This window comes from Rhizobium ruizarguesonis (assembly GCF_012349115.1).
Taxonomy (GTDB): domain Bacteria; phylum Pseudomonadota; class Alphaproteobacteria; order Rhizobiales; family Rhizobiaceae; genus Rhizobium; species Rhizobium ruizarguesonis.
The window spans coordinates 1-56,739 of record NZ_PQIG01000088.1 but is presented as its reverse complement, the minus strand read 5'-3'; the positions used below and the strand labels follow the sequence as shown (position 1 = coordinate 56,739).

At 61.2% G+C, this 56,739-nt stretch carries 53 protein-coding genes and 1 tRNA gene (1 of these 54 only partly in view); 22 read left to right on the top strand and 32 right to left on the bottom strand.

Going from position 1 to position 56,739, the window contains the following annotated elements; all coding sequences use genetic code 11:
• From C3Y91_RS21475 to C3Y91_RS21445, 7 genes are all read right to left on the bottom strand, one after another.
• Positions 1 to 96: the 5' end (the start) of a tripartite tricarboxylate transporter permease gene (locus C3Y91_RS21475; RefSeq protein WP_018068957.1), read on the bottom strand. 1,410 nt of this gene lie to the left of the window's left edge; 96 of the gene's 1,506 nt are visible here — the first part of the coding sequence; its start codon is at positions 94 to 96; its stop codon lies beyond the left edge, outside the window.
• Between the two features lie 9 nt (positions 97 to 105).
• Positions 106 to 567, bottom strand: coding sequence for a tripartite tricarboxylate transporter TctB family protein (locus C3Y91_RS21470; protein WP_130686767.1), 462 nt, complete (start codon positions 565 to 567; stop codon positions 106 to 108).
• 256 nt (positions 568 to 823) lie between these two features.
• Positions 824 to 1,807, bottom strand: coding sequence for a tripartite tricarboxylate transporter substrate-binding protein (locus C3Y91_RS21465; RefSeq protein WP_130686768.1), 984 nt, complete (start codon positions 1,805 to 1,807; stop codon positions 824 to 826).
• Between the two features lie 211 nt (positions 1,808 to 2,018).
• The gene (locus C3Y91_RS21460) at positions 2,019 to 2,468 is read right to left on the bottom strand and encodes an SRPBCC family protein (protein ID WP_018068960.1); all 450 of its coding nucleotides are present in this window, start codon (positions 2,466 to 2,468) and stop codon (positions 2,019 to 2,021) included.
• A gap of 54 nt (positions 2,469 to 2,522) precedes the next feature.
• On the bottom strand, positions 2,523 to 2,846 hold the full coding sequence (locus tag C3Y91_RS21455; protein WP_130687150.1) for an ArsR/SmtB family transcription factor: 324 nt from the start codon (positions 2,844 to 2,846) through the stop codon (positions 2,523 to 2,525).
• A gap of 109 nt (positions 2,847 to 2,955) precedes the next feature.
• Complete coding sequence (locus C3Y91_RS21450; protein ID WP_130656157.1) at positions 2,956 to 4,290, bottom strand: sigma-54-dependent transcriptional regulator; 1,335 nt, start codon at positions 4,288 to 4,290, stop codon at positions 2,956 to 2,958.
• Positions 4,287 to 6,080, bottom strand: coding sequence for a sensor histidine kinase (locus C3Y91_RS21445; protein WP_274599074.1), 1,794 nt, complete (start codon positions 6,078 to 6,080; stop codon positions 4,287 to 4,289). Before C3Y91_RS21445 ends, C3Y91_RS21450 begins: the two co-directional genes overlap by 4 nt.
• 194 nt (positions 6,081 to 6,274) lie before the next feature.
• On the opposite strand from C3Y91_RS21445, the gene C3Y91_RS21440 reads away from it, so the two are divergent.
• Positions 6,275 to 6,937: a sulfite oxidase-like oxidoreductase gene (locus C3Y91_RS21440; protein WP_075225416.1), complete on the top strand. Its 663-nt coding sequence runs from the start codon at positions 6,275 to 6,277 to the stop codon at positions 6,935 to 6,937.
• Here the strand turns inward: C3Y91_RS21440 and C3Y91_RS21435 are convergent.
• Genes C3Y91_RS21435 through C3Y91_RS21425 form a run of 3 tightly spaced genes read right to left on the bottom strand, consistent with a single transcriptional unit; the run spans position 6,922 to position 8,574 of the window.
• A complete protein-coding gene (locus C3Y91_RS21435; RefSeq protein ID WP_130686770.1) occupies positions 6,922 to 7,554 on the bottom strand; it encodes a hypothetical protein in 633 nt (210 codons plus the stop codon). The two genes, C3Y91_RS21440 and C3Y91_RS21435, sit on opposite strands and share 16 nt — an antisense overlap.
• Positions 7,555 to 7,604: 50 nt before the next feature.
• The gene (locus tag C3Y91_RS21430) at positions 7,605 to 8,351 is read right to left on the bottom strand and encodes a CbtA family protein (protein ID WP_130673062.1); all 747 of its coding nucleotides are present in this window, start codon (positions 8,349 to 8,351) and stop codon (positions 7,605 to 7,607) included.
• Positions 8,352 to 8,364: 13 nt separating this feature from the next.
• Positions 8,365 to 8,574 carry a CbtB domain-containing protein gene (locus tag C3Y91_RS21425; RefSeq protein ID WP_003542661.1) on the bottom strand — a complete coding sequence of 70 codons (210 nt, stop codon included), beginning with the start codon at positions 8,572 to 8,574 and terminating at the stop codon, positions 8,365 to 8,367.
• Between the two features lie 233 nt (positions 8,575 to 8,807).
• Between C3Y91_RS21425 and C3Y91_RS21420 the strand changes: the two genes are divergently transcribed.
• Entirely contained in the window at positions 8,808 to 9,362 is a 555-nt protein-coding gene (locus C3Y91_RS21420; RefSeq protein ID WP_024323086.1) for a histidine phosphatase family protein, read from the top strand.
• 456 nt (positions 9,363 to 9,818) lie between these two features.
• Entirely contained in the window at positions 9,819 to 11,390 is a 1,572-nt protein-coding gene (locus tag C3Y91_RS21415; RefSeq protein WP_130686771.1) for a putative bifunctional diguanylate cyclase/phosphodiesterase, read from the top strand.
• Positions 11,391 to 11,459: 69 nt separating this feature from the next.
• Here the strand turns inward: C3Y91_RS21415 and C3Y91_RS21410 are convergent, their stop codons facing one another.
• On the bottom strand, positions 11,460 to 13,061 hold the full coding sequence (locus C3Y91_RS21410; protein WP_018068969.1) for an inorganic phosphate transporter: 1,602 nt from the start codon (positions 13,059 to 13,061) through the stop codon (positions 11,460 to 11,462).
• 291 nt (positions 13,062 to 13,352) lie between these two features.
• Here C3Y91_RS21410 and C3Y91_RS21405 point away from each other — a divergent pair, with 291 nt between their 5' ends.
• From C3Y91_RS21405 to C3Y91_RS21395, 3 genes are all read left to right on the top strand, one after another.
• Complete coding sequence (locus tag C3Y91_RS21405; protein WP_018068971.1) at positions 13,353 to 14,531, top strand: acetate/propionate family kinase; 1,179 nt, start codon at positions 13,353 to 13,355, stop codon at positions 14,529 to 14,531.
• Positions 14,532 to 14,601: 70 nt separating this feature from the next.
• Positions 14,602 to 16,986 carry a phosphoketolase family protein gene (locus C3Y91_RS21400; RefSeq protein WP_130763778.1) on the top strand — a complete coding sequence of 795 codons (2,385 nt, stop codon included), beginning with the start codon at positions 14,602 to 14,604 and terminating at the stop codon, positions 16,984 to 16,986.
• Between the two features lie 79 nt (positions 16,987 to 17,065).
• Positions 17,066 to 17,344 (top strand): hypothetical protein, encoded by a 279-nt coding sequence (locus C3Y91_RS21395; RefSeq protein WP_018068973.1) that lies wholly within the window; start codon positions 17,066 to 17,068, stop codon positions 17,342 to 17,344.
• A 24-nt stretch (positions 17,345 to 17,368) separates the two neighbouring features.
• Here C3Y91_RS21395 and C3Y91_RS21390 read toward each other — a convergent pair whose 3' ends face one another.
• Positions 17,369 to 18,259: a helix-turn-helix domain-containing protein gene (locus C3Y91_RS21390; RefSeq protein ID WP_075225410.1), complete on the bottom strand. Its 891-nt coding sequence runs from the start codon at positions 18,257 to 18,259 to the stop codon at positions 17,369 to 17,371.
• Between the two features lie 128 nt (positions 18,260 to 18,387).
• Here C3Y91_RS21390 and pobA point away from each other — a divergent pair, with 128 nt between their 5' ends.
• The 7 genes from pobA to C3Y91_RS21355 all read left to right on the top strand — a co-directional run bounded on the left by pobA (position 18,388) and on the right by C3Y91_RS21355 (position 25,590).
• Complete coding sequence (gene pobA / locus C3Y91_RS21385) at positions 18,388 to 19,560, top strand: 4-hydroxybenzoate 3-monooxygenase (protein ID WP_024323082.1); 1,173 nt, start codon at positions 18,388 to 18,390, stop codon at positions 19,558 to 19,560.
• Positions 19,561 to 19,772: 212 nt separating this feature from the next.
• Positions 19,773 to 20,945 (top strand): ABC transporter substrate-binding protein, encoded by a 1,173-nt coding sequence (locus tag C3Y91_RS21380; RefSeq protein WP_018068976.1) that lies wholly within the window; start codon positions 19,773 to 19,775, stop codon positions 20,943 to 20,945.
• Between the two features lie 75 nt (positions 20,946 to 21,020).
• Complete coding sequence (locus tag C3Y91_RS21375; RefSeq protein WP_130689740.1) at positions 21,021 to 21,884, top strand: branched-chain amino acid ABC transporter permease; 864 nt, start codon at positions 21,021 to 21,023, stop codon at positions 21,882 to 21,884.
• 1 nt (position 21,885) lies between these two features.
• Positions 21,886 to 22,890 (top strand): branched-chain amino acid ABC transporter permease, encoded by a 1,005-nt coding sequence (locus tag C3Y91_RS21370; RefSeq protein ID WP_130689741.1) that lies wholly within the window; start codon positions 21,886 to 21,888, stop codon positions 22,888 to 22,890.
• Positions 22,887 to 23,651 carry an ABC transporter ATP-binding protein gene (locus tag C3Y91_RS21365; protein WP_168251369.1) on the top strand — a complete coding sequence of 255 codons (765 nt, stop codon included), beginning with the start codon at positions 22,887 to 22,889 and terminating at the stop codon, positions 23,649 to 23,651. The genes C3Y91_RS21370 and C3Y91_RS21365 overlap by 4 nt, the downstream gene beginning before the upstream one ends.
• Positions 23,632 to 24,348: an ABC transporter ATP-binding protein gene (locus C3Y91_RS21360; protein ID WP_018068980.1), complete on the top strand. Its 717-nt coding sequence runs from the start codon at positions 23,632 to 23,634 to the stop codon at positions 24,346 to 24,348. Before C3Y91_RS21365 ends, C3Y91_RS21360 begins: the two co-directional genes overlap by 20 nt.
• A 408-nt stretch (positions 24,349 to 24,756) precedes the next feature.
• Entirely contained in the window at positions 24,757 to 25,590 is an 834-nt protein-coding gene (locus C3Y91_RS21355) for a cadherin-like domain-containing protein (RefSeq protein WP_027689286.1), read from the top strand.
• Positions 25,591 to 25,999: 409 nt separating this feature from the next.
• On the opposite strand, the gene C3Y91_RS21350 is transcribed toward C3Y91_RS21355, so the two are convergent.
• From C3Y91_RS21350 to C3Y91_RS21340, 3 genes are all read right to left on the bottom strand, one after another.
• Positions 26,000 to 26,076: transfer RNA gene (locus C3Y91_RS21350), tRNA-Met, on the bottom strand.
• Between the two features lie 135 nt (positions 26,077 to 26,211).
• On the bottom strand, positions 26,212 to 27,411 hold the full coding sequence (mnmA, locus tag C3Y91_RS21345) for a tRNA 2-thiouridine(34) synthase MnmA (RefSeq protein WP_018068982.1): 1,200 nt from the start codon (positions 27,409 to 27,411) through the stop codon (positions 26,212 to 26,214).
• A gap of 449 nt (positions 27,412 to 27,860) precedes the next feature.
• Complete coding sequence (locus tag C3Y91_RS21340) at positions 27,861 to 29,945, bottom strand: putative bifunctional diguanylate cyclase/phosphodiesterase (RefSeq protein ID WP_029768254.1); 2,085 nt, start codon at positions 29,943 to 29,945, stop codon at positions 27,861 to 27,863.
• A gap of 232 nt (positions 29,946 to 30,177) precedes the next feature.
• On the opposite strand from C3Y91_RS21340, the gene C3Y91_RS21335 reads away from it, so the two are divergent.
• Positions 30,178 to 30,441 carry a hypothetical protein gene (locus C3Y91_RS21335; RefSeq protein ID WP_018068984.1) on the top strand — a complete coding sequence of 88 codons (264 nt, stop codon included), beginning with the start codon at positions 30,178 to 30,180 and terminating at the stop codon, positions 30,439 to 30,441.
• Between the two features lie 159 nt (positions 30,442 to 30,600).
• On the opposite strand, the gene serA is transcribed toward C3Y91_RS21335, so the two are convergent.
• The 15 genes from serA to ybgC form a co-directional block, all read right to left on the bottom strand.
• Positions 30,601 to 32,196 carry a phosphoglycerate dehydrogenase gene (gene serA, locus C3Y91_RS21330; protein WP_018068985.1) on the bottom strand — a complete coding sequence of 532 codons (1,596 nt, stop codon included), beginning with the start codon at positions 32,194 to 32,196 and terminating at the stop codon, positions 30,601 to 30,603.
• A gap of 81 nt (positions 32,197 to 32,277) precedes the next feature.
• Entirely contained in the window at positions 32,278 to 33,456 is a 1,179-nt protein-coding gene (locus tag C3Y91_RS21325) for a phosphoserine transaminase (protein ID WP_024323078.1), read from the bottom strand.
• A gap of 188 nt (positions 33,457 to 33,644) precedes the next feature.
• On the bottom strand, positions 33,645 to 34,481 hold the full coding sequence (locus C3Y91_RS21320) for an outer membrane protein (RefSeq protein WP_029768252.1): 837 nt from the start codon (positions 34,479 to 34,481) through the stop codon (positions 33,645 to 33,647).
• A 294-nt stretch (positions 34,482 to 34,775) separates the two neighbouring features.
• Entirely contained in the window at positions 34,776 to 35,015 is a 240-nt protein-coding gene (locus C3Y91_RS21315; RefSeq protein WP_024323077.1) for a hypothetical protein, read from the bottom strand.
• 308 nt (positions 35,016 to 35,323) lie between these two features.
• Positions 35,324 to 36,676: a phosphoglucosamine mutase gene (gene glmM, locus C3Y91_RS21310; RefSeq protein ID WP_018068990.1), complete on the bottom strand. Its 1,353-nt coding sequence runs from the start codon at positions 36,674 to 36,676 to the stop codon at positions 35,324 to 35,326.
• A gap of 241 nt (positions 36,677 to 36,917) precedes the next feature.
• Positions 36,918 to 38,849, bottom strand: coding sequence for an ATP-dependent zinc metalloprotease FtsH (gene ftsH, locus C3Y91_RS21305; RefSeq protein WP_017961979.1), 1,932 nt, complete (start codon positions 38,847 to 38,849; stop codon positions 36,918 to 36,920).
• A gap of 96 nt (positions 38,850 to 38,945) precedes the next feature.
• Positions 38,946 to 40,352, bottom strand: coding sequence for a tRNA lysidine(34) synthetase TilS (tilS, locus tag C3Y91_RS21300; protein ID WP_168575770.1), 1,407 nt, complete (start codon positions 40,350 to 40,352; stop codon positions 38,946 to 38,948).
• Positions 40,353 to 40,363: 11 nt separating this feature from the next.
• Positions 40,364 to 41,350: a tol-pal system protein YbgF gene (ybgF, locus tag C3Y91_RS21295; RefSeq protein ID WP_018068992.1), complete on the bottom strand. Its 987-nt coding sequence runs from the start codon at positions 41,348 to 41,350 to the stop codon at positions 40,364 to 40,366.
• Positions 41,351 to 41,512: 162 nt separating this feature from the next.
• A complete protein-coding gene (gene pal / locus C3Y91_RS21290) occupies positions 41,513 to 42,046 on the bottom strand; it encodes a peptidoglycan-associated lipoprotein Pal (RefSeq protein WP_024323075.1) in 534 nt (177 codons plus the stop codon).
• Positions 42,047 to 42,198: 152 nt separating this feature from the next.
• Positions 42,199 to 43,506, bottom strand: coding sequence for a Tol-Pal system beta propeller repeat protein TolB (gene tolB / locus C3Y91_RS21285; protein ID WP_024323074.1), 1,308 nt, complete (start codon positions 43,504 to 43,506; stop codon positions 42,199 to 42,201).
• A gap of 22 nt (positions 43,507 to 43,528) precedes the next feature.
• A complete protein-coding gene (gene tolA / locus C3Y91_RS21280; RefSeq protein WP_024323073.1) occupies positions 43,529 to 43,975 on the bottom strand; it encodes a cell envelope integrity protein TolA in 447 nt (148 codons plus the stop codon).
• On the bottom strand, positions 43,976 to 45,121 hold the full coding sequence (tolA, locus tag C3Y91_RS21275; RefSeq protein WP_024323072.1) for a cell envelope integrity protein TolA: 1,146 nt from the start codon (positions 45,119 to 45,121) through the stop codon (positions 43,976 to 43,978). It lies immediately after the preceding gene.
• An 8-nt stretch (positions 45,122 to 45,129) separates the two neighbouring features.
• Complete coding sequence (gene tolR, locus C3Y91_RS21270) at positions 45,130 to 45,585, bottom strand: protein TolR (RefSeq protein WP_003542730.1); 456 nt, start codon at positions 45,583 to 45,585, stop codon at positions 45,130 to 45,132.
• A gap of 18 nt (positions 45,586 to 45,603) precedes the next feature.
• The gene (gene tolQ / locus C3Y91_RS21265) at positions 45,604 to 46,323 is read right to left on the bottom strand and encodes a protein TolQ (RefSeq protein WP_003542733.1); all 720 of its coding nucleotides are present in this window, start codon (positions 46,321 to 46,323) and stop codon (positions 45,604 to 45,606) included.
• Positions 46,324 to 46,698: 375 nt separating this feature from the next.
• Positions 46,699 to 47,154 (bottom strand): tol-pal system-associated acyl-CoA thioesterase, encoded by a 456-nt coding sequence (ybgC, locus tag C3Y91_RS21260; protein ID WP_018068996.1) that lies wholly within the window; start codon positions 47,152 to 47,154, stop codon positions 46,699 to 46,701.
• A 119-nt stretch (positions 47,155 to 47,273) separates the two neighbouring features.
• Between ybgC and C3Y91_RS21255 the strand changes: the two genes are divergently transcribed.
• From C3Y91_RS21255 to C3Y91_RS21225, 7 genes are all read left to right on the top strand, one after another.
• Positions 47,274 to 48,494: an NAD-dependent epimerase/dehydratase family protein gene (locus tag C3Y91_RS21255; protein WP_018068997.1), complete on the top strand. Its 1,221-nt coding sequence runs from the start codon at positions 47,274 to 47,276 to the stop codon at positions 48,492 to 48,494.
• 184 nt (positions 48,495 to 48,678) lie between these two features.
• Entirely contained in the window at positions 48,679 to 49,518 is an 840-nt protein-coding gene (locus tag C3Y91_RS21250) for a glycosyltransferase (RefSeq protein WP_024323071.1), read from the top strand.
• Positions 49,515 to 50,432, top strand: a complete 918-nt coding sequence (locus C3Y91_RS21245) for an NAD-dependent epimerase/dehydratase family protein (RefSeq protein ID WP_018068999.1) — start codon at positions 49,515 to 49,517, stop codon at positions 50,430 to 50,432. The genes C3Y91_RS21250 and C3Y91_RS21245 overlap by 4 nt, the downstream gene beginning before the upstream one ends.
• Positions 50,433 to 50,490: 58 nt before the next feature.
• Positions 50,491 to 51,201, top strand: a complete 711-nt coding sequence (locus C3Y91_RS21240) for a hypothetical protein (RefSeq protein WP_024323070.1) — start codon at positions 50,491 to 50,493, stop codon at positions 51,199 to 51,201.
• A 117-nt stretch (positions 51,202 to 51,318) separates the two neighbouring features.
• Entirely contained in the window at positions 51,319 to 51,906 is a 588-nt protein-coding gene (locus C3Y91_RS21235; RefSeq protein ID WP_168575769.1) for a 5-formyltetrahydrofolate cyclo-ligase, read from the top strand.
• A gap of 3 nt (positions 51,907 to 51,909) precedes the next feature.
• Positions 51,910 to 52,734 carry a TIGR00282 family metallophosphoesterase gene (locus tag C3Y91_RS21230; RefSeq protein ID WP_011653409.1) on the top strand — a complete coding sequence of 275 codons (825 nt, stop codon included), beginning with the start codon at positions 51,910 to 51,912 and terminating at the stop codon, positions 52,732 to 52,734.
• Between the two features lie 266 nt (positions 52,735 to 53,000).
• Entirely contained in the window at positions 53,001 to 53,846 is an 846-nt protein-coding gene (locus C3Y91_RS21225) for an MBL fold metallo-hydrolase (RefSeq protein ID WP_168575768.1), read from the top strand.
• A 136-nt stretch (positions 53,847 to 53,982) separates the two neighbouring features.
• On the opposite strand, the gene C3Y91_RS21220 is transcribed toward C3Y91_RS21225, so the two are convergent.
• Positions 53,983 to 54,486 carry a pyridoxamine 5'-phosphate oxidase family protein gene (locus C3Y91_RS21220; RefSeq protein WP_012758860.1) on the bottom strand — a complete coding sequence of 168 codons (504 nt, stop codon included), beginning with the start codon at positions 54,484 to 54,486 and terminating at the stop codon, positions 53,983 to 53,985.
• Positions 54,487 to 54,627: 141 nt separating this feature from the next.
• Between C3Y91_RS21220 and C3Y91_RS21215 the strand changes: the two genes are divergently transcribed.
• On the top strand, positions 54,628 to 55,374 hold the full coding sequence (locus C3Y91_RS21215; RefSeq protein WP_017968114.1) for a YebC/PmpR family DNA-binding transcriptional regulator: 747 nt from the start codon (positions 54,628 to 54,630) through the stop codon (positions 55,372 to 55,374).
• Between the two features lie 208 nt (positions 55,375 to 55,582).
• On the opposite strand, the gene C3Y91_RS21210 is transcribed toward C3Y91_RS21215, so the two are convergent.
• Positions 55,583 to 56,584, bottom strand: coding sequence for an LLM class flavin-dependent oxidoreductase (locus tag C3Y91_RS21210; RefSeq protein WP_018069004.1), 1,002 nt, complete (start codon positions 56,582 to 56,584; stop codon positions 55,583 to 55,585).
• Positions 56,585 to 56,739: the final 155 nt, after the last annotated feature.

The window sequence follows — 56,739 nt, the reverse complement described above, 5'->3', positions numbered from 1 at the left end:
CAGCGTGCCGAGCAACACGCCGATCAGGCAGAAGAACAGGTTTTCCGGAGTGCCGGCTGTTGCAAAGCCGAGCGCAAGATTGCTGAAAAGATCCATCATCGTCTCCTAGAATCGGACCCAGGGGCCGAAGCGCTCGAACGGCAGGCCGAGCCCGTAGCTGAAGACCGCGACCGAAAAGATGGTCAGCAGCAGCGACAGCACGATCGCGAAGAACACGTTCATCTTTTGCGATGCGAAGCAGGCGATGAAGGCGGTGAGGAATAGTGACGGTGCAAATCCGAGACCGCGCACCGTCAGCCCGAAGAACACCGGTGCCGGCAGGATGAAAAGCATGCCGCGCCAGGCAAACGGGTCGATCGGCTCGCCCTCGACGCGGAGGGCCTGAATGAAGATGATCGCGCCGAGAAGCACGAGCACGCCGGCAAGCACCAGCGGAAAATAACCAGGCCCCATGCGCACCGCCGTGCCGAGGTCGAGCCCCAGCGACTGGATGGCGAAGAAAGCACCGGTCGCGACAAAAAGCGCGCCGCAGATCGCATTGGTGGTATCGAAACTGATGGACTTCATGGTGTCTCCTGGGTTGGAGATGGTTGATGTGACGCGGTCACAAAGGAAGTATCCCCTCATCCGCCTGCCGGCACTAACCGGGGTCGAGCCACGGGTCTCGACCCGTCCTTCGGCCCCCACACGCGGGGAGAAGGGGATATGCCGCAAACCCTTCGCCTCCACCGCCGTTGAATCACGCATGTTCCCTCTCCCCGTGCACGGGGAGAGGGTTAGGGTGAGGGGCTCATCCGGCATGTCCTGGACGAGGACATGATCCTCAGTCGGCATACTCGCCGGCGGCCTCGATGATCGGCTTCCAGCGGGCGATCTCGCTTTCGAGCTTGGCCTTCAGCGCAGCCGGCGTCGCATCGGCATCGGAGGATGGCGCCGTGCCGAGCTCGGCGAAGCGGGCGCCGACATTCGGATCCTTCAGCGCGACCTGCAGCGACTTCGACAGACGTTCGTTGATCTCAGCCGGCGTGCCCTTCGGCGTATAGATGCCGTGCCAGATGCCGACTTCAAAACCCGGCAGCCCGGCTTCGACGGCTGTCGGAATATCCTTCATCACGTCGAGCCGCTTGGGCGAGGTCACGGCATAGGCCTTGATCGTGCCGCCCTGAATCTGCTTCGTCGTGTTGGTCGTCTGATCGCACATGACATCGACCTGACCGCCGAGCAGATCGGTCATGGCAGGGCCGGTGCCCTTGTAGGGAACGGTCGTGAGCGGCGTCTGGATGGCGCTCATGAACATCATGCCGCAGAGATGCGAGGCCGCACCGATGCCGGCATTGGCGACCGTCACCTTGTCCTTGTTCGCCTTGATGTAGTCGATCAGCCCCTTGAGGTCGGCCGGCTCCATGTCCTTACGGGCAACGATCGTCATCGGCACCTCGGTGACGAGGCCGACATAGTCGAAGGCGCCGAGCGTGTCGTAGGCGAGCTTGCGGTAGAGCGTAGCGCTGGTCGCCATGCCAATATGGTGCAGCAGGATGGTGTAACCGTCGGGATCGGCACTCGCCACGCGGCCAGCACCGAGCGTGCCGCCGGCGCCGCCGACATTTTCGACGACGATCTGCTGGCCGAGATCCTTCGACATGGATTCGGCGACCAGGCGCGCGACGGTGTCGGTCGGGCCGCCGGCCGCAAACGGCACGACCATGGTGATGGTGCGCTCGGGATAGGTCTGCGCCGAAGCGGCGGCGGCGAGAAGAGAGACCGCGGCAGCCGCGGTCAGGCCGAGCATGGCCTTCAGAATTTTCATCGTTTCCTCCCTGATGAAATAAGCAAGCCCGCCGACACATCCTCCGCGCCGGTTCGGATAACCTATTTGCCGCCTGGAAAAATCGACCCGCAATCATTGCAGTCGCTTTCGAAAGACGATTTTACAACAGTGCGATGCAGCATGGGTCGATTTGGAAACAAACAGCTCTGGCGATGGGTGGAAATCCACCCATCGCGCTATGACGTTTGCCTTATTTTTTGGGAGGCAGCACCACTTCGCCGGTCTCGATCAGCGACTTGAGGTTGGAGAGAATGCGTGGCCAGCCGCCGGAAACGGCGTTGATAAGCTTGGAATTCTCGACTGCGATGGAATGGGTCACCGTCAGCTTGGTGGCCGTATCGTTGACCGCCTCGATCTCCATCACGCATTGCGAATAGCCCTCGGCCTTCAGCTCCGGCATGAACTCGTTTCGCCACTTCAATACGAGCCGTTTCGGCGGATCGCATTCCAGGATCTCGCCGGTATCCGCGACTGATCCGTCCTCGAACAGAAGCTTCCAGGCAGCGCCTGCCCTCCACTCGGTCTCGAAATGGGCGCCGAGCCAGAATTTCTTCATGAACTCGGCCGTTGTCAGCGCCGCCCAGAGCTGCTCCGGCGTCGTGCGGATAAAGGTGACATAGTTATATGTGCTGCCAGCCATGATGATACTCCCTTTTCGCCAGGACTACGTACTCCCCGATGGCTAGGCCCGGATCTAGTGGCCGCCCTTGCCTTCGAGAGTCTGCTTCAGATCGGCGAGCGCATTCAGTTGCTGCCGCTCGAATTTGTTGATCCATCGTTGCGCGATCTCGTTGATCGGCACGGGATTGATGAAGTGCAGTTTCTCCCGGCCCTGGCGCTGCGACGAAACGAGGCTCGCCTCCTCCAGGATCGCAATATGTTTGGCCACGGCCTGGCGCGTCATCGTAAGCCCCTCGCAGAGCTCAGCCAGAGTCTGGCCGTTCCTCGCATACAGCCGATCTAGCAACTGCCGCCGGCTCGCATCCGCCAGAGCCCGGAAAACCGTATCATCATCCATGTCTTTATATGGAACCATTTGGTTGCCTATTTTGCCCCTTATAGGCAACCAAATGGTTGCATGTCAAGCCGTAAAATGTGGTTGGAATGCATGCGCCTTTAAAAAGGCGCTAACTTTCGGTGATCAGCATCCGCTTGTCGAGACCGTATTTCTGCATCTTTTCGTAGAGTGTCTTCCGAGAAATGCCGAGCGACTCATAGACCGGCCTGAGGCTTCCGCCATGAGCCACCAGCGCGCTGGCAATGACCCCTCGTTCGAATTCGGCGACACGCTCAGCAAGCCCGGTCGCCTCCTCGGCTTGGCGCCCGCCATTGTCGAGACCGAGGACCAGACGGTCTGCGGCATTCCTCAATTCACGCACATTGCCGGGCCAGTCGCGCTGAGCGATGTCGGAAATCACTTCCGGCGGCACGGCCATCTCGTCGCGACCGTAGCGGGCCGCCGCCTCCCGCACCAGCTGCAGGAAGAGCAGCGGAACATCTGCCCGCCGTTGCGACAGCGACGGCACATGCAGCGTCGCGACATTCAGCCTATAGAACAGGTCGGCGCGGAAGCGCCCCGCCGCCACCTCCGCCTCCAGATCGACCTTGCTTGTCGCGATGAAGCGCACGTCGAGCGCCACCACCTCGTTCGATCCGAGCCTGGAGATCACCCGCTCCTGCAGCACCCGCAGGAACTTCGCCTGCAGGTCGAACGGCATGGAGCCGATCTCGTCGAGCAGGATCGTGCCGCCGCGCCCATGTTCGAACTTTCCATAGCGCGGCCTTACCGCGCCCGGAAAGGCCCCAACCTCATGGCCGAAGAGTTCGCTCTCGATCAGGTTTGCCGGCAGTGCGGCGCAATTGATCGCGATGAACGGCCGGCTCGCCCGGGCGCTGATGTCGTGGAGTGCCCGCGCCACCACCTCCTTGCCAGCCCCGGTTTCCCCGACGATAAGCGTATCGGCATCGCTCGCCCCGATCGCCCGGATGCGGTAACGCAAATCCACCATCACCTGCGTGCGCCCCGGCAGCCGCGCCTCGATATCGTCGCGTTTGCCGGCGACCGCCTTCAGCAGCCGGTTCTCGAGCACGAGGCCGCGCCGTTCCATCGCCCGGCGGATGACGCCGGCGAGCATTTCGGGCGTGAACGGCTTCTCGATGAAATCATAAGCGCCTTCGCGCATCGCCCTCACCGCAAGCTGCACGTCGCCGTGGCCGGTGACGAGAATGACAGGCACCTCCGGGTCGATCTCGCGGATCTTCTGCATCAGCGTCATGCCGTCCATGCCGGGCATGCGGATATCGCTGACGACGACGCCGGGAAAACTATAGCCGATCAGCTCCAGCACATGATCGCCGTTCGAAAAGGTCTCGACGCTGAAGCCGGAGAGCTCCAGCGCCTGCGCCGTCGAGCGTCGCAGTTCCTCCTCGTCGTCGACCAACAGGATCTTCGCATCGTTCATTCCGCCGCCTCCGGCATCAGTCCTGCCGCCGATCGCAGCTCGATGCGGAACATCGCGCCCCCTTCGGGATGATTGGCAGCAGTGAGACTGCCGCCGAAATCCTTGATGATGTTATAGGAGATCGAAAGCCCGAGACCGAGGCCCTTGCCGACACCCTTCGTCGTGAAGAACGGATCGAAGATGCGCTCGGCGATTGCGGCGGGCACGCCCGGCCCATGGTCCCGCACCGTCAGCACCACCTTGCCGGCCTGCTCGAAGGCCGAAACCTCGATGCGCCGGTCATCCAGCCCTTCCACCGCATCGGCCGCATTCGAGATCACGTTGACCAGCACCTGCTGCAGACGCACGGAACCGGCGCGCACCACCGGCGGACGCGGCCCGAGATCGAGCAGCAGTTCGGCATCTGCCGCCTTCAGCCGCCAGGCGATGATCTCGAGCGTGTCGCGCATCGCCTCGTCGAGGGAAACGGGACCGAGCTTTTCGTTCGGTTTGCGGGCGAAGTTGCGCAGGTGACGGCTGATCGACGCCATCCGGTCGATCAGCCCGCCGATACGCCGGATATTGTCCCGCGCCTCTTCCGTCCGCCCACGGTCGATGAGCACCGAGGCACTGTCCGTATAGGTCTTGGCCGCGGCGAGCGGCTGGTTGAACTCGTGCGAAAGAGCAGCCGACATCTGTCCGAGACCGGCGAGTTTTCCGGCCTGGATCAGGTCGGCCTGGGTTTGGCGCAGCTGCTGCTCGGTCAGCCGCCGCTCGGCGATCTCCTCTTCGATTCGGCTGTTGACGCGGGCAAGATCGGCCGTGCGCTCCTCGACACGTCGTTCCAGCTCGTTGCGCGCATCGGCCTGCATCTGCATGCGCTCGGCGAGCCGCGTCCGCCGCTGGCGCAGAACCGCCACCGTAAGCCCAGCGATGCACAGGATGAGAAAGACGGCCGCAAGCGCCGTGCGCGCCTGGGTGCGGATGGAACTCGTTTCCATCAGCACGTTCACCGTCCAGTCCTCGGCCGGCATGTAATGCGAGAGCACCAGATATTCGCTCGAGCCGCGCTCGCCGGCCAGCGTCATCAGCTCATGCTGCTCGAAGTGATGTCGCGTCACTGGCAGCGCCGTCAGCCTGGCATTGGCATAGCGCCGCGACGCCTCGGTGCGGGCGATGCGATCGGCCGTCAACGGCAGGATGGCGCCGTAAAGCCATTCCGGGCTTCCCGACATGAAGATGATGCCCTCGGGATCGGAGACGAAGATCCTGTATTCGCCGCCGCCCCAGGATGATTCGATCGTGTCGATATCGACCTTGAAGACGATGACACCGCGAATATCCGCGCCTGTCCGGATCGGTGCGGCAAAATAATAGCCGCGCTTCAGCGAGGTTGTGCCGAGCGCGTAGAACCGCGCCTGCCGGCCTTCGATCGCATCCTGGAAATAGGGCCGGTAGCTGAAATTCTGGCCGACGAAACTTGCAGGTCCGTCGTAATTGCTGGCCGCGATCGTCTCTCCATCCGGCTTGACCACATAGATGTCGGAGGATTTCAGCAGCCCGTTGATCGCCTTGAGATAAAGATTGGCCGCAGCGCGCAGCGCCTCATCCTCGGGCGCGCTCACCAGTTCCTTGATGTCGTCGTGATCGGCGATCAACGCCGGCAGCGCCTCGTAGCGGTTGAGATGGCCGCTGAGTGCCGAAACGGCAAGACGCAGCGCCGTTCCCGCCTGCGCCGAGGCTTCCTCCATATAGGCGCGCGTGGCAATCGCGCTGCCGTAGGTGAAGAAGGCGAATATGATCAGCGGCACGACCAGCAACGCCGCTATCGCACGATATCTCGAAGACAGAACCGGCTCCTCCCCTTTCTGCCTCCACTCCCCAGCGAGGCATACCCCATGGCACCGAGTTTAGTGAGGCCGGCAGGGATTTCCAAGGGGTCGCCGAAACTTGACACCCGCCTAGGGCGGATGTCCTATTGCCGCATCGCAAGGAGACCCCACTCATGAGCGACGATCAGGCGCCCACCGACAGCAAGCTCACTACCTCCAAACGCCGTTGGGCGACCGAAGGTAAGTTCCTCACCGGCCGCATCAGCCGTCCCGAAGCCGAGCGCCTGCCGCCCGGCCAGCACCTCGTCAAGAACTGGCCGGTGCTCGATCTCGGCCAGCAGCCTGTTGTCTCCACAGATACCTGGCGGCTCGATGTGCGCGGACTCGTCGAAACGCCGCTCACTCTCACCTGGGCCGCGTTCCAGGCGATCGAGCAGAGCGCCAAGGTGAGCGACATCCACTGCGTCACCACCTGGTCGCGCTACGATAATAAATGGAAGGGCGTTTCGACGCGCGATCTGCTCGATCTCGCCATGCCCAAGCCCGAAGCCGGTTACGTCATGCTGACGAGTTATGACGGCTACACCACCAACCTGCCGCTTTCCGATTTCGCCGCCGAGGATGCGATCCTCGCCACCGCCTGGGAAGGCCTGCCGCTAACGCCCGAACACGGTGGCCCGATGCGCCTCGTCGTGCCGCATCTCTATTTCTGGAAAAGCGCCAAATGGCTGCGCCGCATCGACCTTATGCCTGCCGACCAGGCAGGCTTCTGGGAAAAGAACGGCTACCACATGTATGGCGATCCGTGGCGCGAGCAGCGCTATTCCGACGATTGAGCCTTCGGTTGCGAGAAGCGGCGAAGCGCAAACACACCGAGGCCGAACAAAGAGGCAAGCCCCGTCAGAGACGCCATGCTGGCGACATGGAATGGGATCCCCCTCCAGCGCGGCTCGACGATATCGGCTGTGTTGAAGGCCTCGCCGCTGAACCGGCAGGTGATGAGCGCAAGACCGCGCCGCACCATGTCAGCATCGACAGCGGAAATGATTTCGCCTGCAGCAGCCCCCTCCCGCGGCATCTCGCGCATCGAAAGCAAGACGGCCTTGGTCGCGGCCAGATAGGCATGGGCGCATTCGTTGAACGGGCTTTCCTCATCCGTCACGCTGCCCGGCATCCGGCCCCACAGACAGTAGGAATACTGGATCTCGGCATAGTTCAGCATGCGGCGGAACGGCTCGTTCGTATCGACTGCACGGGATGCAAGGTCGATAATCCCACTGCGATAGTCAGACATGACAGCCATCTCGCCATGGGAAATTTCCGGGATATCCAGGCCCGCATGGCTACCGCCATCGCTGCGGCTATGAGCAAAAGCGCTTCCGGCAACCACACAAAAAAAGGCAGCCGCGGCAAATGCCGCCGACAGGAGTGGTATGGTTTTGCCGATTTTCATGCTTGCTCGAAAACTTAAGGGCGCCGGCAAAGCGGCGCCCTTCGATGCCCTCAGTGAAATGCCGTGGCCGGCCGGCTGCGTTGTCCACCCCTGACCGCAAGTCGCTTTTCCGCCAGCGCCCCGAAGGCGAGGCCGAGCGTTGCCCAGAGGATCACATGCATGCCGAGTGAGGTCGTGCGGAAACGCCAAAGTACCATCGCCGAGAAGTTCTCCGGCACCTCGTTGATCGGCGGCAGCAGATAGAGCACGACGCCGATGAAGACGAGATAGACGATGCCGGCGATGATCGCGCCGTTCCAGAGACCGAAACGCTCGGAAAGGCGGCGCGACAGCGCCATTGCGGCAATGAGCGCCGCAAGCGAGACGACGATCATCAGGAAGAACAGCTCGGTCCTGGCACCGATCGTGTCGGGATTGCCGACCGCCGGCGGGTTGGCCGGATATTTGATACCGGGAACGAGAACAACCGCCACGAAGGCGGCAATGGCGATGACGGCCGAGGTGCCACGCGGCGAAAGGCTGCTGAAGCGGCCTTGCACGAAAGCGAAGGCGAGCGCGAAGAGCCCGCCGACGGCGACGCTGTAGGCCATGACGCCGGTGAAAAGGCCAAGACCGGCCTGTGTGGCGCGGCTGACGATTTCGGGTTCGGCAGCCTCGCCGGCCGTCTGGGCGCTTGCCTCCTCGAAGGCGATCGCCGCATCGACCAGCGGCTCGCCGAAAGTATGGGCGAAAGCGAAAACGAGGATACCAGCAATCAGGCCCGCGAGCATGCCGCGAAGCAGAAGGTTTCCAACCATGTCAGGAACTCCCTTAGTGGCAGGGAAAGCCGAGAAGATGGCGGCCGTCATGCACGAATTCGTGCACATACATGCCGTTGAACAGCGCCATCGCGCCTTCCTCGGTGCCGACGAAATAGAGGACGATGAGCATCAGCAGGCCGCCGAAGATCGCCCAGGGCAGGATCTCGCCTACGGGGATCGGCGCCGGTACGGCAACGGGCGCGAAAGTGGTGTCAGACATGTATTCCTCCGGGAATGACGCGTTCAGTCGAAAGAGTGCTTGTGCAGTAGGGTCTGACTTCCAGCGCGAAGAGCTTTCGACACGCTGGTCACAGTGGCGCGACCGCGCCGGACTTACACCGGCTTCCAAACCCGCAACAGCACGGTTATATCTGCACGCCGAAGAAACTGTCAACGAAACTTCACAAGCCGGCGAAGGACGCTGTCGCCGCATTCCGGGAGACAAGAACGACTGTGAATACGCGCCTCACCTGGATCTGCCACGGCGCGACGGCAGCAAGCCGCAAGGCCCTGTTCCCGCTCGACGAACCGCTGGAGGACAAGGCAGTGGAGGAGGCCGGCAGGATGATCGCCCCGCCCCGCGCCGATCGAATTGCCACGAGCCCCGCCTTGCGCGCCCGTCAGACTGCTGATGCGCTGCGCCTCGAAGCCCGGATAGATCAGGCGCTTTGCGACTGCGACCATGGTCGCTGGGCCGGCAGGTCGATCGCGGCGATCGGGACCGAAGAGCCGGAGAACCTCATGGGGTGGATGAGCGATCCGGAAGCGGCCCCGCATGGCGGCGAGAGCTTTCTTGATTTGCGAACCCGCGTCGCCGGCTGGATGGATGGACAGACCGTCCTCGACGGCCACATCATTGCAATCAGCCATGCGGCCGTCATCCGCGCAGCGATCGTGCATGTGCTTCAGGCGCCACTCTCCTCCTTCTGGCTGAGCGACGTCGAGCCGCTTTCCGTCATCCGCATGACCAGCAACGGACAGCGCTGGTCTCTGCGCTTCCAGCATTAGAGACTGCTGATCTTATCCAGCTTTGCACAAGCAAATCGCGTCATCTCTGTTGAACCCGGCTTTGCGGGAACTACTTCCTTGTCCCAAGGAGATGGAAGAATGACATATGATTGGAGTGGCGAGCGCACACGACGCCTGCGTTTCATGCGTGTCGCCACAGTCACGGTTCTGGTCGGTCTCATCGTCAGCGTTCCGCTGCTGATCGTCACCGCCTGAAGCACGAGAAAGGGCGAGCGATGCATTAGCACGCTCGCCTTCGTTCTTTTCCCGCATGAGCCAGTCTCCCGAACCATGAAGGGGATCGCGCTTATAGAGACGCCCTGCTTCCTCACAAGCCTGTCGGGTCTCTCTGCGGCACAGCAACAGGCTGCCGCCTCTGATAATTCGCCTTCTGGTTTCAACAAACATTTCAGACTTTCGTGATATTTCCGCGAAGGTGGAGATGGAGAAGGCATAATGCCGGTGTTTTTCCAAAGCAGGGCCGGACGGCAATGCCTGTCGATCGTGGTGTCCGGAGTGACCCTCTGGCTTCTCGGCACGCTGCTACAGCTCGACGACAGCCTGGTCGCCTTCATGACCGGTTTCGGCGAGTACGGCGCCGACAAGCTCGTTCTGGCGCTCGGCATCGCCGGCGCCATGAGCTTCATCTATTCGGTGCTGCGCATCGCCGACCTGCGTAAGGAAATGGAACTGCGCGCGGCCGCCCAGGCAAAAGCCGATTGGACCGCAACCCACGACCATCTCACCAAGCTGCCGAACCGCTACGCCTTCGAGCGCAAGATCCTCTCACGGCCGGTCAAGGACGACGAGGCCGAGATCGAGGAGTGGGATCGCAACGTCACCATCTTCTCCGTCGACCTCGACGGCTTCAAGAAGGTCAATGATCTTGTCGGCCATAAGGGCGGCGACATCCTGTTGATCGAGGTTGCCAGACGGATCTGCGCGCTCGGCAATGCCGACTGCGTCTATCGCTTCGGCGGCGACGAATTCATCATCGTCGCCTTCGCCCTGACGGCGCAGCGCGAGGAGCGTTTTGCCAAGCTGCTGATCCAGGCCGTCACCCGGCCCATCCATATCGATGGCTTTGCCGTCGAAGTCGGCGCCAGCGTTGGTTACGACCGCTGGGCCGAGGGAACCGAACCGCTGGAAGATGCCGCCCACCGTGCCGACCTCGCCATGTACGAGGCGAAATCACGTGGACCCAACCACTATTTCGTTTTCGAAGCCTCGATGCAGAACAAGGTAACGGAACGCGCCTCGCTGGAAACCAGGCTGCGCGCCGCAATCTCCAGCAAGGAGATCAAACCCTTCTATCAGCCGCTGATCGATCTGAAGACCGGCCAGCTCTGTGGCTTCGAGGCCTTAGCACGCTGGATCGGCGACGACGGCGTCAACATCCCGCCGCCGGTCTTCATCGGCATCGCCGAGGAAAACGGCATGATCACCGCATTGTTCGAGGATCTTCTTGCCCAGGCGTGCTGCGACGCGCTGACCTGGCCGGAGCATGTGATGTTGTCCTTCAACGTCTCGCCCGTGCAGATGGAAGACAGATTGCTGACCTCCCGCATCCTCAAGGTCCTCTCCGCAAGCCGGCTGCCGCCGCAGCGCCTGGAAGTGGAGATCACCGAAAATGCGCTGATCCAGGATCCCGCCGTCGCCGCAGCCATTCTCGACGAACTGCATGCTGCCGGCATCCAGATCGCACTCGACGATTTCGGCACGGGCTATTCGAGCCTCGCCCAGCTCGCCCGCTATCGTTTCGACAAGATCAAGATCGACAAAAGCTTCATCGCCACCTATCGCGACGACGAGCGTCAGGAAAAGATCGTCCGCGCCATGCTCGGCCTTGGCAGGAGCCTCAACATCAAGACGACAGCCGAAGGCGTTGAAGAGCACGGCCAGCTTGCCTTCCTGCTGCAACTCGGCTGCGACATCGGCCAGGGCTATCTTTTCGGCAAGGCGATGCCAGCCGCAGAGGCGGGCATCTTCATCAGCGATCGCAAGACCCGTCTGGCCTTCACGGCCTGACGGAGCGCTCTACCTTTTGTTTTGACGCAATTCCCGGCAAACCGCTTCGCGCTTTGCCGGGAATTTGCTCTAAAAAGCCTGGCGCAGGATCACGAAGAGCACGAAGGCGATTGCGATCGAGGCCGGCAACGTCAACACCCAGGCCATCAGCATATTGCGCACGGTCGACCATTGCAGGCCGGACCCGTTCGCCGCCATGGTGCCGGCAACGCCTGACGACAGAACATGCGTGGTTGAGACCGGCAGGCCGAGATGATCGGCCGAAGCGATGGTGACCATCGCCACGACTTCGGCTGCCGCACCCTGACCATAGGTCAAATGCGTCTTGCCGATCTTTTCGCCGACGGTGACGACGATGCGCTTCCAGCCCACCATCGTGCCGAGGCCGAGCGCGATCGCGACCGCCACTTTCACCCAGAGCGGGATGAACTTCGTCGCGTTGTCAACCGCCTTGTGATAGTTCGTCACTGCGCTGAGGTCGCCGGCATCCATCGGCAGCAACTTCTGCTTGTCGATCAGCTTCAACGCCTCGCCGATCAGGTAGATGTCGTTGCGGACGTTGCCGACGAGATTGGTCGGCACCGCTTCGAGCGTCGGGAAGGCGGCGACTTCGGCACTTGTCTGGTGGATATATTGCTGCAGGGCCGGCGTCGTCGCATCCGTCCAGGTCTTGTTCTTGACGGCGTTGCTGACCTCGGCCTTGTAGTCCGCAACGGTCACGCCAGGCTTCACATATTTGCCGAGTGCGGCTTCCACCTGGACCGATGCCGACTTGTAGGCTTCGAGATAATTGACATCGGGCGTGCGGTTCAGCGCGAAGGCCGTCGGCACCAGGCCGATCAGGATGAGCATGATGAGGCCCATGCCCTTCTGGCCATCGTTGGAACCGTGGGCGAAGCTGACGCCGGTGCAGGTGAAGATCAGGATCGCACGGATCCAGAGCGGCGGCGGCTGGTTGCCCTTCGGTTCGTCATAGAGCGCCTTGTTGCGCACCAGAACCTTCATGACGAGCAGAAGAACGGCCGAAAGGCCGAAGCCGATCAGCGGCGAGATCAAAAGTGATAGTCCGATATTGGTCGCCTGCGACCAGTCGACGCCGCTGGTCGCTGTGCCTGCCGGCGCCAGGAACTGGTTGGCAAGGCCGACGCCGATGATCGAGCCGACCAGCGTATGCGAACTCGACGACGGCAGACCGAGATACCAGGTTCCGAGGTTCCAGAAGATCGCCGCGATCAGCAGCGCAAAGACCATGGCAAGGCCGGAGCCGGAGCCGACCTGGAGGATCAATTCCACCGGCAGCAGCGCCAGGATGCCGAAGGCGACGGCGCCGCTCGAAGTCAGCACGCCGAGGAAGTTGAAGAAGCCGGACCAGATGACGGCAAATTCCGCCGGCATGGAACGGGTGTAGATCACGGTGGCGACGGCATTGGCCGTATCATGGAAACCGTTGACGAACTCGAAGCCGAGCGCGATGAGCAGCGCAAGGCCCAGCAGAATCCAGGGAACGGCAACTGCGGTCGTCAGGTCGCGGGCGAGTGCATAGGCGACATATCCAAGGCCGCAAACCAGAACGAGCCCGAACAGCGGCAAGAACCACTTGCCGGCCGAATTCGAACTGTGGAGCGGGTGGGAAGCGTCGCTATGAACCTGGCTGGGGGCAATATCGGCCATGGCATAGTTCCTTGTTCCGTTTGCAAATTTGCCTTTTGTTAATAATTCCGCCGCGTGAAGCTCTCATGACGCCATGGCTGACCCGCCCGTAAGACACTGACGCCGCACGATCTTACCCGTCATGTGCTCGTCCCGGCGCATTCGTGAAACATGCCGTATGTCGATCGCGGCCGGCCCAAGACGGTCGTGCGCGCTTCGACAAAAAACGAGCAGCGGGCGAATAATTTCTTTCCGCCGGAAGCCTCGACGCTAAGTTCGGTCGTGACCACAACCGTGCGGAGTCTTTGAGACATGCCATCGACCGACCTTCTCCTGACTTTCAACGCCGGTTCCTCGACGGTGAAGATCGGCATCTTCGCGATGGACGGCGATGCGGCGCGGCGCATCGGCAAGGGTGTAATCGATTTCCGCGCCGAGCCGCTGTCTCTCAGCCTGACAGCGGGGCCACAGACATTCGAGACGCCGCTGAAGGCGGAGACGACGGAAGACCTGCATGGCGTCATCGACGAGACCTTTTCCCTTCTCGCCGGGCATTTCGATGTCGCCGCCGTGCGCGCCGCCGGCCACCGCGTCGTCCATGGCGGCGACCGCTTCACCAGTGCCGTCGCCCTTAATGACGCCGCGATCGATGCGGTCGATGCGCTGACCTCGCTTGCGCCCCTGCACCAGCCGCAGGCGCTGCGCTTCATCCGCGCGCTCCGGCATCTGAAGCCGCATCTTGTCCAGACGGCCTCCTTCGACACCGCCTTCCACGCCACGCAGGACGATCTCGTTCGCCGCTTCGCCATTCCCCGCGCGCTGCATGACGAAGGCATCAAGCGCTATGGTTTCCACGGACTTTCCTACAAGTTCATCGCCGGCGAGCTTCGCCGCAAGGCGCCGCACGCGGCAAAGGTGGTCGTCGCCCATCTCGGCAGCGGCGCCAGCCTCTGCGCGCTGGATGAAGGCGTCAGCCGCGATTGCAGCATGGGTTTTTCGACGCTCGACGGCATCCCGATGGCGACGCGCACCGGCTGGCTCGATCCCGGCGTCATCCTGCATCTGGCCGGTGAGAGGAGACAATCCTTCGAGGAGATCGAGGACCTGCTTTATCATCGCTCCGGCCTGCTCGGCGTCTCAGGCATCAGCGCCGATACGCGCGACCTCTTGAAGGACGATCGGCCGCAGGCCCGCCAGGCGATCGACCTCTTCACGCTGCGCATTGCCGGCGAGATCGGTCGCATGGCAGCGACGCTGAACGGTCTCGACACGCTCGTCTTCACCGCCGGCATCGGCGAGCATCAGTCGGAGATCCGTGCCGGCGTAGCCAAGCGATCGTCCTGGCTTGGCCTTGCCATCGACGAAAAAGCCAATGCCGCCAATGATTTCACGATCAGCACGAGGAAAAGTCGCATCGCCGCTCACGTCATCGCCACCGACGAGGAGCAGGTCATCGCCGACGAGGCGCTGTCTATTCTTCGCGGTGGCTGATCCAGATCAACAACACGCCGGCGCCAGCCGGTAGAATTGACGTTGAACAAGTCTCGAACGAGAGAAACCCATGGAAAAGCATGTCTCGCCCGCCGCCTTGACTGACGCCGAACTCACCCTGATCGACCGCTACTGGCGCGCCGCCAATTATCTCTCGGTCGGCCAGATCTACCTTCTTGCCAATCCGCTGCTGCGCGAACCGCTGCAACCGGAGCACATCAAGCCCCGTTTGCTCGGCCACTGGGGCACAACGCCCGGCCTCAACTTCATCTATGCGCATCTGAACCGGCTGATCCGCGCCCGCGACCTCGACATTATCTACATGTGCGGCCCCGGCCACGGCGGGCCGGGCATGGTCGCCAACACCTATCTCGAAGGCGTCTACAGCGAGATCTATCCCGATATTTCTCAAGACGCAGAGGGCATGCGCAAGCTCTTCCGGCAGTTCTCTTTCCCCGGCGGCATTCCGAGCCACGCGGCGCCGGAAACGCCGGGCTCGATCCACGAGGGCGGCGAACTCGGCTATGCCCTCGTCCATGCCTATGGCGCCGCCTTCGACAATCCCGATCTGATCGTCGCCTGCGTCGTCGGCGACGGCGAGGCCGAAACCGGGCCGCTCGCCGCAAGCTGGCATTCCAACAAGTTCCTGAACCCCGCACGCGACGGCGCCGTGCTGCCGATCCTGCATCTGAACGGCTACAAGATCGCCAACCCGACCATTCTCGGCCGCACCAGTGACGAGGACCTGTATCACCTCTTCGAAGGCTACGGCTATGAACCCTTCTTCGTCGACGGTCATGAACCGCACGACATGCACCAGCAGATGGCCGCGACCTTCGACCAGGTCTTCGACCGCATCCGTGAGATCCAGAACGAGGCTCGCTACGGCAAGGCGCCCGATTTCTGCCCGCGCTGGCCGATGATCGTGCTGCGCAGCCCGAAAGGCTGGACCGGCCCGAAGGAAGTCGATGGCAAGAAGGTCGAAGGCTTCTGGCGCGCCCACCAGGTGCCGGTCTCCAATTGCCGCGAGGATGAAAGCCATCGCAAGATCCTCGAGGACTGGATGCGCGGCTATGATCCCGAAGACCTGTTCAGTACCGACGGCCGGCTGAAACCCGAGTTGCGGGCACTCGCCCCCGTCGGCAAGCGCCGCATGGGCGCCAATCCGCACGCCAATGGCGGCTTGCTGCGTCAGGAACTTAACGTTCCCGATATCCGCGACTATGCGGTCGATATCGGCAGGCGCGGCAGCGCCATGGTGCAGTCGACGGAAATCCTCGGCCATTACCTCCGCGACACGATGAAGCGCAACGCGGAGGCGGCCAACTTCCGTATCTTCGGCCCCGACGAGACCGAATCGAACCGCCTCGGTAGCGTCTTCGAAGTCACCGACCGTGTCTGGATGGAGAGTATCGAACCCTACGACGTCCACTTGTCCCGGGATGGACGTGTCATGGAGGTGCTGAGCGAACATCTTTGCCAGGGCTGGCTGGAAGGCTACCTCTTGACTGGCCGGCACGGCCTGTTCTCCTGTTACGAGGCCTTCATCCACATCATCGATTCCATGTTCAACCAGCACGCCAAATGGCTGAAGGTGACGCGGGAACTCGAGTGGAGAAAGCCGATCTCGTCGCTGAATTATCTGCTGACCTCGCATGTCTGGCGTCAGGACCACAACGGCTTCAGCCATCAGGATCCCGGCTTCGTCGACCTCGTCGCCAACAAGAAGGCCGATATCGTCCGCATCTATCTGCCGCCGGATGCCAATACCCTGCTCTGGGTCGGCGACCATTGCCTGCGCACCTATGATCGCATCAATGTCATCGTCGCCGGCAAGCAGCCGGAGCCGCAATGGCTGTCGATGGACGAGGCGGTGAAACATTGCGAGGCCGGCATCGGCATCTGGCACTGGGCGAGCAACGAGGACGATACCATCCTGCCCGATCTCGTCATGGCCTGCGCCGGCGATGTGCCGACCATGGAGACGCTTGCCGCCGTCGATCTGCTGCGCCAAGCCATTCCGGAACTGAAGATCCGCACTGTCAACGTCGTCGATCTCCTGGCGCTGCAATCCAGGGATCAGCATCCGCATGGCCTGACCGACGAGGCCTTCGACGCGATCTTCACCGCCGACAAACCGGTCATTTTCGCCTATCACGGCTATCCCTATCTCATCCACCGCCTGACCTATAAACGCACCAACCACCGCAACATCCACGTCCGCGGCTTCATCGAGGAGGGCACGACGACGACACCCTTCGACATGACCGTCCTCAACGAACTCGACCGCTTCCACCTCGCCATCGAAGCGATCGAGCGTGTGCCGGGCCTGAAGGCAAAAGCAGGCGAAGCGCTCGCCGCCTTCCGCGGCAAGCTTGCGGAGCATCACGACTATGTCCGCGAATATGGTGAGGACATGCCGGAGGTGCGGGACTGGACGTGGCCGATGGCGTGAAGCGAAAACCAAACAGAATCGCACGGAACTGGTCGGCGGAGTGCATCCGGCGGGAGCAGTCGTCAAGCAACGTCTAAAGTTGGTGAAAACCATCGGCGCACTGTTCCTTGAAGGCCGCATCGTAGGCTATGCATCTACGGCAAGCTTCAAGGCCGTCGACCGAGGAAACGACATGAAAAGTTTCGCTGCCACGCTTACCGCCGCCCGGCTGGAAAAGGCGCTCGCCTTCTACATGACGCCCGAAGCCCAGCGCGATGGCTCGGACGATGCCGTCAAATCAGCTGAGGAACGAGACGCATACGAGACCCGCGCCGGCGGACGCGCCCGCAACACGGAAGAGGGCGTCGAAGCCTGGTAAGGCACCGGGCAACCTTGCGGGTGGCTATACATCTTCAAGCCGAACCTTCTCCTTCACGCGCCAGACCCGGGGCGTTTCTCCGGTATATTTAAAGAAGAAGCGCGAGAAATAGGCGGGGTCGGCAAAGCCAAGCCGAAATCCGATCTCCTGAACGCTGCCCAGCGTAAAAACAAGCTGACGTTTCGCCTCTTCAACGAGTTTGCCGGCGATCAATTCATGGGGAGTGTTGCCGGTCATCGCCCGGACGATACGGGTGAGATGCGTCGGGGAAAGCCCAAGCTCTCTGGCGTAGAAAGAGGCGGGCTTGTGTGATCGAAAATGTTGCTGAATGAGCTCGCTCAGCATTTCCATCCGCCGCTCGTTCTCGTTTGGCGGAAGCTCGTGCGTATTCCCCTCATGGGAAATCCTCGCCGTCAGCCGCAACGCCAAGGCGACATAGGCGGCCAACGCCTCGTTGCGGCCGCTGCGGCGGTTTTCGAATTCGTCGCCCAGCCGCCTCAACGTCTGCATGACATAGACTGCCTCGGCATTATCAGGATCGAGCGGCGTAAGATGCGGCGTCGCCAGCCATTCGCCGAGCTGGCTTCGGTCGCCGGGCGGATGGCTGAGATGGGACCTCAACAGAGTGATCACCAGGCCGTCGATATCGCGTGAAAAACGAAAGCCATGATTGATCCCGGGCGGCACGGTGATGATGCCCGGCGGACGGATGGCATAGCTCTTTTCGCCGAAGATCGCATCGCCCGAACCGCCTTCGATGTACAATATCTGAAAGAAACTCTCGTGACGATGCGGGCGAATCTCCCAGTGATGCAAGCTGCTGCGGGAGCGAATAGTTTCGCAATGCACCCAAAAATCCGGTTCTCGCCCGGTCTTTTCGCCGTAGAGTTCATAGGTGGGGATATGTCTGCTCATGGGGTTCTTCGGAGGCTCCTCCCGCATCAATGTTCGATTAGTGCAATTTTTAGGTCGGGATGTCCATTGCTGCGGCAAGCGCGACACGGCAGAATCTGACAAAACGCAAAAATGCAGGGAGGAAGTATTTGCGCACTCAGGTCGCCATCATCGGTTCTGGACCATCCGGCCTGCTGCTCGGCCAGCTTCTGACCGAAGCCGGCATCGACAACGTCATTCTCGATCGTGTGAACAAGGATTATATCCTCGGCCGGGTTCGTGCCGGCGTTCTGGAGGAAGGCACCGTCGGGCTGCTGGATCAGGCCAAATCAGGCGCGAGGCTGCATACCGAAGGCTTACCGCATGACGGCTTCTCGCTGGCCTTTGATGGACGCGACCATCGCATCGACCTTCACGAATTGACCGGCGGCAGGCGCGTCACGGTTTATGGGCAGACCGAAGTGACGCGCGATCTCATGGAGCGGCGTGAAGCGAGCGGCTCCCTATCGATCTACGATGCCGTCGATGTCGCGCCGCATGATTTCGACGGCCACTCTCCCTTCGTCACCTATCTGAAAGACGGTGTTGCCAAGCGCATCGATTGCGACTTCATCGCCGGCTGCGACGGGTTTCACGGCGTCAGCCGCAAGGCCGTCCCGGAACGGGCGATCAGGAGTTTCGAGAAGGTCTATCCCTTCGGCTGGCTGGGGGTCCTTGCCGACGTGGCGCCTGTCAGCCATGAGCTGATCTACGCCAACCATCCAAGGGGCTTTGCGCTCTGTTCGATGCGCTCGGCGACCCGCAGCCGCTACTACATCCAATGCGTGCTCGACGAGAAGATCGAGGACTGGAGCGACGATCGCTTCTGGGACGAACTGAGACGGCGTCTGCCGGTGCATCACGCCGAGGCTTTGGCGACCGCGCCGTCCTTCGAGAAATCGATCGCGCCGCTACGCTCCTTCGTCGCCGAACCGATGCGTTTCGGCCAGCTTTTCCTGGTCGGCGACGCCGCCCATATCGTCCCCCCGACCGGCGCCAAGGGATTGAACCTTGCGGCCAGCGACGTTCATTATCTTTTCTCCGGGCTGATAGAGCATTACCGCGAAGGCTCGAATAGTGGCATCGACGCCTATTCGCAGAAGGCGCTCGCCCGCGTGTGGAAAGCCGTGCGGTTTTCCTGGTGGATGACGACGATGATGCATCGTTTTCCGGATACCGGGGATTTTGACCAGAAGATCCAGGAGGCGGAACTCGACTATCTCACCCATTCCCGCGCCGCCTCGACGGTGCTTGCGGAGAATTATGTGGGACTGCCATTCTAATAGAAGTGTCTGAGGTGGGGGCCACGGACCAAAATTCGACCGTAGAACGGGCCGCCGATAGTTCTGCTCTTCGAGCCACAATCATAATTGCACAGTTATGGATTACGGTATTTATTTCATTTTACATCACCATTTCGCATGACAGGTTAGCGCTAAATTTCCAGCAGCTAACGAATACGGCGCTGGAGTGCGCCAAAAAAGGGAGAGAGAGAATGAAGAAGCTATTTCTGGCCGCCATTGCGGCAGTCGTCGTGGGCACGAGCGCCTATGCCGACACCATCAAAGTCGGGGTCATCGGTCCATTCTCCGGTCCGTTCGCGCTCCAAGGCAAAAACTTCAAGGCCGGCATCGACGCCTATATGGCGGTCAACGGCAACACGGTCGGCAGCGATACGGTGGAAATCGTCTATCGCGACGTGCCGCAGGCAGATCCCGCCCAATCCAAGGCGCTGGCGCAGGAACTGATCGTCAAGGAAAAGGTCCAGTATCTGGCCGGCTTCTATTTCACGCCCGATGCCATGGCCGTGACGCCGATCCTGAAACAGGGCAACGTGCCGATGGTCATCATGAACGCCGCCACTTCGGCGATCGTGACCAAGAGCCCGCTCGTCGTCCGCACCTCGTTTACCACCTGGCAGACATCGACCCCGATCGCCAAGGTCGCCTTCGACGCCGGCGTCAAGAAGGTGATTTCGGTCGTCAGCGATTACGGCCCCGGCATCGACGCCGAGAACGCCTTCAAGGCCGGCTTCGAAAAGGCCGGCGGCCAGGTGGTCGAGGCGATCCGCATGCCGCTTGCGACCAACGACTTCAGCCCGATCATGCAGCGCATCAAGGATTCCGGCGCTGAGGGCGTGTTCGCCTTCCTGCCGTCAGGTCCGACGACGCTCGGCTTCGTCAAGGCTTATAACGACAATGGCCTGAAGGCTGCCGGCATCAAGTTCTTCGCGCCGGGCGATCTGACCCAGGAATCCGATCTGCCGGCGCTCGGCGATGCGGCACTCGGCATCCAGACGACCTTCCACTACGCCGTGTCGCACGATTCTCCCGAGAATAAGGCTTTCGTCGAGGCGGCGACCAAAGCAATCGGCAACAAGGCCGAACTCTCCTTCCCCTCAGTCAGCGCCTATGACGGCATGTATGTCATCTACAAGATGATCGAGGCGACCGGCGGCAAGCAGGATGCTGAGAAGGCCGTCGATGCGGTCAAGGGCCTTGCCTGGACGAGCCCGCGCGGCCCGGTTTCGATCGATCCGGAAAGCCGTCACATCACGCAGAACATCTATCTGCGCGAAGTCGTCAAGGCCGATGACGGGACCTACATCAACAAGGAAGTCCAGACCTTCGAGAAGCAGGGCGATCCGGGCCTGGCGGCTGTCAAGTAACATCGAGCGTCAAGACAGGTGACGGGCTTGGCCTGCGATCAGGCCGAGCCCGCCGCATCGAAGCAAGGTATTTCCATGCAGACAGTCTTCAGCATAGCCGTCGACGCCTTTGCCTATGGCATGGTGCTGTTCGTGATATCGATCGGCCTTTCGGTGACCATGGGACTGATGCGTGTCGTCAACCTGGCCCATGGCGCCTTCGCGATGATTGGCGGCTACATCGCCTCCTATGTCGCCCGCGACCTCGGCCTCGGTTATGCTGCAGCGGTCATTGCTGCCGTTGTCATCACGATCGTCGTCGCCATTCCGATCGAACGCTTTCTCTACCGCCGGATCTATGGCGCTCCGGAACTGACCCAGGTGCTGATGACGATCGGCCTCACCTTCTGCATCATCGGCATCGCCAATTACCTGATGGGGCCGACGCTGAAGACCATACCGCTGCCCGCTGCGCTGCAAGGATCGGCCGATCTCGGCTTTCGCACCATTCCCGTTCACCGGCTTTTCGTCATCCTCTGCGGCCTGGCCGTGGCGCTCGCCCTCTGGTTCGCGGTCGACAGGACCAGCTTCGGCGTCAAGCTGCGCGCCTCTGTGGATGATGCGGCAATGGCTGCTGCACTTGGCGTGCGCACCGACATCATCTACGCGGTGAGCTTTGCCGTCGCCGTCGGGCTTGCGGCCTTCGGCGGCGTGGTCGGCGCCGAACTCCTGCCTGTCGAGCCCTATTATGCGCTGCGCTACATGGTCACCTTCCTGGTCGTCGTCTCCGTCGGCGGCGCGGGTTCCATTCCGGGCGCGCTGATCGCCTGCCTGCTGCTGGGCGCGATCGATACGACAGGACGGTATATGATGCCGGAATTCGGCGAATTCTTCTTCTATCTCGCCGTGATCGCAATCATCTGCGTCTTCCCCCGCGGCCTTGCCGGAAGGGTGAAATAAGATGGCGCTTGTCATGAACGACGAAAACGGACCTCTCCAGCATCGTCGCGGGTTCATCAGCCGCGATCTTATCGGAATAGCCGTCATCATAGCCATTGCCGCCATCGGCTATTTCGCCTTCCCCGATAATCTCGCCCTTCTGACCCGGATGATCACGATCGCGCTGCTCGTCCTGTCGCTCGATCTCGTGACCGGTTATTGCGGCGTCGCAACGCTTGGCCATGCAGCACTTTTCGGCTCCGGCGCCTATGCCGCCGGGATCCTCTCGGCGCATTACGGCATCAATGATCCACTGCTGATGATGCTTGCCGGCATTGCCGGCGGCACGGTTGCCGGGCTGCTCTGCGGCGCCATCATCCTGCGTGCGCATGGGCTGCCGCAGCTGGTTCTGTCGATTGCGCTGATCAACCTCTTCCATGAATTCGCCAACAAGGCCTCGTCTTGGACAGGCGGCAGCGATGGACTTTCCAGCATCGCGCCGGACCCGGTCTTCGGCCTCTTCGAATTCGATCTCTACGGTCACACCGCCTTCTTCTTCGGAATGGCGCTGCTGCTGATCGTCTTCGTGCTGTTACGGTTTCTGGTCCGCTCGCCCTTCGGCATGCTCTGTCGCGCCATCAAGCAGGATCCGCTGCGCATCCGCGCCATGGGCGCTTCGCCGAAGGCAGCTCTGATCAGGATGTACGCGATCTCCGGCGCCGTTGCCGGTGTCGGCGGCGCCTTGAATGCTATCTCGACACAGGTCGTCGGCCTCGACAGCCTGTCTTTTACGCAGTCGGCCGAAGCGCTGGTTATGCTGGTGCTCGGCGGCACTGGTTCTCTCTTCGGGGCGCTTTCCGGCACTGTCATCTTCATGCTCTTCGAGGACTATGTCTCCGCCGCCAATCCCTTCCATTGGCTGACCATGGTCGGCGCGCTGCTGATCGCCGTCGTGCTCTTTGCGCCGAAAGGTCTCTATGGCACAGCAGCGACCTTCATCGGCCGCCACGGGGAGCAACGCGCATGAGCCCGGTCTTCGAAGTCGCCAATCTCAAGAAAGCCTTCGGCGGCCTTGCCGTCACCAATAATGTCTCGCTCATCATGTCACCTGGCGATCGCATCGCGCTGATCGGCCCGAACGGCGCCGGCAAAACCACCTTCGTCAACCTCGTGACCGGCAATCTGCCGCCCGATTCCGGCGAGGTTCGCCTCGGTGGCGAGCTGGTGACGAAGGTCGATGCGATCGGCAGGGTCAGACGCGGCCTTGTCCGCTCCTTTCAGGTGACACGGCTCTTCCAGGACATGACGCCGGCCGAACATGTGGGACTTGCCGTCCTTCAGCGCGATGGAAAGACCGGGCATATGTTCGGCAATTTCCTGCGCATGCCCGACGTCATGGCGGAGGTCGATGATCTCCTTGGAAAACTCGGGCTGGCTTTGCTGATGCATCGAAAGGTCAGCGAAATCGCCTATGGCCAGCAGCGGCTTCTCGAGATTGCCGTGGCGCTGGCGCTGAAGCCGAAAGTGCTGTTGCTCGACGAACCCGCAGCCGGCGTGCCGCAAAGCGATACCGGCCGCATCGAGCAGGCGCTGGCCGATCTGCCCGCCGATCTCGCCGTGCTGATGATCGAACACGACATGGACCTCGTCTTCCGTTTTGCCAGACGCGTCATCGTGCTTGCCGCCGGCGCGATCATCTTCGACGGCCGGCCTGAAGACGTCACCAAGGATGCGCGCGTGCGCGAGGCCTATCTCGGGAGCTATGCCAATGCCAGCCATATCGCTTGAGGTCGAGAATCTGTCGGCCGGATATGGGCCGACGAGAGTGCTCGAAGGCATTTCCTTCTCTGTGCCGGCAGGTGCCCGGCTTGCCGTGCTCGGCCGCAACGGCATGGGCAAGACCACGCTGCTGGCAACGCTTGCCGGGCAGACCAGGCGATACGAGGGCAGCATCCGTCTCGGCGATTCGGATGTCACGACGGTACCGAGTGCTGCACGCGCGCATAAAGGTCTCGGATATGTGCCGCAGGCACGCTGCGTCTTCCCAACGCTGACGGTTGAAGAAAACCTTTTCGTCGGCTTGAAGGCGCGACCGAAAACGGCGCTGGAGGAAGCCTATACGATGTTCCCGCGCCTGAAGGAGCGCCGCCGCAACCTCGGCAGCCAGCTTTCCGGCGGCGAGCAGCAGATGCTCTCCACGGCTCGCACCATTCTCGGTCGCCCCTCCGTCCTGCTGCTTGACGAACCACTGGAGGGCCTTGCGCCCGTTATCTGCGAGGAACTGATGGCGGCCTTCGCCGACCTCGCCAAGACGGGAGACATGACCATCCTGCTGGTCGAGCAGCGCATCCAGAGCGCGCTCGATTTCGCCGATCAGGTCGTCATTCTCGAACGCGGCAGACTGGCCTGGACCGGAACGCCGGAAAATCTCACCGGGGATCACGAGGCTGTCGAGAGCCTGCTTGGGGTCGGCGGCCTGCATTGATGGGATGGTCGGCAGAAGCTCAGGCTCTGCTGATTGCCCCCTTTCGCCTTCAAGATTGCTCTTGGTGCGCCGAGCAATTCATGCAGTATATCGTCATGACGACGTCATGATTGACCCGTCATTATTATCCTGCTTGAAAGTTTTCCGCTGGCCGAATTGATGGATCGCCTGAAAAGGCGAGAAACACCATGATCGATGAAGCGGCAGCAACGTAAGACAAGACGTAAATCCTGGTTCATAAAACAGGATCGACGTTTATGCCGCTCTCTTTACTTGAATAGTTGAGCTGTAATCGACCGGAATTTGTGGCGTTGACGGGCGGAATTGCTCTGACGCTCCATCAATTTCGGTTGCCAGATACCCGATAGGGTTGCATAGTCGAATAGAATATCAAACGGGGGGATAGAAATGGCAAACCACAAGCCGGTCGCAGGTGACGTATACCAGCCTATTTTCAACATCGACAACCCGATCGACGGCAACATCCTGGACAATACCAGTTCCACGGATGCCGACGGAGATCAGGTGCGTCTCAACTTCGTCAATGGACAGCGAATTCCGCAACCGGCCGATCCGAACGGGCCTGCCACGACCACCACAGTCGAAGGAAAATACGGCACGCTGACCGTCTATTCCAACGGCAATTACACCTATGAGCTCGATCACGCCAACCCGGTGGTATCAGCGCTCGGCCCGGGAGACCAACTCGTCGACCAGTTCAATTTCAAGATCTCGGATGGCAAAGGCGCCACCGATTTCGGCTTGCTCAATATCGCGGTCGACCTGCCGGAGCACGGCGACGTCTTCGTGAATTTCGAGGACGTCGGCAACCACGACTTCCCGACGGGCTACAAAGGCTTCGATTGGGGTGCCTGGCACGATGGCGACGACGCGACTGTGCGGGAGGAAGCGGATGGCAACCACTATCTGGGAGGAGGCGTGTTCTGGACACCCATCCAAGCCGCCGATGGCGGCCACTTTCAGATAGAGCAATTCAGTGTCGCAAACGGCACATCGGACTATGACAACGTTCTGACGATCGAAGGTCGTCTAAACGGCGACACCGTATTCTTGGTCACGGTCAACGTCACCGCCGACAGCATTCATGACCCGCAAGTGATCGATCTCAGCGCCTACGGCGAAATCGACTATCTCGTGCTCGACACTGAGCCCGTCATCACCGAAACGAGCGGCCCGGATTATTACGGCGCGCAATACGACAACTTTCATTTCATCGTTTGACGAAGGGGGAAAGGGCGTCGTATCGCCGAAATCTTTGCACCTTCGCCGAGCGCGCTCTGCTGCAGCTATCTGATACCAATATCTTGCGATAGCTGACCGGGTTGCGTCTTGCTAGCATAGGATCGTGCGAGGAGGCACGGTTATGCTGGGATGGAGGAAATGATGCAGCCAGTCGGGATCAGGTTAGCGGCGGTCATGTTCTCGCTTGCCGTATGGGCTATTATTATCGCAGTCGCATCCCATTTTTGGGCGACGAAGATGCCTCTATTGCTTTTGACGCTCTACAGATAGGCCTGTCTTCGGCGTTCGCGGAAATCCCCTCGCCGCGCCACCTTTGGCGCTGCGACCACGGCCGACGGAACCGCCTCAAAATCGAGCTGCAAAAATCGCCAATTCTGTAATGAGGAGATGGTAGCGGAGGAGGGATTTGAACCCCCGACACAAGGATTATGATTCCTCTGCTCTGACCTACTGAGCTACTCCGCCACTGGTCAACGATACCCGCTCGCGAAGCGATGCCGGTTCGTGGGATGAGCGGCTTATAAGGTGCGCTTCGGCTTTGTGTCAAGCGCATGATCGAGAAAAACGGTGGGCTTTGCCACCTCCCGTTTCCGATGGGTTTCAGGCGGCGACGGGGCTGGCCAAAAGGGCCTTCAGGCAGGCTTCCGCCGAAGGCTCGCGCTCTGAGCGCTCGATGAAACCGCCGCCGAAGACGCGGGCGTTGTCGCCGGGCGCCGAATAAAGCGCGCAGGCCTGGCCAGGCGCAATGCCCGCCTCGCCCACCGTCAGGTCGACATAGGTGACTGTTGCATCGACATGCAGCACGGCGGGCGCCGGCGCCCTCGTCGAGCGGACCTTGGCGTAGCAGGCAAAGCCCTTGCCGGATGCGGCTTCCGCAAGCGTCTCGTCACCCAGCCAGTTGATGTCGCGCAGGTAGACGCGGTGCGTTTCCAGCGCCTCCTTCGGTCCGACGATGACGCGGCGCGAACGGGCGTCGAGAAAGACGACGTAGAGCGGCTCGCCGGTAGCGATGCCGATGCCGCGGCGCTGGCCGATGGTGAAGTGCAGGATACCCTCATGGGTTCCAAGCACGCGGCCATCGAGATGGACGATCTCGCCGGCAAGCGCCGCATTCGGCTTCAGCTTGGTGATGACGTCGGAATATTTGCCCTGCGGCACGAAGCAGATGTCCTGGCTGTCGGCCTTCTTGGCAACGACGAGGCCCATCTCTTCAGCAAGCCTGCGGGTCTCGGCCTTCGGCAGGCCGCCCAGGGGAAAGCGAAGATAATCGATCTGTTCCTGCGTCGTGGCGAAGAGAAAATAGCTTTGGTCGCGATCGGCATCAGCCGGACGAAAAAGCGCGCGGCGGCCCGGATTCTCCGGCGAAGGGTTCAGTCCCGAGCGGATATAGTGACCGGTCGCCAGCGCATCGGCGCCAAGCTCCTTGGCGGTCGCCAGCAGATCGGCAAACTTGACGGTCTGGTTGCAGGACACGCAGGGGATCGGCGTTTCGCCCGCCACATAGCTCTCGGCGAAGGGATTGATCACCGTCTCGCGGAAGCGCTTTTCGTAGTCGAGCACGTAATGCGGGATGCCGAGCGTTTCGCAGACGCGGCGCGCATCGTCGATATCCTGGCCGGCGCAGCAGGAACCGGCGCGGTGAACGGCGGCGCCATGATCGTAAAGCTGCAGCGTAATGCCGAGCACATCGTAACCCTGCTGTTTGAGAAGGCCGGCGACGACGGATGAATCGACGCCGCCCGACATGGCAACGACGACACGGGTCTCTTCCGGCTTCTTGTCAAAATCCAGTGTGTTCAACGATGGTGCCATTCTGCTTGGGTCACGATCCGCCCTTGCGCTGCAATTGCGGCGGATTGCTGATCTCCGGCGGGATCGGCCGCCGTCTCTCGATGAGGCACCGATATAGAAAGGATTGTCCTTGGGCGCAAGGGGCAGCCTTCGGGCACCGATATTTCGCATTCCCGCATGAAGAGAAGGCGCAGCCAAAGCCGCGCCTTGGAAGCGGGGGGTGCGGCTCAGGTGCCGATCAGCTTGTTGCAGGCGAATGCGATGCCCGGATTGGTGATAATGGCGGTCACGAGCGCCAGCCCGATTATCGAGAATGAAAAGCGTTTCATAAACATCCTCCTTTCCAGCCCACGGGAATTATGCGGCTTCTGCCGCCGTTCTCAAAATGACGAATGCTTGATGGCATCCGGCGACATGCATTTCCCCGGACGCCACTCCCAGCTGTCGCTTAAGCGCTTCTATCTGCGTGACAAAGCGGCCTTCAGAGCGCCGCCGTGGATCAGCGCCTCCGCCTCGTGCTGCGGCATGGGCCGGCCGAGCAGATAGCCCTGCACCTCACTGAAACCTTCGGCGCGCAGCTTCTGCAACTGCTCTTCCGTCTCGATCCCTTCGGCCAGCGTCGTCGCATTGAAGCCGGAGCCGATGCCGACGACGGCGCGCACGATGGCGAGATTGCCCGCATCCGTTTCGATGCCCGAGACAAAGCTGCGGTCGAGCTTGATCTTGTCGAAGGGGAAGGACCTGAGATAGCTCAGCGACGAATAACCGGTGCCGAAATCGTCAATGGCGATGCGGACGCCAAGCGCCTTCAGCGCGCGCAGCCGCGGCAGACTTTGGTCGGCATCCGTCAGGAATACGGATTCGGTGACCTCGATTTCAAGCCGGTCGGCATTGAGGCCCGTCTCGTTGAGCGCCGCGACCACGGTCGAAAGCAGGCTTGCATGCCGAAACTGGGTGACGGAGAGATTGACGGCGATCCTCAGATGGGCGGGCCACCTGGCGGCCGCACGACAGGCTTCCCCGATCACCCAGTCGCCGATCGGAACGATGAGGCCGGTTTCCTCGGCGAGCGGAATGAATTCCATCGGCGCCACCAGCCCACGCTTGGGATGGCGCCAGCGGATCAGCGCCTCGAAGCCGCCGATGCCGTCATTGTCGAGCTGCACGATCGGCTGGTAATGCAGCTCGAACTGGCGCTTCTCCAGCGCTTCCCACAGTTCGGCGGTCATCACGTGCCGGCGCTCGGCGGCAAGCCGCATCTCCGTCTCGTAGAAACGATAGGTCGAGCGCCCGCTCTCCTTGGCGGCATAGAGCGCCAGATCCGCGTGCCGCATCAGCACATCCGCGTCGCCGGCATGGTCGGGCGCCAAGGCGATGCCGATACTGCAGGTAACATGCTCCCGGACGCCGTCGAGATCGAAGGCACGGCTCAGCGCCTTGAGCAGCCGCTGCGCAAAACGCACGGCCCGCCCCGGCTCGTCGAGCTCCAGCACGACGGCGAATTCGTCGCCGCCAAGACGGGCGACAAGATCGCCCTCCTCCGCCAGTTGAAGCAGCCGCTCCGACACCTGGCAAAGCAGCGCGTCGCCGGCGGCGTGTCCCTTGCTGTCGTTGATATGCTTGAAGTGATCGACGTCGATATAGAGCAGCGCGATCGGACTGTCGGCGGCAGCTTCGACCGCCCGCTGGTTGATATGCATGGAAAATGCCGCCCGGTTCGGCAGGCCGGTGAGCGGATCATGCATGGCGAGATGGGCAAGCTTTGCCTCGACGGTGCGCTCCTCCGTCACGTCCTGCGAGATACCGAGCAGATAACGCGGCGCATGGCCCTCAGGCGTCGGCAGGGCGCGCTTGACGGTGCGCAGGAGGCGCGGCGCACCGTCGGCGCGCAGCATGGTCTCCTCGAAGCTGATCGCCGTATTGGCTTCGAAGGCCCGGCGATCCTGCTCGCGGAAGGCTTCTGTCTGGCCGGCGGAAAACAGCGCCCGGTCGGTTCGGCCGACCACGTGCTCCGCCCTCATGCCGACGATGTCGCCGCAGGCCTCGTTGAAGAGAACGTAAAGCCCGTCCGCTTCCATGTCCTTGACGAAGACGCCGACCGGCAGGTTGTCGACGATGCTGTCGAGAAGCGAGCGCGTATCGCTGATCTGGCGTTTGGCGGCGTTGACCTCGCTGCGGTCCTGCACGATCGCCAGGATTGCGGCCCGGCCCTCGAAACGCACTTCTCGGCCATAAGTCAGCACTTCGAAGGTCTCGCCGCTCGCCTTGAGGTGAATCCAGCGCTCCGCCTTTTCCATGTCGGTGCGGCCGCTGACGGCGTCGATCATCCGCTCCCGCTCATGCTCAGGGCGGATATCCAGAACCGTCATGCGCCGGTATTCGTCCGCACCGTAGCCGTAAAGTGCCGCCGCCGCCTCGTTGACGATGAGAAAGCGCAGCGATGTCGGATCATAGACCCACATCGGCGACGGATGCGTTGCAAACAACGACCGGAAGTCGTCGTTTAATGCTTCGATCTGCTCGGTCTTCTGCAAGGGGGCCATGAAAATTCGCGTGCCGTTGATGCCGATGCCAGGGTATACCGAGAAAAGTTAAATAAAATCAGAATCATACTCAGGGTTAAACTTTAGGCTTCCGCCTTCAGAATGTGCAAAGCGGTGGTCTGCCATCACGATCTCGGCCCTCGATAAAATAATTTGGGCGCCATGGAACAATTCCGTCGATCGTGTGTTGCGGGGTGATCGATGTCGCATTCGAATTGCTGAGGAGGGTTTCATGGGCAGGTTCGGCACGACGACGGATTACAGCAGAATCAGACATTGGATCGAGGCGCGCGGCGGCCATCCCGCCCGCATCAAGAACGCACCGGACAGCGAAACCGTCCGCGTCGATTTTTCCTCGGAACCGGAAGAGATTTCCTGGGATGAATTCTTTCAGGGCCTCGACGGCAGTAGGCTCGCCTTCCTTCACCGCACCAAGGCTGAAGACGATGTCGCCCGTTTCGGCAAAATCCTCCGCCGGAAACGCCGGCACCACTGAGGCATGTGTCGCCCAAAAGTGTGCAGCGGTTTTGGGACCACGACATGCATCAAATAAAGATTTAAAGCGCGACGCGATTTAAGATTCATCGGTTCCTGACACGAAAAAACCCGGCGCCGTTTCCAGCGCCGGGTTTTTCATGTCCTCGGGAGGAAAAACTCAGTCGATATTGAAGGTCAGCGGCTTTGCCTGGCGTACCGCCTGGTGGGCGGTCAACTCAGCAAGCACCGCGTCATCAACCTTGCCGTCGACATAGAGCAGCGCGATGGCGTCACCACCCTGCTTGTCACGGCCGAGCTGGAAGTTGGCGATGTTGACGCCGGCGGCACCAAGCGTCGTGCCGATGAAGCCGATCATGCCGGGAACGTCGGTATTGGTGATGTAGATCATGTGCGAGCCGACATCGGCATCGAGGTTGATACCCTTGATCTGGATGAAGCGCGGCTTGCCGTCCGAAAACACCGTGCCGGCGACCGAGCGTGTCATGCTTTCGGTGGTCACCGTCAGCTTGATATAGCCGTCGAAGACGCCTGTCTTGTCGCGCTTGACCTCGGAAAGCACGATGCCCTTTTCCTTGATCATGATCGGTGCCGAAACCATGTTGACGTCGGCGACCTGCGGGCGGATGAGGCCGGCGAGCACGGCGCTCGTCAGTGCCCGCGTGTTCATGTTGGCGGTGATGCCGTCATAGAGGATTTCGATTTCCTTGATCGGCTCTTCGGTGACCTGGCCGACGAAGGCGCCGAGAACGTCGGCAAGACGGATGAAGGGCTTCAGGATCGGCGCTTCCTCCGCCGTGATCGACGGCATGTTGATGGCGTTGGAGACCGCACCATTGACGAGGTAATCCGCCATCTGTTCGGCCACCTGCAAAGCGACGTTCTCCTGCGCCTCAGTCGTCGAGGCGCCGAGATGCGGCGTGCAGACGACGTTCGGCAGGCCGAAGAGCGGGCTTTCCTTGGCCGGCTCGACCTCGAACACGTCGAAGGCGGCACCCGCGATATGGCCCGACTTGATCGCTTCGGCAAGCGCTGCCTCATCGACCAGGCCGCCGCGGGCGCAGTTGATGATGCGCACGCCGGGCTTGGTCTTTGCCAGCGCTTCCTTGTTGAGGATGCCGCGCGTCTTGTCGGTCATCGGCACATGCAGCGTGATGAAATCGGCCCGGGCGAAAAGCTCTTCGAGTTCGACCTTGGTGACGCCCATCTCCTCGGCGCGCTCCTTGGAGAGGAACGGATCGTAGGCGACGACGTGCATTTTGAGGCCGATGGCCCGGGCGCAGACGATCGAGCCGATATTGCCGGCGCCGATGACGCCGAGCGTCTTGCCGGTGATCTCGACGCCCATGAACTTCGACTTCTCCCACTTGCCGGCCTGCGTCGAGGTATCGGCTGCCGGAAGCTGGCGGGCGACGGCGAACATCAGCGCGATCGCGTGTTCGGCCGTCGTGATCGAGTTGCCGAAGGGCGTGTTCATCACGATGATGCCCCGGCGCGAGGCGGCCGGGATATCGACATTGTCGACGCCGATGCCGGCACGGCCGACCACCTTGAGGTTCGTCGCCCCCTCGATGATCTTTTCCGTCACCTTGGTGGCGGAGCGGATGGCCAGGCCATCATACTTGCCGATGACCTCGAGCAGACGGTCTTTGTCCTTGCCGAGCTGCGGTTCGAAATCGACTTCGACGCCGCGGTCGCGAAAAATCTGGACGGCGGTTTCCGACAATTCGTCGGATACGAGAACGCGAGGTGCCATGAGGGCCTCCTTCAAATGTGTTCAGCGATGAATGAATCAGGAATGCTACTCCGCCCTTTGGCGGAGCCGAATGCGATGACCTCAGGCGGCGGCCTGAGCGAGCTGCGCCTTCTGTGTTTCGAAGGCCCAGGAAAGCCAGGGCATCAGCTTCTGCATGTCGGATGCCTCGATCGTGGCGCCGGCCCAGATGCGCAGGCCCGATGGCGCGTCGCGGTAGTGGCCGACGTCATACGCGACACCTTCCTTTTCCAGGAGACCGACCAGGCCCTTGGCGAAATTCGCCTGGCTGTCGTCGTCAAGGGCTGCAATGTCCTTGTCGACGATCTTCAGGCAGACGGAGGTGTTGGAGGCCGTTTCCACCTTGACGGCGAGATTGGCGATCCAGTCGTTTGCCGCGACGAAATCGTGGATGACCTTGGCATTGGCATCGGCACGCGCGATCAGCCCCTTGAGGCCTCCGACCTGCTTCGCCCAGACAAGCGCATCGATATAGTCTTCGACGCAGAGCATCGACGGGGTGTTGATCGTCTCACCCTGGAAGATGCCTTCCGTCAGCTTGCCGCCCGAGGTCATGCGGAAGATCTTCGGCAGCGGCCAGGCCGGCGTGTAGGTGACCAGACGCTCGACGGCGCGAGGCGAAAGAATGATGACGCCGTGTGCACCCTCGCCGCCCAGAACCTTCTGCCAGGAGAAGGTGACGACGTCGAGCTTGGCGAAATCGAGCGCCTGCGCGAAAGCCGCCGAGGTGGCGTCGCAGATCGTCAGGCCCTTGCGGTCGGCCGGGATGAAATCGGCATTCGGCACGCGCACGCCCGAGGTGGTGCCGTTCCAGGTGAAGACGACGTCGCGGTCGAAATCGACGGCGGAGAGATCGGGAAGCTCGCCGTAACCGGCTTCGAGCTTGCGCACATCCTTGAGCTTCAGTTGCTTGACGACATCGGTGACCCAGCCGGCGCCGAAGCTTTCCCAGGCGAGCATATCGACGCCGCGTTCGCCGAGCAGCGACCAGAGCGCCATTTCGACGGCGCCGGTGTCGGACGCCGGGACAATGCCGATGCGGTAATCCGCCGGCACTTCGAGAATTTCACGGGTAAGGTCGATGGCCTGCTTGAGCTTGGCTTTGCCGACCTTCGCGCGGTGCGAACGGCCAAGGGCCGCGTCGGAAAGGGCTTCGAGCGACCAACCGGGGCGCTTCGAGCAGGGGCCAGAAGAAAAATGGGTATTGTGCGGACGGATGTCCGGCTTTGCGGTCTTCGCCATGATGCTATCCTCTCAGATAGAAAGCCCTTCGTTGGGGAAGGGTGTCCCGCCGCCGTGTGTATGGATCCGGCGCGTCATAGTCAAGATCGAAGTGTCGCGGGCGGAACATATTTTGACGCAGGGCGGGACGGCCGCAATACGAAAAAGCCGCCCGGTCGGGGCGGCTTTCAGATGTTAGGGGATCGGACTTACTTGTAGACAGGCTGCTGCAGCGGGATTTCCGGCGGCGGTTCGTAGCTTGCCTGAGCGCAGCCGCCGAAGAGATAGCGGGCGCCGACGCGAGCTTCGTGGGCGCTCAGACCCTTGTCGCGGCCCGGGCCGCCATTGTCGGCATAGCCGAACATGTTGCCGCCATCGATATGCAGGTAACGGTAGCCGACATCGGCTTTGATGTTGCAGGTCACGTCGATCGAAGCGCCGGCCATGAGGGCGTAGGTGAAGCGCCAGTTACCCTTGCCGCCGTGGGTGACCTCGTCGTCGCAGAAGCTGCCGTCATCGGCGCAGGCGACGTTGCTGAGGTTCTTCCACTTTACGTAGGAACCGCCGATACCGGCGCCGACATAAGGCGTGACGTAGCCGTAGGTGCCGAGATCGACATAGGCGTTGGCGAGCAGCGTATAGGCTGTCAGCGAAGAGCGGTCGCTCGAGGTGCAGTCCACCAGCGGAAAGCCGCACTGCCCGACCGTCGAGCCCTTGAAATCCGCCTGGGTGAGATAGTCGAAAGTCAGATCGGTGCGCAGATAGCTGTTGATCTGGTAACCGACACCACCGCCGACAGTCCATGTATCATCCAGATCGGCGTCGTCGAAATCGACCTCCGTGGCGTTGCTGCCCTGGAAATAGCGGGCGCCGCGCAGATCGGTGAAGGCATAACCGACATCGCCGCGCAGGTACCAGCCGGTCGCTTCGGTGACCGTCACCTCAGGCGGCTGCTCCGGGATAGGCTCGGCAGGGGCCAGGTCCGCGGAATAGGCATTTGTCGCGATCAACAATGCGGCGAAGATGCCGGACAAGCTTCTTTTCATGGATCCCACTCCAAAATCCCGTTGCGTCGGCAGGCTGAATCGCCGCCAATCTGGTACGCTTCGTATGGATAATGAATTGGAAACGTTAAAAGCTGCTTAACTATAAATGAGAAGAAACGTTAAGAGACAGATTGGCGGGCAAGTTCCTCGATATGGTGAAACTCGGCCAAAGGCTGGCAGCTCCGGACTTGCCGAAGATTGCCAGCCGCAACGCCAAGAACCCCGCCCCGCCAAATCGCTAAGTTGGTTTCCTTCGCCATCAAGTCGGTCGGCTCCACTCGGCGAATCCTGTCGTTACTTCCATTGTGTCGCGTTTTCGGCGGCGCAGCCGTATGGCGGCAAGGAGGTGCCAAAGTTCGTTTTGAGCTTGGCACAGCCCCAGGCATTAATCGGGCCTGGCATGGCATTGTTGAGCGTGATGCCAATTTCGTCGTAAGGGCTGTCGGTGTTGGTGATGTAGCGATACCAGCGGAAACCGGTAAAGACGACGAATGCGAGAGCGATCGTCAGCAGCAGGCGCACCAATTTTTTCATGATATTTCCTTTGAATGCAAACGCCGCCGTGTAGCATCCGCATGTGGAGGTTGACAGCGCCGTCACCAAGACATCGGCAAATTTCCGTGGATGCCGTCTCAGTGCCCACTGCGCCCCGACATGCCGCGGCTGCGAGGCTTGCTCCCTACCGGAAGCCAAGCTGGCAAGTCACTGACATGTTGTCTTCGGAAGGGCGCGGAAACGGTTCCGGCGGGAAGTCGATCCGGAGTGGATCTTCGAACCGAAGGCGCCAATAACGAAAAAGCCGGCACTTGCGTACCGGCTTTTGACATTTCGTCCCGAAAAAATCAGGCGGCAGTCCGGACATTCGAGATCGTGCCGATCAGCTCGTTGACGATGCGCTCGATCTGGGCGCGGTCGTCGCCTTCGGCCATGACGCGGATCAGCGGCTCGGTGCCCGAGGGGCGGATGACGAGGCGGCCGTTCCTGGCAAGCTCGGCTTCGGCATCGGCGATCGCCTTCTGCACCTGGATATCCTCCAGCGGCTTGCCACCGCTGATGCGGACATTGCGCAGGAGCTGCGGCACCGGCTCGAAGCGACGGCAGACCTCGCTGACGGTCCGTCCGGTGCGTTTGACCGCGGCCAGGATCTGCAGCGCCGCGACGAGACCGTCGCCGGTCGTGCCGTAATCCGAAAGCACGATATGGCCCGACTGCTCGCCGCCGACATTGTAATTATGCTGGCGCATATGCTCGACGACGTAGCGGTCGCCGACCCGCGTGCGGGCAAGCGCCATGCCGCGCTCATCGAGAAAGCGCTCGAGGCCGAGATTGGACATCACGGTGGCGACGATGCCGTTGCCGCGCAGCTGCTGGCTCTCGGCCCAGCTCTCGGCGATGACGGCCATCAGTTGGTCGCCGTCGACGATCGAACCGTTTTCGTCGACGATGATGACGCGGTCCGCGTCGCCATCGAGCGCGATGCCGATATCGGCGCGTACCTCGTCGACCTTCTTCTGCAGCGCGACGGGGCTAGTGGAGCCGCAATTGAGATTGATGTTGGTGCCGTTCGGCTCGTTACCGATGGTGACCACCTCGGCGCCGAGTTCCCAGAGCACGGCCGGTGCCACCTTGTAGGCGGCGCCATTGGCGCAATCGATCGCGATCCTCAGGCCTTGCAGTGTCACGTCGCGCGGCAGCGTGCGCTTGGCATGTTCGATATAGCGGTCATGCACGCCGTCGACGCGCTTGGCGCGGCCGATATCGTCGGATTTGGCAAGCTGCGCATTCAGGTCCTTTTCGAGCAGATCCTCGATCTCGGCCTCAATGTCGTCCGAAAGCTTGTAGCCATCGGGACCAAAGAGCTTGATGCCGTTATCCTCGTAAGGATTGTGCGACGCCGAGATCATCACGCCGAGATCGGCGCGCAGCGAGCGCGTCAGCATGGCAACAGCTGGTGTCGGGATCGGGCCGAGAATAAAGGCATCGAGGCCCGCGGCCGTGAAGCCCGCGACCATGGCATTCTCCAGCATATAACCGGAAAGGCGCGTATCCTTGCCGATGACGACGCGGTGGCGATGGTTGCCGCGACGGAAGATCGTACCGGCGGCAATGCCGACCCGCATGGCGAGATCCGGCGTCATCGGGAAGACGTTGGATTGGCCGCGAATGCCGTCCGTACCGAAATAGCGTCTTTTCATCTGCACTCCTGTGCTTTCCGCGCGCCATTCAAGGCAGCGCACCGTTCCAAGCAAATCCGGCTTCAGTGGAATGTCGTCAATCCAGGAGCGTGATTCATGCTTGCCTCAATTCAGCGGAATGCCACAAAATGCGGCGATCAGCACGTAAATTAGCAAGAAAAATGATTATATCCCGTTACCAATGGAAAAGGCCGGATCTCCGACGTCGGAAATCCGGCCTTGTTCAAGGCAGTGCCGCTGTTCAATGCGGCTGCGGTTCGAGGCCGCCTTCGGGCTCGTCGCCCTTCGTGGCAGGCCGTGCGCCGGCCTTCGGAACAGCCGAGCCGCGGCTCGGCGGCGAATCATCGCCGAGATCGCGGGAAGGCTTTTCGCCGCGGATCAGCGCCTTGATCTCTTCGCCGGTCAGCGTCTCGTACTCGAGCAGACCTTCGGCAAGCACGACGAATTCGTCGTGCTTTTCCGTCAGGATCGTGCGGGCCTGCGTATAGGCTTCGTCGATCAGGCGGCGCACTTCATTGTCGATCTTCTGCGCGGTTGCTTCGGAAACATTCTTCGACTGCGAAACCGAGTGGCCGAGGAAGACTTCCTGCTGGTTCTCGCCATAGGCGACCTGACCGAGCTGATCGGAAAAGCCCCACTGCGTGACCATGGCGCGGGCAAGCTTCGTGGCCTGCTCGATGTCGGAGGAGGCACCGGAGGTAATGTTCTCCTTGCCGAAGGTGAGCTCTTCGGCAACGCGGCCGCCCATCATGATGCAGAGGCGTGAGACCATCCACTTGTAGCTCATCGAGTAGCGGTCGCCCTCGGGAAGCTGCATGACCATGCCGAGCGCACGGCCGCGCGGAATGATCGTCGCCTTGTGCAGCGGATCGGCGACGGCGACATTGAGCGCGGTCATGGCGTGTCCGGCCTCATGGTAAGCGGTGAGCTTCTTTTCCGCCTCGGTCATCGCCGAGGAACGGCGCTCGGCGCCCATCATGATCTTGTCCTTGGCGTCCTCGAATTCCTGCATGGTGACGACGCGCTTGTTGCGGCGGGCGGCCATGAGGGCGGCTTCGTTGACGAGGTTCATCAGGTCGGCGCCGGAAAAACCGGGCGTACCGCGGGCGAGGATCTTGAGATCGACATTCGGCGCCAGCGGAACGTTGCGGGCATGCACCTTGAGAATACGCTCGCGGCCGACGATGTCGGGGTTCGGCACCACGACCTGACGGTCGAAACGGCCGGGACGCAGCAGCGCCGGATCGAGCACGTCGGGGCGGTTGGTCGCAGCGATCAGGATCACGCCCTCATTCGCCTCGAAGCCGTCCATTTCGACCAGCAGCTGGTTCAGCGTCTGCTCGCGTTCGTCATTACCGCCGCCGAGACCGGCGCCGCGATGGCGGCCGACAGCATCGATTTCGTCGATGAAGATGATGCAGGGCGCATTCTTCTTGGCCTGCTCGAACATATCGCGCACGCGGCTTGCACCGACGCCGACGAACATTTCGACGAAATCGGAGCCCGAAATGGTGAAGAAGGGCACATTGGCTTCGCCGGCGACCGAGCGGGCGAGCAGCGTCTTGCCGGTACCCGGAGGACCGACGAGCAGCACGCCGCGCGGAATCTTGCCGCCGAGACGCTGGAACTTCTGCGGATCACGCAGGAATTCGACGATTTCCTCGAGATCCTGCTTGGCCTCGTCGACACCGGCGACGTCTTCGAAAGTCACGCGGCCATGCGCTTCAGTCAGAAGCTTGGCTTTGGACTTGCCGAAGCCCATCGCGCCGCGTGAGCCGCCTTGCATCTGCCGCATGAAGAACAGCCAGACGCCGAGAATCAGAAGCATCGGCAAAAGTGTGCCGAGATAGCTGAGGAAACCCGAAGAGCCATCCGTTTCAGGACGGGCGGAAACCAGGACATTCTTCGACTGCAGGCGATCGAGCAGACTGTCGTCGATCACAGGCGAATAGGTCTGGAAGGTGGTGCCATTTTCAACATAGCTTCCGGAGAGACGGTTGCCCGTGACCACGACGTCCTTCACGCGGCCCGCATCGACCTCACGCAGAAACTGCGAATAAGGGATTTCGCGGGAGCCCGTCTGTGCCGGCGCCGTCTGGAACATACTGAAAAGGGCGATCAGCAGAAGCGCGATGATCGCCCACAAGGCGAAATTACGTAAGTTAGGGTTCATTGAACTCCCCAGCATGGAACAGCCGCCTCATGGCGACCGTCTTATTCGTTTCTAACATAGGGTTGCGCCGCGCGATTGCCAAGGCGACACCCCAGGTCAGATGGTTTTTCCGTCAATACTTCTTAAAGGCAGCCTCGCATAGGGCGCCGTCGCGAAAACAGCCGAAAGCCTATTGGCAAAGATGAAGTCAAATCGTGTCAAAAAGCGGTCGAAGGGTGCGAAATAGGGTGTCAGTTCGACCATGCGGGCGGATTCCTCAGATAAAAGGTTTCCTTCGGCAGATAAAACCGGCGCGGAGGCGACGGCGCGCTTCCAAGCGCCCTTGGGAAGGCGCTGCATACACCCCCTCATTCCTGTGCTGGTCACAGGAATCCAGCCACCGCGCGTCTGCGCGGTGATTGACTCAATAAAGCGTGAAGTGTCTTGCGCGCCCGAGTCCTTGGGCGCCTGGATCTCAATTGATGCGGCCGACCCATTGCGCGCATAAAACCTTCCATCCCAAACCCCGGCCTCTCCCGGCTGCAACACCAGCGGCAATATCCCCCGGCTCTCGCGCCCCAAATAAAACCCGTCACGCCTGAGATCGAACACCACCCTGCCAACGGTCATCCGTCCCGGTTCACTGCCGGTGGCAGATGCAAGGATATGCGCCATATGCGCCCTCCCCGGCGCAAACGGCTGCCCACCGAAAACGGCTGTCAGACGGCCGAGTGCATAATCGAGGACTGCCCGATCCTGCCGCAGCCCGTCAGGCGTCACCTGTCCGAGCAGACCGCCGTGAAGCGTGAAATGACGATCCAGCCATTCTGCTCCCCTAGCCGAAAGAGCCAGCCGCGCTTCCCAAGCCGCGCGGATATTCCTCTCCGCACCTGCATCGGCCGAAAGCTTCCGGCGTGTCCGCACGCGCTCGTAGGTCACATCTTCGTTGCTCGGATCATCGATCCACGGCACGCCCCGCTCTTTGAGGAAAGCGCGGATATCTGCCCGGCTGGAAAAGAGAAGCGGCCGTAAAATCCAGAAGCGCCGGTTGAAGAGCACCGCATCCGCAATGCCGGTCGAAATCTGCTCCGTTCGCATCCCACGCATCTGCAGTGTTTCGCGCTGGTCGTCGAACGTATGGCCAGTGACGATGAGATCGGCTTCGAAACTTTCGGCGGCGGTTGCCAGCAGGCCATAGCGTGCCTCGCGGGCAGCCGCCATGATGCCGGTTTTCGGCTTGTCGCCCTCCCAGATCATGTTGGTGTGGGGAATGCCGAGTGATGTGCAGAGGGCTGCGACTTCACGCGCCTCGTCTGCCGAGCCGGCGCGCAACGCATGATCGACGGTCGCAGCGCAAAGGGACATCTTGAGATGGGGTGCGGCCTTCACGGCTTCATCGAGGAGAAGAAGCAGGCCGGTGGAATCGCTGCCGCCTGATATCGCGACGAGAATGCGCGCAGGGCTTTGAAGCGACAAAAGAAACTGGAGGATCGCCTGTTGAGGCGGTGCGGTTTCCGGAGACATTCCGGAAGCCCTTAGCAGGCGAGGCGCTTCTGTTCGCTCGCAACCTTGCTTATGACGGCGCGCGAGGCCTTCGGATAACGCTTCGAGACTTCGCGCAGCGTCGCGCAGGCCGTCTCGGTATTGTCGAGGGCGGCAAGCGACATGCCGAGCTTCAGCAGCATTTCCGGCGCCTTTTCCGATGTACCGTATTTCTGGTGCGCATTGAGGAAGGTCTTGGCCGCCTCATTGTACTTGCCCTGCGAATAGAGTGCTTCGCCGAGCCAGAAATTGGCGTCCGCCGCCCGCGCGCTGCTCGGGTAGTGGGTGATGTACTGCGTGAATTCCTGTTCGGCCGTGCTGTAATCACCGGACAGCACGTGGCCATAAGCGGCCTTGTACTGGTCGGCCTCGCTACCGAGCGAGGCGGTCTGCTGCGGCGTTTTGCTGTTGGCAGCGGGAATCGGACCGGAACCGATGGTGGCATTTTCGTCGACGCTTCCGCCGATCGGATTGCCGTTCTGATCGAAATCGATCGAGCCGAGCTCCTTCGGTGGTTGGCCGAGACCGCTATTCTCCGGCACGCTGGTGGAGGGAGCCGTTTCGGCTCCCTGCGGTGCTTGGATCACCTTGGCAATATCGTCACCGCCGGAGGCTGCTGGAGCGGCATCGGTCTCGCTCTTCTTGACAGGTGCCTTGGCGGCACCGCCGGCACCCGTCTTTTCGAGCTGCTGGAAGCGGAATTCATTGTCTTCCTGCTGCTTGCGGATCGTCTCCTGCATCTGCAGAAGCTGAAAGCTCATCTCCTCGATCCGGCCGTTCAACTGCCGCAGCTGCTCTTCGAGCTGCTGCACGCGGACCTCCGCGTCGCCGCTCTGCACCTTGACAACAGGCGGCGCCGCCTGGTTTTCCGCGGATCGGCCGCCGAGATGTAGCCCGAAGAACGAGGCGGAATAGGCCGCCCGTTCGCTTCCGGTCACAGCCGCGAGGCACAGCATGCCTGCCACGACAAGTTTCTTCATATGTATCGTCCTGTCCCAGTGATTCTTCGCACCTCGATGGCACGAACAGGAGATTTTTCCAATTGCTTTCAAAAAGCAACGGAGTCTGGCCAAAGTGTGGTCAAAAAGAAAAGGCGGCCCCACGCGGGACCGCCTTTCGAAAAAGCGAATGTTGCTCGGCAATTACATGCCGGCGCCGCCAAGCACGGTAACCGCGCGGCGGTTCTGCGACCAGCAGGAAATATCGTCGCAGACGGCGACCGGACGTTCCTTGCCGTAGGAGATCGTCTTCAGGCGCTGCGCCGGGACGCCGCGCGAAGCGAGATAGTCCTTGGCAGCAGCGGCACGGCGGGCGCCGAGCGCGAGGTTGTATTCGCGCGTGCCGCGTTCGTCGGCATGGCCTTCGACGGTGATCTGGTAATTCGGGTAACGGCCGAGCCACTGGGCCTGACGGTCGAGCGTCTGCGAGGCATCGGCGCGGATCGACGAGGAGTCGGTGTCAAAGAAGATGCGGTCGCCGACATTGACCGTGAAGTCCTGGGCCGAGCCCGGCGTTGCAGCGCCGCCAGCACCGGTGCCGAGGCCGAGATCGCCGGCGCTGTTCGGCGGCTTCTTGGCGCAGCTTGCGAGCGCGAGACCGGCGAGAAGCGCGATCATGACGGGGTTGCGGGCGAAATTCTGCATGCGGCTCATTGCCGGGGTATGAATTCGGCTCATGGCCGGTCTCCTTGCGATTTCATCAGGGTTTCCGGACAGTAACCGCACTCGGTTAACCGCCCCTCAAAGATTATGGTTAACGATTTGCTACTTTGTCCCTTGGTCGCTCGGTTCCATGACTTTGGGGCGACAAGAAGGCAGCAGCGCATCGCCTACTCCATAAGCGGCGACCAGGCCGGGTCGGAGCCATAGGTCGGCGTCTTCACGAGCTGTTCGTTGTAACCGGTCAGATCGATCGAATAGAGCTGCGGACCGCCCGACCCCGCCGCCTGGCGGAAGAACATCAGGACGCGGCCGTTCGGCGCCCAGGTCGGGCCCTCATTGTGGAAGCCGGTCGTCAGGATGCGCTCGCCCGAACCATCCGGCTTCATCACACCGATCGAGAACTTGCCGCCGGCCTGTTTGGTGAAGGCGATGAGATCGCCGCGCGGCGACCAGACCGGCGTCGAATAGGAGCCGTCGCCGAAGGAAATACGGGTCTGGCCCGAGCCATCGGCGTTCATCACGTAGATCTGCGGCTTTCCGCCGCGGTCGCTTTCGAAACTGACGCGTGCGCCGTCAGGCGAATAGGAGGGCGACGTGTCGATCGCCGCCGTCGAGGTCAACCGCGTCGTCGTGCGCGAGCGCAGGTCCATCGTATAGATGTTGGAATTGGCATCCTGCTGCAGGCTCATGATCACCTTCTGCCCATCCGGCGAGAAGCGCGGCGAGAAGGTCATGCCGGGGAAGTTACCGACGACCTCGCGCTGCCCGGTTTCGAGCTGCAGCAGATAGACCCGCGGCTGCTGGTTGGCAAAGGACATGTAGGTGACTTCCTGCCGGCTCGGCGAGAAGCGCGGCGTCAGCACGAGATCGCTGCCATCGGTCAGCATGCGTACGTTAAAGCCGTCCTGATCCATGATCGCCAGCTGGCGCTTGCGCTGCTGCTTGGTGCCGGATTCGGAGACGAAGACGACACGGGTGTCGAAATAACCTTCCTCACCGGTGATCTGCTTGTAGATCGCATCGGCAATGATGTGCGCCACGCGGCGCCAGTTTTCCGGCTGCGTATAAAACTGCTGACCGGTCATCTGCTGCCCGGCGAACGGGTCCCACAGCCGAAATTCGGCGCGAAGACGGCCATCCGCTTCCTTGGTAACCCGGCCGGTGACCAGCGCCTGTGCATTGATGACCTTCCAGTCCTCGAACCGCGGCGCGGCATCAGGATTGGAGATCTTTTCAATAAAGGCCGTCTTGTTGATCGGGGCAAACAGGCCGGAACGCTGCAGGTCGGCGGCGATGACTTGCGAGACCTGCGCGCCTATGTCGCCCTGGAAGTCAGTCACCGCAATCGGCATCGGCTGGACATTGCCCTTTCGAAGATCGAGGGTGACCAGCGCGTTCGCCGGCGTCGTAAAGGCTGCGACCCCAATCAGGCCTGCGATGACCATCAGAGCGCGGATGAGGGAACACTTGACCATATCAAACAAGCCTTTCAGCATCTTATTGGGTAAGAGCGCTGGTATCGAAGTTCAAAACGACTTCCTTCCAGGCATCGTATTTATCTTTCGGAAGCATCGTAAAAGGAGCTGCGCGACGAACTGCGCGAAGGCCGACATCGCTAAGACTTTTCTGCGCACGCTCACTGCCACCGGTGACCTGCACATCAGGGTTGCCGACGATCTGCCCGTCTCTGGCTAGCTTTATGTGGATCGTCAAACGCACGCTGCCGATGTCTTTCAGGCGACTGTCGACGAAGAATCGACTTTCGATCGCGTTTCGCACCGCCTTAGCTTCAGCCACCGTGAGAACCGGCGAATTTGCATTGCTGTTTCGGCGATCAGCCGTCTCCGAATTTGCATCGGAAGGAAATGCGAGGCCAAGGATCAACCCGGTCAGTACCGCGTATATCCCGAAAGATTTCGCGAAATGGATCGAATTCCTCGGCATTCAAATCCCCATATCGCTGGGATGAAAGTTAAGGACGACCTCGTTCCACACGTCATACTTGTCCATCGGAAGCGTCGTGCGGAACGAGGGAGCAGATTTCATCACGGCACGGTAAGCGCCACTTTCCAGCGCACGACGCGTTGAATCGGTGCTGCTTCCGCCGGAAGACTCGATGTCAGGCTGGCCGATAATGTTTCCATCTTTATCGAGCTTGAAATGCACCGTGATGACCATGCCGGAAAGGCCTTCCATTCCCGGAGTGATAAGCCAGTTACCCTGGATCAAACCCTGTAGCGCATCTTGTTCGCTTTGGCTGAGCTTGGAACCGCCATTGCTCTTCTTCGCGCCCAGCGATGCCTCCTGCGTCGAGCGCTTCGCACCACCGGCAGACGGATCAGTCTTATTGAGCAGCACGGCAATATCGTCGGCGTTGAAGTCGCTCTTCATCGCCGAGGCGGATTTCGCCGTTTCCTGCTTCTGATCGGCCTTCTTCTTGTCCGTCGGCTTCTCAGCAGCCTTGGGCTGGTCCGGGGTCTTTTCCGGCGGCTTTTCGGCGGGCTTCTGCGGCTCAGGCGGCTTTACCTGCGGCTTGGCGACAGGGGTCGGCACGTTGTCCGGCAGCGCCTCGGCATCCGGCTTCGGCGGCTCCTCAGGCTTGGCCTGCTCTTCCGGCGGTTTTTCTTCCGGCTTCGGCGGTGTTACCTCGACCGGCTTCGGCGGCGGAATGGAAGCGACCTGCTTCGGCTGCTCGACTTCCGTTTCCTCCTTGACGATCTCCTTCACGTCATTCGGCTTAGGATCGATCTTCGGCATCGGCTTTTCGCTCGAATTCGCCGCGGCCGCTTCGCTATTGCTCGGCTTGGCGTTCGGCACCGGAGGCGTCTTCAGGTCGACATTGTTGTCGCCGGCATTTTCGGCGGGCTGCGCGATCGGCGGCCGCGTCGTCGGCACCGGTGCGGAAGTCTCCTTCTTCGGAGCCTTCTTGTCGCCTTGCTGCATCTGGGTAATGGATTCCACCGGCACGAGATCGACCGGCATCGCCTCGAAATCCTCTACCTTGAAGGATTCCGGGGCGCCGAGCGACACCATCGCCCAGGTGAGCACCAGGCCGTGCAAAACAGCAGATGTGATGACACTGGCCTTCATTTTGCGCGCTATTGGTCCTTCTTCTGCTGCGTCACGAGGCCGATATTCTTGAAGCCTGCGCCCTGGATACGGGCCATGACGTCGGCGATCACGCCATAAGGCGCGGTCGCGTCGCCGCGCACGAAGATACGTTCATTATAACCGGTGGTGGCGATCGCCTCGAGCTTGGCGGCGATCTCCGCGGCCGGGATCGGTGTTTCCTGCAGGAACACCTCGCCGTCATTCTTGACGGAAATGGTGATCGGCTGCGTCTCGGAATTCAGCGCCTTGGCCTGCGTTTCCGGCAGGTCGATCGGCACACCGACGGTCATCATCGGTGCCGCGACCATGAAGATGATCAAAAGCACCAGCATGACGTCGACGAGCGGCGTCACGTTGATTTCGGAGATCACGGCCCTGTTCCGACCGCCGCGACGGCGGCGTCCGCCGCCCCCGCCGCCATTGCCTCCAACAGCCATACCCATGTCAGAATACTCCGTTGGTTACTGAGCGGCAGCGCGCGGCTGCAGTTTCTCGTCGATCTGGCGCGAAAGTATGGCGGAGAATTCATCCGCGAAACCTTCCATGCGGCCCGAGAGCTTGCCGGCATCGGCAGAAAACTTGTTGTAGGCGATAACCGCCGGGATAGCGGCGACGAGGCCGATCGCGGTGGCAAGCAGCGCTTCGGCGATACCGGGCGCAACCACCGCAAGGTTGGTCGACTTCGAACCGGCGATCGCCTGGAACGAAGTCATGATGCCGACGACCGTGCCGAACAGACCGATGAACGGACCGGCCGAGCCGATGGTCGCGAGCGATCCAAGCCGCGCGCCGAGAAATTCGGTTTCACGGGCGAGCGTCACGTCCATCGCACGGTCGATACGCATCTGCAGGCCGATCGGCGAGCGAGCGCCGCGTTCGAAGGATTTCTTCCACTCGCGCATGGCGGCCACGAAGATTGCCGCCAGCCCCGTATTGTTGCGTTCCGACAGCGAGCGGTAGAGTTCTTCCAGCGACTGGCCCGACCAGAACACCTGCTCGAACTTATCGAACTGGCGCCGTGCGCGCCCATAGGCCAGGTATTTGTCGATGACGATCGCCCACGTCCACACCGAGGCTGCGATGAGCCCGAGCATGACGAGCTTGACGACGATGCCGGCCTGCATGAAAAGCGACCAGAGGCTGACGTCCGTCGTTGCTGCTGCCAATCCTACTTGTTCCATTGGTCCAAAATCCCCGAATCCAAACGCCCGGTGCTGGACCGGGCGGCACAAACTGATCTCGCAAGAAGTGTCCGGCGGCCGCCGCCCAAAGCCCTGGTCAAACTTCCAAGCTCATCTTCCGCCTTCTTGCCGTCAAATTTGGTCAAAGGAAGGCGTGCACCGCACAAACTCCGACTTTCCCAGTAAGACACTATTATGGTTAATAGATCGTTAGTGCCGGACTGTGACAGTAAGCCTGTATTTGGAAGATTTCGTTCCAAGGATTACTTGACCGGAGCAAGGTCCGGCTGCCGAAAGAGCGCTCATCCTGCGGCGCGGGAATTCCTTCACATAAAGTTCAAGTTTTGACAAGGTCCGATTTTTCGGCAATTCGGACTATAGTGGCGTGCTGCCTTCCAGGAATTTCGCTGCCAGTGTTTCCGGCAGCCGCCTCGGCCGCCCCCGGGCGTTGATGACGGCGATGATCACCCTGGCGGCGATCAGCAGTGTCTCGCCCGAGCGGATTTGCTGGTTGAGCACCATCTTGGCGCCGCCGGCTTTTTCCGTGTGTGTCAGGATCGTCAGCACATCGTCCATGCGCGCCGGGCTCTTGAAGTCGATCTCCATGCGGTGGACGACGAAGACGAGGCCCTCCTCGTCGGCGCTGACGAGCTCGCGCTGCTCGACGCCGAGGCAGCGCAGATAATCGGTGCGGCCGCGCTCCAGGAAATGCAGGTAGCGGGCGTGATAGACCAGGCCTGAGAAGTCCGTATCTTCATAATAGACCCGCTGGACGAGGCGGTGTCCGGCCTCCATCAGCTCTCCCGAAATGGAAAAAGGGCGTTCCGTCATAATTTTCTCCAAACTGAGGTGCCCTCTTTGGCGCAACGCTTCCAGACAGGCAAGCATTGAATAACTGTCACAATTCCTAACTATTCCCGACAACGAGCGACCAATCAGGAGACGATGCGATGAAGATTGCGGTTATGGGCGGAGACGGTTTCATCGGTTGGCCGACATCGCTGCATCTCTCCGATGCCGGGCACGACATCCATATCCTCGACAATCTCTCGCGCCGCTGGATCGACACGGAACTCGGCGTACAGTCGCTGACACCAATGGATTCGATCCAGGAGCGAACCCGCATCTGGCATGCCGAAACCGGACGCCGCATCCACTTCAATCTGATCGATCTCGCCAAGGATTACGAACTCCTGAAGAACTGGCTTTCCGAACATCGCCCGGATGCCGTCATCCATTTCGCCGAACAGCGGGCCGCGCCCTATTCGATGAAGAGCGACCGCCACAAGAACTACACCGTCAACAACAATGTCAGCGCCACGCACAACCTGCTGAACGCGCTGACGGAGCTCAATCTCGATACCCATCTCATCCATCTCGGGACCATGGGCGTCTACGGCTATTCGACGGTCGGCGCGGCGATCCCCGAAGGTTATCTGCCGGTCGGCATCGAAACCGCAGGCGGCGAGATGGTCAACCAGGAGATCCTCTACCCCTCCAATCCCGGCTCGATCTATCACATGACCAAGTGCCTGGATCAGCTTCTCTTCCAGTTCTACGCGAGGAATGATGGTCTCAGGATCACCGATCTGCACCAGGGCATCGTCTGGGGCACGCACACCGAGCAGACGCGCCGCCACACGCAGCTGATCAACCGTTTCGACTATGACGGCGATTACGGCACGGTGCTGAACCGCTTCCTCATCCAGGCGGCGATCGGCTATCCGCTGACGGTGCACGGCACCGGCGGCCAGACGCGCGCCTTCATCCACATCCAGGATTCGGTGCGCTGCATCGAGCTGGCGCTGAAAAATCCGCCGGCGCGCGGCGCCCGCGTCGAGATCTTCAACCAGATGACGGAAACCCACCGGGTGCGCGACCTTGCCGAGATGATCGCCAGGATGAGCGGCGCCAAGATTGCCTGGCTGCCCAACCCGCGCAAGGAAGCCGCAGAAAACGAGCTGATCGTCCGGAACGAAAAATTCCGCGATCTCGGCCTCGACCCGATCACGCTGGAAGCGGGCCTGCTCGGCGAAATCGTCGACGTCGCGAAGAAATTCGCCTATCGCGTCGACCGCGCACGCGTTCCGGCCGTCTCCGCCTGGACCAAGGACATCGCCGCGACGATCAATCACGATCCGGAAGGCAAGCGGCTGAAGTCGGTTTCATGAGTGAGCGAGTTCGCATTGGAAGGCTCAACTGGAACTCCCTCATTCCTGTGTCTGTCACAGGAATCCAGCCACGGCGCGTCCGCGCCGTGAATGATGTTATTCATACATCGCAAAAGCCTTTCGCGCCCAAGGACTTGGGCGCACTGGATTCCTGTGACAAGCACAGGAATGAGGGAGTGTGGCAATGGTGCACGTAACCACGCAGCCGCCTCATCGCTTCGCCTATGTCACACTCGTCACCAATGCAGATTACGCCATGGGCGCGACCGCGCTTGCCCGCTCCCTGCGCCGAACCGACACTGGGGCCGACATCGTCATTCTCCACACCAGCGGCGTCGATGCAGCCGCACTCGTGCCCCTGAAGGCGCTCGACTGCCGCCTGATCGAGGTCGAGCACCTGCCGCTGTCCGCGGCCTTCAACCAACGCCACGCCCGCGGCAAGCTCCATTCTGCAGCCCCTTTCACCAAGGGCCGCAAGCCGGATTTCCATTCGCCGCTCGACAATTTCTGCAAGCTCAGGCTCTGGCAGCTCGTCGAATACCAGCGCTGCGTTTTCATCGATGCCGACGCCCTCGTGCTGCAGAATGTCGACAGGCTCTTCCTCTATCCGGAGTTTTCCGCCGCCCCCAATGTCTACGAAAGCCTCGCCGACTTCCGCCGCATGAATTCCGGCGTCTTCGTCGCCACGCCCTCGCATGACACATTCCGGCACATGCTCGAAAGGCTCGACAGTCCAGACGCTTTCTGGCGGCGCACCGATCAGACCTTTCTTGAGACGTTCTTCCCGCATTGGCACGGCCTGCCGGTTTATTTCAACATGCTGCAATATGTATGGTTCACCATGCCGGAGCTTTGGGACTGGAAGAGCATTTCGATCCTGCACTACCAGTATGAAAAACCGTGGGAAAAGGATCATCCCAAGGCAGCGCGACTACAACCTTTGATCGATCTGTGGCACCGTTTCCACGATGGCGGCGATGTGCCTGAGGTGACGGCGCTGGACAATCCGGAAGGGGCAGCATGAAGGTACTGGTATCGGGTGGAACGGGTCTCGTCGGCCGGTATGTGGTCGAGGAACTGCTGGCCGCCGGATATCAGGTGATCGTCGGTGGGCGCCGCGCGCCGCTGCCGCGCCTCTTCTCCCGCCCGGTCGAGTTCGCAGCACTTTCGCTCGATCCCGACAAGGATCAGATCGACGTCTTCGACGACGCCTATTTCTTCGTCCACGCCGCCTTCAGCCATGTTCCGGGCAAATATCGTGGCGGCGAGGGCGACGATCCGAAGACCTTCCACAGGTTCAACCTCGACGGCACCGTCCGGCTTTTCGAAGCCGCCAAACGCGCCGGCACGCGCCGCTGCGTCTTCCTGTCCAGCCGCGCCGCCTATGGCGAACACCCGCCAGGAACGGAACTGACGGAGACGATGCTGGCCAAGCCCGAAACACTCTACGGCCAGGTCAAGCTCGATGCCGAGCGGGCGCTTGCCCATCTCTCGACGCCGGGTTTTGCTGGCGTAAGCTTGAGGCCGACCGGCGTCTATGGCGATCTCTCGCCGAACAAATGGGACGGCCTCATCGCCGATTACCTCGCCGGCCGGCCGGTTGTTGCCCGCGTGGGAACCGAGGTTCACGGCCGCGATCTCGGGCGGGCGGTACGGCTGATGCTGGAGACGGAAAGCACTCGCATCTCCGGCGAGGTCTTCAACGTCTCGGACATGTCGGTCGACACGCGCGATATCCTTTCACCCATCCGCAGCGAGACGGGCTGTCGACACGCGCTGCCGGCTCCCGCCGATAGCGCTGCGCTCAATCCCATGAGCACGGCGAAAATCCGCGCGCTCGGCTGGGCGCCCGGCGGAGCGCCTCTATTCGACGAGACGATACGGCGGCTGGCCGCTGCGCTTCCCGAATCCCCAAGACACAGGTCCACGCAAGCCTGACGTTGCAAAATGCGCCGAATTGCAATCGGGGGCCCGAATTAAAAATCGGGGATTGTCCATGCAGGTCGCAACCACGTCTGCCTCCATCATCTTGCGCGGCACGTCTTCGACGGCAGCCATTTCAGCCGCCGGAAGCGAGACCGATCAAGGCGTGCTGAAGCTGCAGCGCGCCACCCAGGCGTTGCAGCAGATGCGCCAGACCTTGGCGAACTCGGGAGACGAGGCCAAGGCAAAGGCACAACGCAAGCTCGAAGAGGCAAAACAGGAATTGGAGATGTTGCGCAGCTCCAACATGGCGCCTGAGGTGGTCGCCCGGCTGGCCGCCGAACTGGCGCGCAAGGTTGGCACCGCCGCCTCCGAATTCGCATCATCAGTCGCGACCGGCAGTCCCGCAACGGCTGTTCCGGTGGATGCAACAACCACGGATGCGACAGCAATCGCAACGAGCGGGGCCGCCGCTGCGCTGACGGATACTTCAGGAGAAACTGCGGCCGGCGAGACCGGCTCGCAGGAACCGGACGCCGCCACCAATGTCCGCAACGCCTATGCCAGCGTCGCCGAGGATGCCCCGAAATTCTCGGGCATCTCGGCCGATGATCGAGAAACGATGGAAGAGTTCAAGGCGGTCGTGCGCGAACTCAAGCAAGTGCTCGAAAAGGCGATGCGCGAGTTGCGGCAGCAAGACCGGCAGGCCGGAGCCAATGCCGTTCCTGATATGGCGGGCTTCTCCATCGCCACGGCGACAATACCGACAAGCATCGTCGTCTGACGATCGCTGCCGCCGGCGGCCGAGGCGTGAAACGCGCGTGATGCTGTCGCATCCGGCATTTGCATCCAACATCCAGCCGTCTATGCTCGGGTAAATCTCTCAGAACCGGCAGATCGAATGACCTCTAGAGAATTGAAAGCGCAGTTGCGCAACGAACGGCTGTCCGCACGCGACGACATCCCCGCAGAGAAACGCGCCTCCAAAAGTCTCGCAATGGCCGAACATGCCGGCGAGGCCGTCGGTTTTGCGCTGGGTACGATCATCTCCGGCTTTCTGCCGATCCGTTCGGAAGCCGATCTCAGGCCGCTGATGGCGCGCTTTGCCGTGCGCGGTGCGCGGCTCTGCGTGCCGGCGATCCTCGATCGGCAGACCATCGTCTTTCGCGAGCTGGCGGAAGGTGCGCCGCTCGTCGATACCGGTTTCGGCACGGTCGGCCCCGGCACAGATGCCGCCATTCTTGATCCCGAGATCATGCTGGTGCCGCTTTCGGCCTTCGATGCCCGCGGCCACCGCATCGGCTACGGCGCCGGCCACTACGACCGCGCCATCAGCCGGCTGAGGCAAAAAGGCCTGCATCCGAAGCTGATCGGCATTGCATTCGACTGCCAGGAAGTGGCACATGTGCCCGCTGAGCCGCACGACATAAGCCTGGATGCCATCCTGACAGAAAGCGGCCTTCGCTTTTTTGCCTCTTGGATTGGATAGGGAATGCGGCTGCTTTTTCTGGGTGACATGGTCGGCAAGACGGGACGCACGGCGGTCTGGGACCGTCTTCCCGGCCTGGTTTCCGACCTCAAACTCGATTTCGTCATCGTCAACGGCGAGAACGCCGCTGGCGGCTTCGGCATCACCGAGGACATCTTTCTGGAAACGATCAATGCCGGCGCCGATGTGGTGACGACGGGCAATCACGTCTGGGACCAGAAGGAAGCCGTCGCTTTTGCCGGCCGGCACGATCAGTTCCTGCGTCCTGCCAACTATCCGCAAGGCACGCCTGGCCGCGGCTCCGGCCTTTTCTATGCCAGGAACGGCGCGCGCGTGCTCGTCGCCAACGTCATGGGCCGGGTCTTCATGCATCCGGAACTCGACGACCCCTTCAAATCGGCGGAAGTCATCCTCGACGCCTGCCCGCTGAAGGAACAGGCCGACGCGATCATCTTCGATTTCCATGCCGAGGCGACCAGCGAGAAGCAGTGCTTCGGCCATTTCGTCGACGGCCGCGCCAGCTTCGTCGTCGGCACCCACACGCATGTACCGACGGCCGACGCACAGATCCTGAACGGCGGCACCGCCTATATGTCGGATGCCGGCATGTGCGGCGACTACGACTCCTCCCTCGGCATGGACAAGGAGGAGCCGCTCAACCGCTTCATCTCCAAAATGCCGAAGGGCCGCATGGAGGCCGCGAACGGTCCCGCGACGATCTGCGGTGTCGGCGTGGAAATCTCGGATACGACGGGACTTGCCGAAAAGATCGCGCCGCTCCGGCTCGGGCCGCGACTGGCCGAGACGGTGCCGGAGTTCTGGCGATAGAGCATGATGCTGAAAAGTGTGAGCGGTTTTCGGGCGACATCATGCTCTAGCTCTTTAATTGAGAACAGGATTCAGATTTTAGGCCAACCGGGCCTAAAATCATCCTGTTCTAGCCACCCCGCCAACACGCAATTGTGAGCATCCTCCGTCTGGACCCCTGCGGCCTCATGCCGCATCCTCCGCCATTCGCGCATAACCCCGAAAATCGGAATTGATTTTCGGGGTTATGCGCCGATCAAAAGGTGATAGAGCGCCGGAGGGGTGGCATGAAGCCGCGATATCTTGTCCTCGCTATCGCATGCCTTGCGGCCTTCGCCGCGCCGAATCTTGCCGGGGCACAAGAGCAGCGGCCACCGGTCAGCCAGTGCCAGGCGATCGCGCAAACCATCCCCAAGGTGACCTTCGCAAGCTTTTCCGGCGCTCCGCCGCTGATGCCTGCCGTCTCCGAGGGCGAGGACGTCAAACTCACCTTCCTCGGCCACTCCACCTTCGAGATCGAAACGCCCTCAGGCATCGTCATCGCGACAGATTATAATGGCTGGTACAGGCCGGCGACGATGCCCGACGTCGTAACCATGAACAAGGCCCATTCGACCCACTTCACCTTGACGCCCGATCCCGGCATCAAGCATGTGCTGCATGGGTGGAGCGATGTTCCGGGCGAGAAGGCGAATATCAATCTCGTCGTCGGCGATGCTTATATCCGCAACGTCACGACGGATATCCGCTTCAGCTATGGCCTCGGCGGTGCGCACGAGAACGGCAACTCCATCTTCATTTTCGAAATCGCCGGCCTCTGCATCGGTCATCTCGGCCACTTGCACTACGAACTGACGGATGCCCATTATACCGAGATCGGCCGCCTCGACATCGTCATGGTTCCCGTCGACGGTGGCCTGACAATGGGCGCCGACAGCATGAGCCGCGTCATCAAGCGGCTACGCTCGTCGTTAATCCTGCCGATGCACCGGCGCGGCCCGCCAGTCGAAGCCTTCGTCTCGATGTTCGGCAAGGATTTCGACGTCGCCAATGCGCCCGATGACAGTATCACCGTCTCCATGCGCACTCTGCCGAAAAAGCCGCTGATCTATGTGCTGAAGGGTGTGCAGTAAAAGGCCCGGCGGTTTTCCTTCTACAGCGCCGCGCGTCTTTTTAGACGCGCAAAGGACGCTGTGGCACTTTGAATTGCTGCATAATTTTATCCTTAAATCGATTCCGATTTAAGGAATTATGCAGGAGCCTCGCGCATCAGGCGAACTGCAGATGGCGCTTGATGCCGACATCCGGCATCTTGTCGTCGTCGAGATTGGCCTTGGCGATCTCCCAGCCGAATTTCAGCTTGTTGCCTGTGGAAACCCAGATCTCGGCATCGTCGACATGGAGGGACAGCATGGTAAGCTTGGGGTCCTTCTTGCCGCCATCATACCAGGCCGCGACGATCGAGCTCCAGTATTCCTCGATCTTGGAAGGATCAGGATGCACCTCGATCACACCGGCGAGGCAGGCGTGATAGTCGTGATCCTTGCCGATAACGCAGAAATGCGCGCGGCTGCCGGGCTTGATGGCGCGCACGATGTCGGCGTCGGTCTTGGTGTAAAACCAGATGGTGTTGGTGGTGGGATCGGCATGCGGCGCCATCGGCTGCATGTGCATATCCAGTCCGGAAATTCCGAGCATGCCGGCATGGACATCGTTGACCTGATCCCAGAGCTGACGTGCTGGATGTTCCTGCGCCTCGCTGAGACTTGCCATGACCGTTCCTTTCCGTTGGATGGAGTTCCGTTGAAACGTCATCCCCTCGCCTTTGTTCCGAACTGCTTTTTCCTTGAACGGGTGCCGTTTCGCTCTTATAAGGCGGCCCATTCCGAACAATGAGACGTGAACAGGGGTGCCATGGCTGGCCATTCACAGTTTAAAAACATCATGCACCGCAAAGGCCGTCAGGATGCCGTGCGGTCGAAAATGTTCTCCAAGCTTGCGCGCGAAATCACCGTTGCCGCCAAGGCCGGCCTGCCCGACCCGACGATGAACGCCCGCCTTCGCCTGGCGATCCAGAACGCCAAGGCCCAGTCCATGCCGAAGGACAATATCGACCGCGCCATCAAGAAGGCGGCCGGCGCCGACGGCGAAAATTACGATGAAGTCCGCTATGAGGGCTACGGCCCCGGCGGCACGGCGATCATCGTCGAGGCCCTGACCGACAACCGCAACCGCACCGCCTCCAACGTCCGCTCGAGCTTCACCAAGGCCGGCGGCGCTCTCGGCGAAACCGGTTCGGTGTCCTTCTCCTTCGACCATGTCGGAGAAATCACCTACAAGCTTTCCGTCGGCGATGGCGACAAGGTGATGGAAGCCGCGATCGAAGCCGGCGCCGACGACGTCGAGACCGATGAAGACGGCCACTACATCACCTGCGCCTTCGAAGCCCTCGGCGAAGTGGCGAAAGCGCTGGAATCGAGCCTCGGCGAAGCCGAAACCGTCAAGGCCGTCTGGCGCGCCCAGAACAACGTGCCGGTGGACGAGGAAAAAGCCCAGTCGCTGCTGAAACTCATCGACAGCCTGGAAGACGATGACGACGTGCAGAACGTCTATTCCAACTTCGAAGTCTCGGAAGAAGTGCTGGCGAAGCTCTCGGCCTGATCTCCTGAGGCAGGGGTCAAATAAAAACCCGGCTGCAACGCCGGGTTTTTTCTTGCCGGAAAGGTGGCGTCGTCAGAGTGCCGCCTCGCGCAGGCCCTGGAGCAGGATGCCGAAAAGTGTGAGCGGTTTTCGGACGACATCATGCTCTAACTATATAATGTAGAACAGGATTCAGATTTTAGGCCGACCGGCCTAAAATCATCCTGTTCTAAGCGGCGGCTCGCATGAAATTTCCCAGCCCCGCGAATAGTTCCACCGATGTCAGCCGCGCCTCGATGTCGTGGATCGGCATCGAGATGATCACCTCGTCGGCCTGCGTTTCCCGCAGAAACTCCGTCAGTTTCGCCTCCGCCGTCTTCGGCGAGCCTACCACGGCATAACGCAGCGTGTGTTCGACATTCATCTTTTCCATCGGCGACCAGAAGTCCCCCATATCGGCCACCGGACGTGGGAACGGACCGCGGACATTGCGGCGCAGATTGACGAATTGCTGCTGGGCGGAGGTGAAATGATAGCGTGCCTCCTCGTCCGTCGCCGCCACAGCACCCATGACGCCGACCATCACATGGGGCTTATCGAGCGTCGCCGAGGGTTGGAAGCGGTCACGGTAGATCGCAATCGCATCGAGCAGCATGTCGGGCGCGAAATGCGAGGCGAAGGCATAGGGAAGCCCGAGCATGCCGGCGAGTTGGGCGCTGTAGAGACTGGAGCCGAGCAGCCAGATCGGGATATGTGAGCCATTGCCGGGAACTGCGAGGATCGCCTGGTTCTCGACCGGCGTATCGAGGAGTTGCTGCAGTTCCACCACGTCGTTGGGGAAGCTGTTTGCACCGGCCTCGAGGTTGCGCCGCAGCGCCTGTGCCGTGCGCATGTCCGTTCCCGGTGCACGCCCGAGGCCGAGATCGATGCGACCGGGGAAGAGCGCCTCCAGCGTGCCGAACTGCTCGGCGATAACGAGCGGCGAATGATTGGGCAGCATGATGCCGCCGGAGCCGATGCGGATGCGCTTTGTCGCAGCCCCGACATGGCCGATGACAACGGCGGTGGCAGCGCTGGCGATCCCCGGCATGCCGTGATGTTCGGCGAGCCAGAAGCGCTTGTAACCGAATTCCTCGGCCTTCACAGCCATCCGCGCCGAGCCCTCGAGGGACTGGCGCACGGTGCTGCCTTCGGCAACGGGGGAAAGGTCGAGTATGGAGAAGGGAACCATGGGAAACCTGCCGGGCAGTTGGACGATGCCGTCTATGTAGGTTCGCGCCCACGCCATTCCAAACCATGCGCGCAACAAAAAGGGCCGCGCGAGCGCGGCCCTCAGACTGCTGACAAACCCCTGGCACCGTCCAGGGGTTTGTGATTCATTGGGAC

Bases quoted from the DNA above. Each gene is read 5' to 3' on its own strand.
- C3Y91_RS21470 (WP_130686767.1), bottom strand. From the start codon at position 567: ATGAAGTCCATCAGTTTCGATACCACCAATGCGATCTGCGGCGCGCTT.
- C3Y91_RS21465 (WP_130686768.1), bottom strand. From the start codon at position 1,807: ATGAAAATTCTGAAGGCCATGCTCGGCCTGACCGCGGCTGCCGCGGTC.
- C3Y91_RS21460 (WP_018068960.1), bottom strand. From the start codon at position 2,468: ATGGCTGGCAGCACATATAACTATGTCACCTTTATCCGCACGACGCCG.
- C3Y91_RS21455 (WP_130687150.1), bottom strand. From the start codon at position 2,846: ATGGATGATGATACGGTTTTCCGGGCTCTGGCGGATGCGAGCCGGCGG.
- C3Y91_RS21450 (WP_130656157.1), bottom strand. From the start codon at position 4,290: ATGAACGATGCGAAGATCCTGTTGGTCGACGACGAGGAGGAACTGCGA.
- C3Y91_RS21440 (WP_075225416.1), top strand. From the start codon at position 6,275: ATGAGCGACGATCAGGCGCCCACCGACAGCAAGCTCACTACCTCCAAA.
- C3Y91_RS21435 (WP_130686770.1), bottom strand. From the start codon at position 7,554: ATGAAAATCGGCAAAACCATACCACTCCTGTCGGCGGCATTTGCCGCG.
- C3Y91_RS21430 (WP_130673062.1), bottom strand. From the start codon at position 8,351: ATGGTTGGAAACCTTCTGCTTCGCGGCATGCTCGCGGGCCTGATTGCT.
- C3Y91_RS21425 (WP_003542661.1), bottom strand. From the start codon at position 8,574: ATGTCTGACACCACTTTCGCGCCCGTTGCCGTACCGGCGCCGATCCCC.
- C3Y91_RS21415 (WP_130686771.1), top strand. From the start codon at position 9,819: ATGCCGGTGTTTTTCCAAAGCAGGGCCGGACGGCAATGCCTGTCGATC.
- C3Y91_RS21410 (WP_018068969.1), bottom strand. From the start codon at position 13,061: ATGGCCGATATTGCCCCCAGCCAGGTTCATAGCGACGCTTCCCACCCG.
- C3Y91_RS21405 (WP_018068971.1), top strand. From the start codon at position 13,353: ATGCCATCGACCGACCTTCTCCTGACTTTCAACGCCGGTTCCTCGACG.
- C3Y91_RS21400 (WP_130763778.1), top strand. From the start codon at position 14,602: ATGGAAAAGCATGTCTCGCCCGCCGCCTTGACTGACGCCGAACTCACC.
- C3Y91_RS21390 (WP_075225410.1), bottom strand. From the start codon at position 18,259: ATGAGCAGACATATCCCCACCTATGAACTCTACGGCGAAAAGACCGGG.
- C3Y91_RS21380 (WP_018068976.1), top strand. From the start codon at position 19,773: ATGAAGAAGCTATTTCTGGCCGCCATTGCGGCAGTCGTCGTGGGCACG.
- C3Y91_RS21375 (WP_130689740.1), top strand. From the start codon at position 21,021: ATGCAGACAGTCTTCAGCATAGCCGTCGACGCCTTTGCCTATGGCATG.
- C3Y91_RS21370 (WP_130689741.1), top strand. From the start codon at position 21,886: ATGGCGCTTGTCATGAACGACGAAAACGGACCTCTCCAGCATCGTCGC.
- C3Y91_RS21365 (WP_168251369.1), top strand. From the start codon at position 22,887: ATGAGCCCGGTCTTCGAAGTCGCCAATCTCAAGAAAGCCTTCGGCGGC.
- C3Y91_RS21360 (WP_018068980.1), top strand. From the start codon at position 23,632: ATGCCAGCCATATCGCTTGAGGTCGAGAATCTGTCGGCCGGATATGGG.
- C3Y91_RS21355 (WP_027689286.1), top strand. From the start codon at position 24,757: ATGGCAAACCACAAGCCGGTCGCAGGTGACGTATACCAGCCTATTTTC.
- C3Y91_RS21340 (WP_029768254.1), bottom strand. From the start codon at position 29,945: ATGGCCCCCTTGCAGAAGACCGAGCAGATCGAAGCATTAAACGACGAC.
- C3Y91_RS21335 (WP_018068984.1), top strand. From the start codon at position 30,178: ATGGGCAGGTTCGGCACGACGACGGATTACAGCAGAATCAGACATTGG.
- serA (WP_018068985.1), bottom strand. From the start codon at position 32,196: ATGGCACCTCGCGTTCTCGTATCCGACGAATTGTCGGAAACCGCCGTC.
- C3Y91_RS21325 (WP_024323078.1), bottom strand. From the start codon at position 33,456: ATGGCGAAGACCGCAAAGCCGGACATCCGTCCGCACAATACCCATTTT.
- C3Y91_RS21320 (WP_029768252.1), bottom strand. From the start codon at position 34,481: ATGAAAAGAAGCTTGTCCGGCATCTTCGCCGCATTGTTGATCGCGACA.
- C3Y91_RS21315 (WP_024323077.1), bottom strand. From the start codon at position 35,015: ATGAAAAAATTGGTGCGCCTGCTGCTGACGATCGCTCTCGCATTCGTC.
- glmM (WP_018068990.1), bottom strand. From the start codon at position 36,676: ATGAAAAGACGCTATTTCGGTACGGACGGCATTCGCGGCCAATCCAAC.
- ftsH (WP_017961979.1), bottom strand. From the start codon at position 38,849: ATGAACCCTAACTTACGTAATTTCGCCTTGTGGGCGATCATCGCGCTT.
- tilS (WP_168575770.1), bottom strand. From the start codon at position 40,352: ATGTCTCCGGAAACCGCACCGCCTCAACAGGCGATCCTCCAGTTTCTT.
- ybgF (WP_018068992.1), bottom strand. From the start codon at position 41,350: ATGAAGAAACTTGTCGTGGCAGGCATGCTGTGCCTCGCGGCTGTGACC.
- pal (WP_024323075.1), bottom strand. From the start codon at position 42,046: ATGAGCCGAATTCATACCCCGGCAATGAGCCGCATGCAGAATTTCGCC.
- tolB (WP_024323074.1), bottom strand. From the start codon at position 43,506: ATGGTCAAGTGTTCCCTCATCCGCGCTCTGATGGTCATCGCAGGCCTG.
- tolA (WP_024323073.1), bottom strand. From the start codon at position 43,975: ATGCCGAGGAATTCGATCCATTTCGCGAAATCTTTCGGGATATACGCG.
- tolA (WP_024323072.1), bottom strand. From the start codon at position 45,121: ATGAAGGCCAGTGTCATCACATCTGCTGTTTTGCACGGCCTGGTGCTC.
- tolR (WP_003542730.1), bottom strand. From the start codon at position 45,585: ATGGGTATGGCTGTTGGAGGCAATGGCGGCGGGGGCGGCGGACGCCGC.
- tolQ (WP_003542733.1), bottom strand. From the start codon at position 46,323: ATGGAACAAGTAGGATTGGCAGCAGCAACGACGGACGTCAGCCTCTGG.
- ybgC (WP_018068996.1), bottom strand. From the start codon at position 47,154: ATGACGGAACGCCCTTTTTCCATTTCGGGAGAGCTGATGGAGGCCGGA.
- C3Y91_RS21255 (WP_018068997.1), top strand. From the start codon at position 47,274: ATGAAGATTGCGGTTATGGGCGGAGACGGTTTCATCGGTTGGCCGACA.
- C3Y91_RS21250 (WP_024323071.1), top strand. From the start codon at position 48,679: ATGGTGCACGTAACCACGCAGCCGCCTCATCGCTTCGCCTATGTCACA.
- C3Y91_RS21245 (WP_018068999.1), top strand. From the start codon at position 49,515: ATGAAGGTACTGGTATCGGGTGGAACGGGTCTCGTCGGCCGGTATGTG.
- C3Y91_RS21240 (WP_024323070.1), top strand. From the start codon at position 50,491: ATGCAGGTCGCAACCACGTCTGCCTCCATCATCTTGCGCGGCACGTCT.
- C3Y91_RS21235 (WP_168575769.1), top strand. From the start codon at position 51,319: ATGACCTCTAGAGAATTGAAAGCGCAGTTGCGCAACGAACGGCTGTCC.
- C3Y91_RS21230 (WP_011653409.1), top strand. From the start codon at position 51,910: ATGCGGCTGCTTTTTCTGGGTGACATGGTCGGCAAGACGGGACGCACG.
- C3Y91_RS21225 (WP_168575768.1), top strand. From the start codon at position 53,001: ATGAAGCCGCGATATCTTGTCCTCGCTATCGCATGCCTTGCGGCCTTC.
- C3Y91_RS21220 (WP_012758860.1), bottom strand. From the start codon at position 54,486: ATGGCAAGTCTCAGCGAGGCGCAGGAACATCCAGCACGTCAGCTCTGG.
- C3Y91_RS21215 (WP_017968114.1), top strand. From the start codon at position 54,628: ATGGCTGGCCATTCACAGTTTAAAAACATCATGCACCGCAAAGGCCGT.
- C3Y91_RS21210 (WP_018069004.1), bottom strand. From the start codon at position 56,584: ATGGTTCCCTTCTCCATACTCGACCTTTCCCCCGTTGCCGAAGGCAGC.